Origin of the sequence: Helicobacter mehlei (genome assembly GCF_003660265.1) — a bacterium.
In the GTDB taxonomy this organism is placed as follows: domain Bacteria; phylum Campylobacterota; class Campylobacteria; order Campylobacterales; family Helicobacteraceae; genus Helicobacter; species Helicobacter mehlei.
Genome location: NZ_QXQP01000002.1, coordinates 1 through 55,433 on the forward strand (window position 1 = coordinate 1; position 55,433 = coordinate 55,433).

Below are 55,433 nucleotides of genomic sequence, written 5' to 3' on the forward strand. Positions count from 1 at the left end.
ATTCATGCCAACATAGTAGCACCTAGAAACTTAAAATCATATAAAAAATTTATAGAGAATTATAGGATATTATAGAATTTATCTTGCTGTTTCTAGCCCTTTGTTAAGCGCGCGGATATTCCCCGTGATTTTGTGGTAAAAGAGGTAATATAGGGGCATGACCACTACTAGCAAAAAGATTGCAATGATCAAGACATAGAGGTAAAATTTTTGACTCAAATCGTGTTTAATATGGATAAGTTTTCAATTTAAGTATTTTAAAAGTATATTATGTATATAATCTAAGAAACTTAATTTAAAGGGTGTGTCTTGCTTTTAAATGCTGTCATAGAAAAAGATGAGGACGGGTATTTTGCTTATGTGCCCTCTTTGCAGGGATGCGTATCACAGGGGGGAAGCTACGAAGAAGCTTTAAAGAACATCAAAGAAGCTATAGAGCTTTATTTGGAAACTTTAGAAGCGGATGAGCTAGCTTTTCTTTCTAAGAAAGATTCCGTTATAGCACCTATTGAAGTCGCTTTAAATGCCTGAACTTCCACGCCTCACAGCAAAAGAAGCAGAAAAGCTATTGCTGAAAAATGGATTTATTTTTTCTAGACAAAAAGGCAGCCATAGAATTTATATCAAAGGCCGGATTAGACAGGTTTTACCTTTTCATTCTGGTGAAATCTTGCATCCTAAAATCGTCAAAGAAATTATGGAAAACCTCCTTAAATGAAGTCTAGTGAAGTCTTAAAGATTTTAAAAATATCCCGTGTTACTCTTTGGAAGTATGTTAAAAGCGGGAAGATACGAGTCCAACAAGAGCCTAATGGTTATTACAAGTATAATGCTGAGGACGTTTATAAAATTGCTGGTATAGAGGACGGCAGGCTGAATGTGATTTATGCTAGAGTGAGCACTAAGAAGCAGAAACAGGACCTAAAGAATCAAATAGAAAACTGTATTTCTTTTCTAAATGCTAAAGGGATATCTGTAGATAATATCTATTCTGACATTAAAAGCGGAATGTCTTTAGACCGCAAGGGATTTATGGAGCTGCTTAATGCGGTGATGGACTTTAAAATCAAGGCTGTTTATGTCTCTTATAAAGACCGCTTAGCTAGATTGAGCTATGAATTGGTGGAAAAGCTATTTAGCGATTACGGGACTAAAATCATCATCATTAATCAGTGTGAATCTAGAAGTTTAGAACAAGAACTATTTGAGGACATCATGCAAACCATCCATTCTTTTTCTATGAAGATGTATTCTAAACGGAGGATTGCTAAGAAGCTTTTGATTGAAAGTAAGGCGAAACAAGAACTCATCAATGCGATTAAGGAGGATTGATGACTCTCACTGAACGCCACATCATCAAACCAGCACATCCGCTATTTAGGCGCATTAAAGACTTTTGCCATTTGTCTAAAAATCTTTACAACTATGCGAACTTTATCCTAAGAGAGCATTACTTTGCGGGCTTTAAATTGCCTACTGCTTACGAACTTATCAAGCGTTTTACTCAAGAAAATCAAAGAGACTATAGGGCTTTGCCCGCCCAAAGCGCCCAACAGGTGTTAATGCTGCTGTGCCAAAACTGGAAAAGCTACTTTCAAGCCATGAAAGCCTATAAGAAAAAGCCCTCTAGCTTTCTAGCCCGCCCTAAAATCCCTAAATTCAAGCCTAAAGGACAGGAGGGCGTGGCTGTAGGCGTATTCACAAACCAGCAAACCAGTTTTACTAAAGGCCGCATCACAAAAATTAAATTCCCCGAAAAGGCTAATCTCAAAAGGCTCATCACCAAGATAGACCCCCAAACTTCTAGGCTAAAGCAAGTGCGCTTAATCCCTAAAACCACTTGCTTTATCGTGGAAGTGATCCACGAGCACACCACACAAACGCCACAAGTGCAAGGCGATGGCATCATGGGTATTGACTTAGGCCTTAACAACTTCGTAACTGCCATAGATAATCAAGCAAAGCCCTTTATTATCAAAGGCGGAGGGGTTAAGGCGGTCAATCAATGGTTTAACAAACTTAAAGCCCATTATCAAGCCAAAGCCAAGACTTCCAATAACCGCTTTTGGACGAAACGCTTAGGCAAGTTAGCCCTATGGCGGGAGTGCAAATTAAACGACTTCATGCACAAGGCGAGCCATTATGTGGTGGCGCATTGTTTAAAAAATGGCATTGCCACGATTGTGGTTGGCAATAATGACGGGTGGAAGCAAAAGCTAGGGCTAGGCAAAAGGATAAATCAAAACTTCACGAGCGTCCCCCATGAGTTCTTTATTAACAAACTAGCCTACAAATGCGCTTTAGCGGGCATCACTCTACACACCACAGAGGAGAGCTACACGAGCAAATGCGACCACTTGGCAAACGAGCCCATGCAACACCACGATGACTATTTAGGCAAACGGGTGAAGCGGGGGCTGTTTAAATCCAGCACGGGCAAAGCCCTAAATGCGGACATTAACGGCGCAATCGGCATTTTAAGAAAAGTATTCCCTGACGCGGTGCAAACCCTAAGGGATAGCGGGGCAGTGTTGGTCCCTGTAAAAATTTCATTGGCGTTTTAACACGATGAGAAAATTTGCGAAAAATAACTTAAAATGCCTTGAATGAGGTTAAATGGTTTTTTGGACATGGATCGGGCAATGCATTAAAAACACATTGCCGGCCCGTTTGGGGGTGTGCCCTAGCTTGCAAAAAAATTCGATAATATCGGCCTTCTCTTTTAGTGCCGCTAAGCTCTCTGCCTTGATCATAGGGCCACCACCGCTAACTCTTCCATATAGCCCTCTTTGAGGGTGTAGGTGAGGTGGTAGGGTTCATCTTGCCCATTGTCGCTAATAGCCCCCCTAAAGCTCCTAAACAGCGCAAAAATGGCACTCGAATAGCCCAAGAAGTCATTTAAGGGGATGAGCAAATCCACTTTCACCCTGTTTTTCTTCTTGGGGGTTAGATAGCCAATTAAAGGCGTTTCCACCTCTTTGCCCACTGGGATAAAAAGGATTAGGTGGCGCAAGTTTTGCAAAGAGATTGCGCTAGAGGGGATCACTAGGGTGGTCTGCTTATTGATAAGGGCCAATTCGGTTCCCTTGTTTTCAAATTCGATAAAAATGTCCTCGCCCTCAAAGACAAGATTAAAAAAGCTAGCCCCCACGCCACTTGTGATATAATCGCGGGCTAGTTGTTGGCAAGTTTCTTTCTGACTCATTCTGGTTCCTCCTGTGTGTGTTCTTCTGTGTTGATCTCAAAGTTTAAAGCCCTCTCGCCTTTTTGCGGGTCTTTGGGGTCGATTTTGATCCACTCTTTGAGCATAAAAAGCGGGGTGTGGGCTCTAAAAATGGCCTGGTTTAATAGCCCCTCTTGCTTGTTCTTGTAAAACTCTATGCGGCGCATATAGGGCCTCTGCTTGGGGTTGTCCCACTGCTTATATTTGGACACGCCTATATGGATGGTTGCTGCGTGCGCGCCTAACTTGGTGTCAAAGGGGGTGGTTGGGTCGCTCTTAGAGGTTTGCACAATGAAGAGGATAACCACCCCTAGCTGGGCATTGATGATCTCAGCTAGTCTAAAAAACTTCTTGGTCTGCTCCTCTTCACTGCGCCTCCCGGCACTCACGCGGATCATCATCTGTGAGTCGATCAAAAACACCTTAGTCCCCTCTTTGGCCTCCTGCTTGATCTGCGCTACTAGCTCATCAATGGTTAGCCCGCTAAGGCCACCATCATCCATGCGGAAATTGACTGGATCAAAAATGGCCGATCCGATCTGTTCTTGCACGCGATTCATTGTGTCCACAAAGTTTTTCAAAGGGAATTCCAAAGAGTAATACAGCACGCGGTGCTCCATACTCAAATGCCTTAAAATCTGCACCCCTAGGGTGGTCTTGCCCGCCTCGCTATCCCCACTGATGAGGACTAAAGAGTTCTCGGTGATCCCCCCTTTTAAACTGCGGTCTAAAAAGTTAATGCCCGTGGGAAACTTCTTCAAAGGGGGCGACTTGGCAAACTCGGCGGCCCATTCGGCAAAACTGCGCGCGGGGCGGTGGCTCTCTAGGCGGACAAATTTTCCCAAGAAGTCCATATCAAAGATCACGCCACTAAGGTTGGCCTTGGCTAGCTCCTCTGTAAGCTTGCGCTGGGTTTTGAGTAAAAGGGCGGTGCGCAAGTCATCTTTTAGGTGCAAATAACTGGGCATTGCCTCAATGCGGGGGTCCTCGAAAAGCTCTTTGAAAGCCGTGCTGGTGCTAAATTCCTGCCCCAAGGTCTGGATGAGGGTCGCTAGGCTAATGGGCTTGTTCTTGTTTTTAAGCTCTAAAAGCGCGCTGAGCACCTGTTGGTGGGGGGGCTCGAAAGTTTCAAGGGGGATGCCCTCTAAAAACTCTTCTAGCCATTGCGGATAGGCTGTACACGATCGGACAATGGACTTTTCTAGAAGGTTGTGATCATAGCTCATTTGAGGCCTTTAAAGCCTTGTAGTGAGCATTGTTGCGCAAATAGGCTCGGATATAGAGGTTCTCGTTGGAATACGCTTCTAGGCCCCTTAAAACGCTTTCTAGCAAGAGGGCGTTTTGGCTGGTGTGATCCCTTCTTGCCCTGGCCTTTAAGCGGACGATGATGTGCGGTTTGAGCATGAACTTTTTGCGGACCTTTTTTGTTGTAGGCATTGCGCTTGCTTTTCTGCCAATCATGTTTTTCTCCCTGTAAGAAGTAGCGGATAGCGCATTCCACGATCACGCCACGGCTCTGACCCTCAAACTGGGCGATCGCATCTAAAATCTCCAAGAGTGGGGGCTCTAAAAAAAAGCTCCCCGTGTGTTCTTTGGGCCTTTTCACGCTAGTTTTCCTTTTCGCAAGACTTGTAGGCCTTGAGGGTGGCCCAAGCGATATTGCCAAGGCTTAGGCCCCTGTAGGTGTGGATGAGCTTGTCAAAGGTGCTCAGCGCGTCCCAAATGACGTCTTGAACGTTTTGCGCGTTCAAGCCTAGGCCCTTGTATTGCTCTAAAAGCCGATCCAAAAAGCCCTGCTGGGTGGCCTTGCTCTTGGGGGGAAAGACGTCATTAAAGCCCCTGCGCATAGAGGTTTCAATGCACGAACAGATGTCATGCCCTTCTTTTTTAAGCTCTAAAAGGCGGCGTTGTAAGGCGCGTTTTTGCTCGTAGCTAACCGGGTGGGCGTGGTTACGGTGGGCCACAAAACGCTCGTAGGCTTGTTGCTCTTCTGGGCTAAAGGGGGGCACTTGGGTTTTGGGCCGGGGGGCTTTGAAGATGGAAGAGACTTTGTTTTTGAAAGCCTCATAAAAGGCGCGTTTCTTCTGGGGCGCGTTCATGCCCTTTTGGTAGTCAAAGCCTTTCACGGCCTCACACACATGCATGCGCGCGTGCGCGCTTTTGGTTTCTTCATGTTTCTTGTGTACAGTTTCTTTTATTGTGTGTAATTTTTGCGTTAAGGTGGGCATCCCCTTAGAGACGGCATAGCGGGGGTCAAACCCCCCTGTGATAGGGGACTGCAACCTTATGTCTTTTTCTTGCTTAAGGTGGGGGCCCTCATCTGTGGGGGCCTCTTGGGGCATGCACAAAATCCACTGGCGTATCCCGGTGATACGCCCCCTAGCGGATCGTTTGTAGGTGATTTGCAAAACCCCGGCTTGGCGCAACTCGCGGATGTATTTATTCACCGTGTTAGGTGTGAGATTGAAGGCCTCACAAAGCTCTAGAGTGCTTAAAACCCAATTGGTGGGTAGGTGGTTGATGTACATCACGATGGCCAAGGCCTGCGGGCTTAAAGACAATTTAAAAATCCCATTGGGCACAACAGAGTAGTTGCTACCGGGGTTAAATTTGGTGATTAAGGGTTCAGAGTGCGTCATTGGTAAGCTCCTAGAGAGATGTTTTCAAGCGGGGCAAAAGAGGCCTGGGGGTTGGGGATGTAGGCTGCGTATGCGCTAAGGGTGATCTGGGCGTTGTTGTGCCCTAGGGTCGCGCTGGTATGCAATAAATTACCCCCGTAGCTAAGCATCATACTTGCAAAGGTGTGGCGGGTGCAATATAGACGGCGTTTGGTAATCCCGCATTGTTCTAAGAGGCGGTGCCATTGTTTGCGCAAGTTCAAACGCGCCCCGGGGGGTTGGGGAAAAGGGCGTCTTGAATGCCGTTTTGGGTGATGTAGGCTTTGAGGGCGTTTTGCAAAGAGGCGGGGATGCTGATGGTGCGGTTGGAGCTATCTGTCTTGGGGGTGAGTATTTCGCCATATTCGCTGATGGTGCGTTCAATGCGTATCGTGCCCCTTTCCAAGTCAATATCGCCACGCCTCAAGGCCAAGATTTCGCCCACCCGCGCGCCGGTTAAAAAGGCGATGGTCAAATAGATCCGCATAATCGTATCCCCCTTGCAAAGTTCTAGCACTTGGCTAACTTCTGTTGGGCTTAAGGGTTGCTTGCCCATCGGCTTTGGGGTTTGGATACGGCGCTTAAAAAAGGGGTTGGCCTGGATGTAGTCCATTGTCATTGAGAAGTCCAAAAAGTTTTTTAGACAAGAGATGAGGGATCGGGTGTGGGTGCGGGAAAACCCCCGCCCCGCTAGGGCGATATAGAAGTTCAACACGCTTTCCTTGTTGATGCTCTCAATGTAGGTGGGGTTGCCCAAAAGCTCTAAAACGCGCCTCATGTGGGCGCGCATAGTGCGCTGGGTGGTGGGTTTGAGGCTTAGGGTCATCTCTAAAAACTTATCCACCACGCTAGATACTTTGATGGGGGACATCAAGGTGCTAGTGCTGTGGGCGTTCTTGATCTGCTGGAATTTGGCGCGCCGCTCGCGCTCAATCTTGCCCCCATCCACCTGCCCGCCTAGCTTAACATACATCAGCGCGCGGTTATCGGGCGTGTCATCTACCCCTAGGCTTTTGCGGACCCGCTTGGTGCCCTCGTAGGTCTCAAGATATAGCTTGCCCTTTCGGTTGTAAAATCGCATAAACACTCCTTGTTTTGGTTTTCTTTAAGTTCTTATTTTCCCGTTCTTGACGCGCTTTTTGGCTTAAACTTTTTTGGACCCCCCCTTGGGGTTTTAGCTTTGAAAAGCCAAGTGGTTTTTTCAAGCCCCTAGGCTGTGCCACAAGTGAGACAAATTGGCACAAATTGGGCACAACAGCCTAAGGCTTGACAAGCCCCCAAAAAGCTAGCTAAGATACCCGCCCAATACCACCTTTTAAAAGGAGCACAAAGATGGCCGCCTTCAAGGTTTTTTTATGCGATTGTGACGGCACGCTAACCGATGGGGGGATGTATTATCTCCAAGATGGCACACAGCTTAAAAAGTTCAGCGTTGCCGATGGCATCGGCTTTGAGCTACTCAAAGCTAGGGGGATTAAGATAGGCATTTTAACCGGTGAGGTGACCCCAATTGTGGAACACCGCGCCAAGCGTTTGAAGATGGATTTTTTGCATCAAGGTTGCACCCCTGAGGGCAAATTAAAGGCCCTAAAAGACATCTGCGCTCAAGAGAAAATCACCCCTGCCCAAGTGGCCTATGTGGGTGATGACATAAACGATTTGCTCGTGCTCGAATGCGTGGGGTTCAAAGGTTGTGTAGCCAACGCCCACCCCCATTTAAAAGCTTTAAGCGGGATTGTGGTTTCAACTAAAAACGGCGGTGAGGGAGGCGTGCGCGCGCTCATTGATCTATGGTTGGATAATCCTAAAGTGCTTAAGAGTTAATTTTAAGCTAGCGTTTTGAGAGCTTGTTAAGGGCGCGCAAGGCCAAAACCCCGATCAAGCAAGCCCAAAAGCCCAAAAGATAGGGCAGGGGCATAAAAATTTTAAAATCCATCAGCACAAATAAGCAAACAAGCAAGAGCGCATAAGCCCCTAATTTGAGCCAGCTAATAGAAGTTTGCACCCCCAAAGCAAAATGGGCAAATTTAGAGAGTGTTTTGTCTGCTTGGGTGTTTTGCAACACGCCTTTAAGCTTTTGATAGCCCGCCAACAAGATCAAGAAAAAGCCCCAAAAGCTAGCCCCAAAGTTGAGCGCGCCCAGTGCTCCCCACTTGAGAGCCACAAGCCCCACCAACAAAACATGGTAGGCTAGTAACACCAAAACGCATTTTAAGCACATTAAGGTTTGTCTTTAAAAATGCGGTATTTAGGATCGTTAGCCAGCTCATCTAGGGATTTTTTAGTCTTTTTGTAGGCTTTATAGACATTTAAGATGGCCCCCCCAACCCCCCAAGCCACGCCCAGCCAAAAGAGCCAAGTTAGACCCGTCAGCTTCTTTAAACCATAGCCAATCCCAATGCCAATTAAGATCGCCACCACGATGGAAATCCCCAAACTCAAAGCATCCGCCCCCTCGATCACCTTTTTAAATTTGGGATCAGACTCCATGCCTTATCTCCTCAAAACTCTCACGCGCTTTTTGCAGACATTGATCCAAGATGTCTGGATCCATCGGCGTGCAGATAAAGCCACTCTCAAAGGCAGAGGGGGCTAAATACACGCCCTTTTGGAGCATTTTTTGGTGGAAAGCGGCGTAAAGTCCAGTATCGCTCTGTTTAGCTTGTTCAAAGTTTTGCACCTCTTGGGTGCTGAAGAAAAAGCCAAACATGCTCCCCCGCACGCAAGTTTGCACGCTAAAACCATGCGCCTCTCCGGCTTGTTCCAACCCGGCACAAAAGCGTTGGGCTAGGACTTGTAATCTATCATAAAGATTGGGATCGCGTTGGATTTTTTCTAATGCCACAATCCCAGCCGCCACAGCCACGGGGTTACCACTCAGCGTGCCCGCTTGATAGACTCCCCCTGCAGGGGCTAATAAATCCATGATCTCTGCCCTGCCCCCAAAGCAAGCTAAGGGTAGCCCTCCACCAATGACCTTGCCAAAGGTAACCAAATCGGGTACCAAATGGTGATAATGTTGCGAACCATTCGCTGCAACTCTAAACCCGCTCATCACCTCATCAAAGATCAACACGGCGTGGTGTTGTTGGCATAGTGTGTGCAGTTCTTGTAAAAATTCCAACTTAGCAGGCACTAAGCCCATATTACCCGCGATGGGCTCAATGATGACACAGCCGATATTGCCTTGTCTAAAGCAAGCCTTGACCGATTCAATATCATTATAACGCGCCACTAAAGTATGGTGGCTAAAATCTTGTGGGACACCCAAAGAGGAGGGCACGCCAAAAGTCGCACACCCACTCCCCGCCCCCACCAACAAGCTATCGCTATGCCCGTGGTAACAGCCCTCAAACTTTAAAATATCATCTTTACCACTGAAAGCCCGAGCTAAGCGGATCGCGCTCATGGTCGCCTCTGTCCCGCTACTCACCAAGCGCACCTTTTCTAAGCCCTCATAGCTCAAAACCAACTTTTTAGCTAAAGTGGTCTCTAACTCTGTGGGCGCGCCAAAACTAAAACCCCTTTGCAAGGTTTGAATCACCCGCTCCTCAATTTCTGCATCAGCATGCCCAAAGAGCAAGGGACCCCAGCTTTGCACAAAATCCACATAAACATTCCCATCCACATCGTGCAACAAACAGCCTTGCCCCTTGTAGATAAAGGGTGGTATGCCCCCCACGCTTTTAAAAGCGCGCACGGGGGAATTAACCCCCCCCGCAATGACCTGTTTGGCTTCGTTAAAATCATTGATGCTATGCAAGAGCGCATGCCCCAATTCTTTTTTAGCCATTGCTAGTCTTTAAGTCCAGCTTTAAAAGTGATTTGCACCTGAGACCAAGTTAATTTTTCATGTTGGGCACTGCAGGCGGTGGCAAGTTTATGGAAGGCATCTTTGAGTCCAAATTCCATGATATCTAGCACGCCCGTAGCGACCAATTCTTTATCTTTAATGGTGTAGCTCATGGGCACTTTCACGCTCTTACCATTCATGCGCACAGAAGCAAGTAAGGTCCCCTGATCTTCCCCAGCCACCACATTTCTAAAAGTCACTTTGAGACTCTGATCTTTGAATTGGTTAAAAAACGCTTCTTTAACATTTTTAGTTTTGAGCTCATCGTGCAGATTAACTTGGGCGACATTGATTGTAGCGGTGGCTTTATCCAGCATATGCGCCACGCTGGAAGTGTCTTTGTTAAAGCGGTAAAGCACATGGTCAAAAGTGCCTTCTACACCGACTTTTTTAGCCGTTTTAAAAGCGGTAAAAGACATGCTAACCTTCGTGGTATCTAAACTATTGGCTTGTAACAATGCAGATGCCAGTAACGCTGCTATCGTAAATTTTTTCATCCTATCTCCCTTGATTAATTTTTGGCTTGAAGCCTTAGGGGTCTTATTATAGCATAGCACAAAGGGCTCTCCATTTACCCTGAGTGCTTAAGTTCTATGCGGGTCTTGCTATGTTACCATGGTGAAAACAAAAGGGTCGCCACTCTGTGAAAATCCTACACTTAAACGCCACCCTCACTGGAGGAGCAGCTCGAGCTACCTTGCGTTTGCATAGTGCCCTCTTGCAAGAGCGAGTGGATAGTTTGGTCTATGTGCAAGACACACGGGGGGGCATGCTCCATGATCGCATTTTAAGCCCGCAAGGTCTTAGCAAAACTTGGGCGCGCTTACGCCCTTATTTGGACAAAGCCCCGATTTTGTTCTACCCCAAGCGCACAAGAGGCACATTTAATATTGGTTGGTTGCCCTTTAGCGGGGTGTTGCGCACCATTGAAAAGATCAGGCCCGACATTGTGCATCTGCATTGGATCGGGCGTGGGGTGATTCCCATCTACGATCTACCAAAAATCCCGGCACCTCTAGTGTGGAGTTTGCATGACATGTGGGCTTTTAGTGGCGGGGATCATTATTATGGTGATGAAAACGAACATGCCTATAGGCATTCCTGCATTTTAAATAGCCCCTTTGATTACGATCTGGCCACCCTTGGCTTTGGTATGAAAAAACGGGCGTATGCGCAAATCTCCCATTTATACGTGGTGGGGTTGAGCAACTGGATAAGTACGCGGGCTAGACAGAGTGTCTTGCTCCAAGACAAACACCATGTGGTCATCCCCAATCCGATCAATACCCACCACTACCGGCCCCTAGACAAACAAGTTTGCCAACAATTATTAGGCTTGGATACCTCCCACCAGCTAGTGGCTTTTGGGGCTATGGACACAAGTAATCCTATTAAGGGTGCGGATCTTTTGCTAGAAGCCCTACATCATCTTAAAGGACAACAAATCGAGCTGGTGATCTTTGGAGCAGACACGCCCAATAATATGCCCCACTTGCCCTTTAAGACACATTACCTAGGGAAGCTCACTGATAACGCTAGCCTTGTGGCGTTGTATAATGCGGTGGATGTAGTGGTCGTGCCTAGCCGTCAGGAGGCTTTAGGCTATGTTGCGATAGAAAGTCTAGCTTGTGGCACGCCGGTTGTGGCTTTTGGTGTAGGGGGGCTGTTGGATGTGATCAAGCATCGAGAAAACGGCTATCTAGCCCGCCCCTTTGATGTGCTGGATTTAAAGGCAGGGGTTGAATGGGTGTTAAATACCCCGGATTATCCTAAGCTCTGCACGCATGCACGCATGCACGCAGAGGCGCATTTTAGTCAAGAGGTGATTGCAAAAAAATACATTACGCTTTATGAGGGCATTTTACATGGATAACTCTCCAAGACTTTTTGAGCAGCCCCCCAAGCTAGAAGATTCTAAGCATTTTGAGCGACTCGCTATCTACCCTAGGGCAACTCTGCAAGGGGGCTTAAGGACTAAAGGGCTTTTCAAGCACAGCGTGCCTAATCAGCCCCTAGTGAGTGTGATCATGGCAACCCTGAATAGCCAACAATTCTTAGAGGCGACCTTGCAGAGCATTTTGGATCAAAGTTATGGCAATTTGGAATTATTAGTCATCGATGGGGGTTCCAATGATACCACTTTGCAGATTTTGCAAACTTATGCCAACAAAATCGATTATTTTATGAGTCTTAAAGATAATGGCATTGCGCAGGCTTTCAATCGGGGCGTGCGTCTGGCTTTTGGGGATTATATTAATTTTCAGGGCGATAGTGATGGGTTTGTTGCCCCCAATGCCTTGCAAGAAGTGATGGCAGGTGTGCAAGGAGAAATGCTCATTAGTGCGCGGGTGGCGCGCGTGGATGAACAAGGGGATGTGCTCTACACCTCTGATTATCTCAAAAATTTTGATAAAAACCTATTGCGTTTCAAAATGATCCATCACCAAGGACTTTTAACGCACCGGGATTACTTTGGTACCCATGGGCTCTTTGACGAAAATTTGATCTTTAGCATGGATTATGAGCATTTGTTGCGTTGTTTTCATAACTTCCCTTCTTTTTTGCCTAAAGAGCAAGTGTTAGCTAGGTGGCGCACCGGAGGACTAGGCACGCACAAAGAATGTGAGGTCTTTGAAGAATGGGCACAGATCAAGGCACGCCACCAAATCGCCCCGTCCCTAGTGTTAAAAATTATTGAGAAATGGATTTTAGCCAAGTTTTATATCAAAAAAGCCCTTTTATGGCTCAAGCATTAGATGATGCGATCCTTAGGGTTTAAAATGTACGCTTTGAGCACATTACCCTTTTTGCGGGCAATTTGCAAGAACGCCCTTTGTGGAAAAATAGCTACCAATTGGGGGCTCTGATCTGTGCTTTGATAGCTTAATATTTGCCCTCTTTGAGCGAGCCTTGGGGCTTGGTGGTGGAAGAGGCCTTAGCCGTGGGTTTGCCGGTATTTGTGAGCAGTGCTTGCGGGGCGCAGGTGCTGGTACAAGAGGGGGTTAATGGCTTTATCTTTGATCCAAAAGATGAGATGAGCTTAATAGGGCTTTTAGAAGGTCTGAGCCTTGCTGGTTACAAAACTCTCTTGGAGGGGGCTTTAGCTTGGAATTTAGAGGCTAAGGACAACAAGCAAGTACAAGCCTATGCCCCTAAGTAGTTTTAAAAATTGCCACAGAAACATGGCTATTTACAAGTGTGGTAGTGTTGCTAATTGTCTTGACTTGCTGGTTTTAAGTTATAATGCTAGGGATTTGCCCATTTTGGGATTTTGATTAATTTAAGGATGTCCATGCTTTTGCCTGTTTATTTTGTTTCGCTTAAAGATCACCCCCGGCGCGCACATTGCCAAAGTATCATCGATAACCCGCCCGCTCAAAAAGGCGATCTCAAACTGCAATTCCAAATTTTTGATGCCATCGATAAGCACAGCGATTATTTTAAAAGCGGATTGATTGAAAACTCCTATTCTCCTGAATGGCTCAAAGAAAGCGAATGGTCTAAAGGCATGCACGGGCGGGAGCTATTGCCCGAGGAGCTGGGTTGTTATGCTAGCCATTACATGCTGTGGCTCAAGTGCATTGAGCTTAACCGCCCCATCGTGATTTTGGAAGATGATGTGGTGCTCAAACCTAATTTTTATGAAAGTGTAGTGCATTGCGTGCAAAGCCCCTTTGATTTTGTGCGCTTGTTTGGTAGTTTTTGGAGGTTTAGGACCAATAAATCGGCCATTGCCCACATGGGTGGATCGCAAGTGTTGCCCACCGATCCCAAAGTTGAAGTGATTTTAAAAGAACATTTTTATCTATCATTCTTTGAAGTCCTCTCCACAGCTGCCTATTATCTGACTCCCAAGGCCGCAAAAGCCTTTGTGAGCGCGAGTTTGCACTTTAATGAGCCCGTAGATGTCTTTTTGGCTTTAGTGCATACTCATAAAATCCCTAATCTAACCTATATCCCCATTAGTGTAGAATTTGGTAAATACCACACTATCTCAACAATGGACGATCCAACTGATTTGCGGGGGAGTAGTTATAAACCCTCTGTGCGATTTTTCACCCGCTTTTTACCCTCTGTTTTCTTCACTGCCCGCCGTTACTATTATTACCGCCTGTTTCTCAAACGCTACGCTCATCTGCGCTAAGAGCCTCTAAAAATTGGGGGAGGATCTGATCGTAAGTGTGGTTTTGAATCGTGGCATGCAGAGTCTGGGCTATTTGGTGGTAATGTTGCGGGTCGCTAAGCAAAGAATCGATTTTGTGTGCCATTTCCTGGGGGGTTTGCACCACCAGATCGGCACAAAGTTGCTTGACCTGCCCAATATCCATGCACACAAAGGGCAAGCCATATTGCATGCTCTCCAAGATCACCAAGGGGTAGCACAGATGGGGGGCGGCGTGCAAAAACAAAGTAGCATGGGCAAAGAGGTCCAAGACTTGTGGGCGTTCTAAAAAATGCAAGAAAAACACGGACTTAAAGCCATGTTGATCATCGAGATCTTGCTTGCGGGCTTTGAGCATGCCCAAAGCCCGCCCGTCATTATAAGACCCGACAAACACCAAAGGGATTTGTGTTTGGCTTAAATAATAAGCTTGCAAAATTTGATCATGGTTGTTATGCAGGCTGTAATTAGAGACACTGATCAAATAGGGGGTTTGCATCAGGGTTTCTAAATCCCCGCTAGGTTCTGTGGGCACGATTAAGGGGAGTTGCAAATTCTTTGGGGGATAGGTCTGTAAAACCCCATGGGGTAAAATACCGATTTTGGAGCAAAGTGGGGCTAGAGTGCGGTAAGCGTGCGTGTCTTGGCTGAGGAAAAACACACAATCAAAGTCTTTAAGGTGCGCTTCAAGTGTGCGTTTGAGCCATCTAAAATAGTTCTTTTCTTTGCCCAAGCCGAGTAAGCAGATCTTGGCAATTTCTTTAAAACGGCGTTTCCATGAATAATCTTGCCAAATAGGTGGAGTATTTTCTAATCTTAATACTTTTTTAACTCTCAAGGTGGGCAACAAATCATAGAGCAGATCGCATGCCCAGTGCAGGGTGTGGGCATTGGCAATGCCTGAGCAAAACAAGAGATCGCAATCAAAATGGGCCACAAAATCCCGGTAAGCAGCAGTCTCGCCCTTAGTCAAGTAGCCACCTTCTGTATAAATCTGAAACCCAATCACAAACAGATTAGGGGCGATTTCTATGGCTTCTTTGGCGGTGTTTGCGCTGCTGATGCTGTGTTTTGTGCCCTCCCATTGGAGGGTTTGCAACCCCAAAGTGTCCAAATTGCTGGTGCAGACAAAAACGCTGTGTCCCGCCCTAGCAAGGGCTAGGCTCAAGTTGTAATCTGCCATCGCCCATCCTAGTTGCAAGGGATAATACTGGCTGGTGCAAAAGAGAACGCGCATAGGAATCCTGGATTCAAAAATTTAGGGGATTATAACACAAGGGCTTGCTAGACCTGTTAATATTAGCACTATTTTGGTTTTAATCTAAGTTTAGCTAGTATGCCGGTATGATCCATTCTAGATTGAGGATACCCAATGGTTGTTCTTTACAGCACCGAGCAATATTACCCTCTACAGGCGGGCAGGGCCACCGCCGATTATAATCTCACTTATGCCCTAGCGCAAGCCGGACATGTGGTCTATGTGATCACAAACAACACCTATGGTCCGCTCCAGCTCAAAAGGGAGGGGGGCATCTCGATTGTTTCTAGTGGCTCGATACGCAGAGAAGCCATTGAAATTGCGCCCCGTTTGTTTGTGATCGAGATGGACATTTATTACAAAGAGGGCTGGAAGGGTGAGGTGGCACTCTATCAGGACTTTGTGCATCACTTTGAGTGCGATCTATTCATCGCTTCTGGAATTTGGGCTTGGACAAGTGATCTGACCTTTGATTTGTTGCCTGTGTGCTCCGCTAAAAAGAAAATCTTGCGATCCCACGGGGAATATGCGCTCATATATGGTGGCCCCAAAGGCTTTGTGCAACATCTCAAACTTTGGGCTAAAAAAATTCTCTATAGTGCTGAACGCTATAGATTAAACGCCTATGTTCCCTTGTTACGCGCCAAACTCAAGCAATGTTTAAAAGATTATGATCGGGTCTTTTTCCTGCACAAGCGTAGCCATGGGTATGAGTATCTCAGACCTTATTGCCCCAACATTGATGTGTTGCCCAATGGGGTTTTTGAAAAAGATATTTGCCCGCCTAAAACCTTACCAAAAAGTTATTTGTGCCCACAACACAACACAACACAACACAACACAACACAACACAACACAACACACAACCTACTAGAGAATTGGGGCGATGGGCCTTATGTGTTGAATGTTTCAAGCTACTACAAGGAAAAGGGTCAAGATGCCGTGCTAGAGGCTTACTACCGCAGTGAAGCAGACATTCCTTTGGTTTTTGTGGGGTTTTTAAATGCCGGGGATACCCTCGATTCTCTCAAGACTCTAAAAACACAGCTAGATCACACATACGGCACTAGAGAAGTGCATTTTTTATACCAACTCCCACGCGAGCAAGTGTTGGAGATTTTTAAAAAAGCCACACTCTTTTTGCATGCTAGTCATGAAGAGGGCTTCCCGATGGTGATTTTGGAAAGCATGCAATTTGGCATCCCCTTTATTTGCACCGATGTGGGCAATGTCCGGGATTTATGTGCAGAATTAATTATCAATAGCCCTCTAGAAATGGCTACAAAAATCAATGCCTTACTGGGTAGTCCAGATTATTACAACCAAATGTCCCAAGAATTGCACTATACGATTAAAGAATACACTTACGAAAAGATTGTAGGTAAGGTGGAGTCTGTGATTCAAGACTAATGGAATCAAAGAGGTTATTACAAAATAGGGGCTTATGCTCATAAACACAACAAAAACCGTAGGTTATCTTAGGAGTTAAGCATAATCCAAAATCTCCCTCAAGTCTAGGGTTTGTGCCACCACGCTGGCAGCTTTCTTGGTGATCTCTTTGGCATTAAAGGCGATGCTCAAGTTAGCTAATTTAAACATACTGATGTCATTAGCCCCATCACCTATAGCCAAGGTGTGTTCAACCTGTAATAACTCTTGCAAACTGGCTAGCATTTCTGCTTTAGAGTCGGCGCGCATCATGGGGCCACTCACTGCACCGCTCAATACCCCCTCTTTGGTGTGTAGGGTGTTACTAAAGTGCCCATCTAGCCCTAACTTCTCTTTAAAAAACCCAGTCGCCCATGTAAAGCCCCCGCTCAAGGACACCACCTTATAGCCCCTTTGGTGCAAGCCCTGCACCACTTCGTACGCTCCTATATGTAGTGGTAAGCTTTGGCAAATTTCTTTAGCCTTGCCCACATCCATGCCCTTAAGCATAGCCACTCTTGTTAGTAAGCTCTCATAAAAATCTGCCTTGCCCTCCATCGCTCTAAGCGTGCAATTCTTTACATCTACACCCACCCCATAAGCTTGGGCTAAAACCTCCAAAGTCTCGGCATTAACCAAAGTCGAGTCAAAATCAAAGACCGCTAATTTCATGGGATTCCTTTTTATTGTTGTTGGGGTAGGCGTAGGGCAAAAGATAGCCCCAAAAGTTTAAAATCTAAGCCCACCGCCTCTAGGGCTAGGTGGGTTTGCCAAGTAGCCCACTCCCCTAAAAAGTCTGCTTTCTTAGCGTCCAAATATGCCCGCGCCTTGTGATCTTCTGTATAAAGTGGTTCGCCTACAATGGGGAACCCCAGTGTACTTAAATGCAAACGGATTTGGTGGGTGCGCCCGGTTAGGGGCGTGATTTTTAAGTGGGTTTGCTTGGTCTTTGGGTTATAGCTTAGCATTTCTACAGTGGTCGCGCTGGATTTCCCCCTTGAATCGATTGTAGAGCGCACGCCCAAATCCCCCCGTATGCTAGCTGGTTCTAAAATGGGCAAGATCACGCTAAAAGCCCCGCTAGCATACAAACGCAAATCCCCTTGCACGCTGGCAAAATAAGTCTTTTGGATACGCCGCAAGCTAAACAACTCCCTTAAGGCGTTTTCGTGTGTCTTGCTTTGACTCACTAGGACTAATCCGCTGGTTTCATAATCTAGGCGGTGGATCAAGCGCGCTTGGGAGTTGTAGGCATAAATGCTTTCATATAGACTATGGGCGTGGTAGTTTTTGGGGTGGCTATAGAGGTTTTTGGGCTTGTAGTAAAGAGCAAAAAAGGGGGTGGTGAAAATGGGAGTAATTTCGGGTTTTTGGGCGGGTTTAAAAAAGAGCAGGCGCACGGGCTGATCTAAAATTTGCGCCTTGTGGAGTTTTTGCCCTTGCAGGGTGCATAAACGCCCCCGATCGATATGGCTTTGGGCTTGCTTGGAGCTACAAGCTAAAATCTCAGCCACAAATTTAGCCGCCTTTGTGGGGACTTCGGGCGTGAAAACTTCCTCAATAAAGGGCATTACATGCAAGCTTGCACAAAGGCTTTAAACAAAGGATTGGGGGCGATTAGGCGGGAGGTGAATTCGGGGTGGTATTGCACACCCAAAAAGAAGGGGCGATTGCGCAGACTCAAAGCCTCTACAATGCTTTGTTGGTCGTGATCGATGCTTGTAGCCACCACTTCTAAGCCATGTTCTTGATAGGCTTGTAAATAATGAGGGTTGATGGCGTAGCGGTGGCGGTGGCGCTCTAAGATATTCTCAGCATTGTAGATTTGGACGATTTGGGAGTCTTTTTTAAGGGTGATGCTGTGCGTACCCAAGCGCATGCTAGAACCCTTATGCGTGGTGTTAGCTTGGCTGTGGAGTAAATCCACCACCTTATGAGGAGCATTTTTGTCAAACTCGCTAGAGTGTGCCCCACTCAAGCCCAGCACATGCCTAGCAAATTCCACGACCATGAGTTGTGCCCCCAAACACACCCCAAATAAGGGGACATGGTTTTCTCTAGCATAGGTTATTGCATTAATCATGCCCTCAATTCCACGATGCCCAAAGCCACCCGGGATCAAAATCCCTTGCAAGTCTTGCAAAGTATGGGCGATGCGTTGTTTTAATTGCATATCGCTTTCGCCCTCTTGGTTTTGCAAATCTTCGCTATTGATAAAGATCACCTCGACCTTCACTTTTAAGTGCGCTCCCACACAGACCATGCTTTCCAAATAGCTTTTGTACGACTCACCCAAATGGACATATTTCCCCACGAACCCAATTTTGAGCGCGCGTTCCGGATTTAAGATGTGATACACCAAGTCCTCCCATTGCTGGAGGGCATGTTGATCCAAAGAGGCTTTTAGGTTAAAATGCCTAAAAAGCGCGTCTAAAAGCCCCTCTTGCAAGTAATGCGTTGGGCAGGCATAGATGGTGGGCGCATCTTTGGCTTGGATGACATTTTCCACACACACATCGCAACTGCTGGCAATCTTGGTCTTGATCTCAGGGCTTAAATCTTGACTACAGCGCGCTAAAATGATATTGGCACTCACGCCCAAACGGCGTAATTCAATAATGGAGTGTTGGGTGGGTTTAGTCTTGAGTTCATGGCTGGTGGCAATGAGGGGCACTAAAGTTACATGGATATTGGCCACTTGTTTAGAACCTAGAGCATTTCTAAGTTCCCTAATGGCTTCTAAATAAACCATGCCCTCAATGTCACCTACCGTACCCCCCACTTCCACGATTAAAAAATCCTTGCCCTCCCCCAGTTTTAAAATGCGTTCCTTGATCTCTTCGACAATGTGGGGGATCACTTGGATTGTCTTGCCCAAGTATTTGCCCTCTCTCTCCTTTTCAATCACGCTCAAATAAATTTGCCCTGTGGTGAAGTTGTTTGCCTTAGAAAAGTCCTTGTTTAAAAAACGCTCGTAATGTCCGATGTCTAAATCAGTTTCGCTCCCATCAGCAGTTACAAAAACCTCGCCATGCTCAAAAGGACTCAGCGTGCCCGGATCTACATTGATGTAGGGGTCGATCTTTAAAATATCCACTTTAAAGGCACAGAGTTTTAATAAATACGCCAAACTACTAGAGGCTACTCCCTTGCCCAAAGAACTCAAAACCCCTCCCGTGATAAAAACAAATCTCGTTTTCATGCTTCCTTCTTCTAATATAAATTGACAACTAGGTAATTGTCCTTTTGATCGATCTTATACTGGTATTGCCCATCTAAAGTGATAATGAAGCGGTAGAAGTGGTCATGGGTGTTAATGGCGATGTTGCGGACATATTTATGCTTGATGGGCAATTCCTGCCTCAAATCCTTTACCTTGCGATCAATATCGATAACGAGCCGATAGGGGTTAATGAGCACAAAGGATCGCTGGATACTATCTGCCGTCCTCAAATAAAGTTTATTATCCCGAATCCAAAACTCATACCCTCCAATGTTATAGGTACTCTTCTCGGGTTGTAAAAGCGCGCCTTCTTGGGTGAGTTTGAGCGGGTAGTGCCAGTCGATGTGTTGGTTAATATCCACCTCTTGGGTGTGGGTTGTACCATCCAAATCTTGGTAGAAAATGGTGATTTTAGAGAGGACTCTAGCGGTGGTGGGCAAAGAAACCTTAATGGACTTAAAATAATCAAATACCTCATCTTTAGGGAATTTGGTATCGGCGCGTTGGGCTTTCTTTAAGGGTACAAAGGGATTATCTCTAGCCCCCAACACGCTCAAAACCAACAAGATACCCAGCCATTTGGACATATTCACTTCTTTGGTTCTAGTTCTTTGAGTTCAAAGAGTTGTTTTTGGAGTTTGGCATTTTCATATTGCAAGTTCTGCACGGCACTTTGCAACATCCCTTGTCTCTGTTCTAGCGCATTTAACACCTCAAAGGAGTTATTTCCAAAAAATAACCCACCTAGGTAAATGCCTAGCGCAACCAATGCACCAAAAAACAACAACACCCACCGGTATGAATAAATAGACTGCCACACCCACATCAATCAAAGACTTCGGGATGTCTATCCGTATTGAAGAATTTTTCCTTGATCTTGTTGGCGATCTCTAGAGCTAGATCGGGATCGTTTCTCAAGGTCAGCTTCGCCGCTTCTCTGCCCTGCCCTAGTTTCCTATCTAAGTAGCTAAACCATGCCCCGCTTTTTTCCACCATGTCTAACTTCACCCCATAGTCAATCAACTCGCCCTCATAGCTAATCCCCTCGCCATACATCACATCAAATTCGGCTTCTTTGAAAGGCGGAGCAACCTTGTTCTTCACCACTTTAACCTTAACCCGGTTGCCAATCGGGTGTTCGCTAGCCTTGAGCGTGGCGATGCGGCGGATGTCAAGACGCACGCTGGCATAAAATTTCAACGCATTGCCTCCAGTGGTGGTCTCTGGACTCCCATAGCCCATCGTGCCAATTTTCATGCGAATCTGGTTGATAAAAATTAAAATCGTGTTCATTTTGTGCAAAATACCCGTGATCTTACGCAAAGCTTGGCTCATCAAGCGGGCTTGCAAGCCCACATGCTGATCACCCATGTCCCCCTCAATCTCAGCCCGCGGGGTGAGGGCCGCCACTGAATCAACCACGATCACATCCACTGCCCCACTGCGTGCCAAAGCCTCTAGGATTTCCAAAGCTTCCTCGCCCATATCCGGTTGGGAGATGAGCAAGTTATCTGTATCTACCCCTAAGTTTTTAGCATATTTGACATCTAGGGCATGCTCGGCATCGATAAAAGCACAAGTACCCCCCAATTTTTGCGCTTCGGCAATCACATGCAAAGCTAAGGTGGTTTTCCCACTGGACTCGGGTCCATATATTTCCACGATACGCCCCTTAGGCACGCCCCCGATACCCAATGCCAAATCCAGCCCCAAAGAGCCCGTGGGCGTGGCTTCAATACGTTCCACTTCTTTGTCGCCCAAACGCATCAAAGCACCCTTGCCAAAAGTCTTATCAATCTGCTTGATCGCCAAATCCAACGCCTTTTGTCTTTGTTCATCCACGCCAAGTCCTTTTAGATCAAAAGCCACATTCTAACACCTTGCGCCTTAAACAAAGGTTTATCTTTTATGTGGCACAATTAGGGGCGATTTTTTGCTTTTTTAAGGGCTATGCATGGTGAAGTTTTTGGTATTTTTGGGTACGCTCTATTTGAGCGGGTGTCTGCAACCCATGGATGGCCCACAAGCCGAAAAAGTAGATAAACAAGTGCAATGCGGGTTTGGCTCGAGTGGATGTTAAGATAAAAGGATCAAATTGGCAGAGGTGATTGGTGTTAAAAAAGAGGGTGTTATCTATGATTTGCAGAGCGCACAGGATTTAGGCATTCAAGGCGATCCCATCACCTTTGGGGAGGAGCCCGAGGCTTTGGAGATTTTGAGGCACTCTTGCGCGCATTTACTAGCCCAAGCGATCAAGCAACTCTACCCCGATGCGCAATTTTTTGTCGGCCCCGTAGTCGATGAGGGGTTTTATTATGACTTTAAGACCCAAGCTAAAATCTCTGAGGAAGATTTAGCCGTGATTGAAGCCAAAATGAAAGAGATCGCCAAAAACAAACACGCCATCATCAAGAGCAATTTAACCCGCAAGCAAGCCCTAGAACGGTTTAAAGATGATACACTCAAACACGCCGTGATGTCCAAAATTGAGGGGGATTGTTTGAGCGTCTATGCACAAGGTGGATTTGAAGATCTCTGTAGAGGTCCCCACTTGCCCCACACGGGATTTTTAGAGCACTTCAAGCTGACCAAATTAGCCGGGGCGTATTTGGGCGGTGATGAAAAGGCGGAGATGTTGCAACGCATTTATGGGATCGCCTTTGCCAAAAAAGAGAGTTTGAAAGCCTATTTAACCCAGCTAGAGGAAGCCAAAAAAAGGGATCACCGCAAATTAGGGCAGGAGTTGGGACTATTTTGCTTTAATGAGGATTTGGGGGCGGGCTTGCCCATATGGCTACCCAATGGCATGCGTTTGCGCAACGCCTAGAGGATTTATTGAGCCAAGCCCTACTCAAATATGGCTATGAGCCTGTGCGGGGGCCCGAGATTTTGAAAAGCTCGCTTTGGCAGACCAGCGGACACTATGACAACTACAAAGAAAACATGTATTTTACGACCATCGATGAGATCGAATATGGGATCAAGCCTATGAATTGTGTTGGGCATATCAAGGTCTATCAACATGCCCTGCGTTCTTATCGGGATTTGCCCTTGCGTTTTTACGAATATGGCGTGGTGCATCGGCATGAAAAAAGCGGGGTTCTACATGGGCTTTTAAGGGTGCGTGAATTTACCCAAGATGATGCGCATATTTTTTGCCGTTTTGATCAGATCAGAGCGGAGGTGCAAGCCATTTTGGAATTCACTAAAAAAAGTGATGGGGGCTTTTGGGTTTGCCTATGAAATGGAGCTTTCTACTAAGCCAGAAAAGCACATTGGTAGCGCACAAGTGTGGGAGCAAGCCACAGATGCTCTAAGGCAAGCCTTAGAGAAGCAGGGGATTAACTTCAAGATCGATGCAGGCGGGGGGGCATTTTATGGCCCTAAGATCGACATTAAGATCACCGATGCGATCGGGCGTAAGTGGCAATGTGGGACCGTGCAGGTGGATATGAATTTGCCTGCGCGTTTTGCTCTGAGCTACACTAATGAGCAAAGCCTAGAGGAACAACCCGTGATGATCCACCGTGCGATCTTGGGCTCTTTTGAACGGTTCATCGCGATTTTGACCGAACATTATGGCGGGAATTTTCCCTTTTTTATTGCGCCCGTGCAAATTGCTTTAGTTCCCGTTTCACAAGACCAGCTAGAATACGCTTTAGCCCTCAAAGATCAGCTAGTGGATTTGGGGCTATTCGTGCAAGTGGTGCATAGAAATGAGACTTTAAGCAAGCGCATTCGGACTTTAGAAAAGCAGAAAGTGCCCTTAATTGGTGTCATTGGGGCTCAAGAAGTGCAGGATCGAAGCCTAGCAATTCGGGATCGGGCTTTAGGTAAACAATATTCGATGAAAATGGAGGCATTAATCAACATGGTAAAGGGTAAGATGCAAGAGGTTAGTTTTTGAGCAAAGAAGAAGTGTTGCTAAATGATGCGATTGATTTTAAGCAGGTGCGTTGTGTGGGCGATGGGGGGGAGCAGTTTGGAATCCTATCTTCTAAAGAGGCTTTAAGGATCGCGCATTCTAAGGGCTTGGATTTGGTTTTGATTGCAGCCAATGCCAAGCCCCCCGTGTGTAAGGTGATGGATTATGGCAAATATTGCTACCAAGCCGAAAAGAAGCTCAAGGAAGCCAAGAAAAAGCAAAAGCAGATTGAGATCAAGGAGATCAAACTCTCCACCCAGATCGCCCAAAATGACATCAACTACAAGATCAAGCATGCTCGGGAGTTCATTGAAGAGGGCAAGCATGTGAAGTTTAAGGTGGTGCTTAAAGGTAGAGAGAGTAACGACCCCAAGGCGGGCTTGAGCGTGCTTGAGCGGGTGAGAGACATGATGAGTGATATTGCCGATGCGCAAAAAGAGCCCAAGAGCGAGGGGCGTTTTGTGATGTGGCTTTTTGTGCCTCAAAAGAAATAAATTTATGAAAGGAGAGCAGATGCCTAAGATGAAGACCAATCGTGGGGCAGCCAAGCGTTTTAAGGTGAAAAAAAATCTCATCAAACGCGGGAGTGCTTTTAAAAGCCACATTTTGACCAAAAAAAGCCCCCAACGCAAGGCTAATCTCAACGCACCCCACTATGTGCATAGCACCAACATGCACGCTGTGGCAAGCATGTTGTGTCGCTAGCTTAAGTTTTCCCCCTCCAAGCGCAAGCTAAAAAGGGTTAAGATCAACACACCTCAAAAGGTAAAGGAAAAAAATGAGAGTCAAAACAGGCGTTGTGCGCCGCAGACGGCATAAAAAAGTTTTAAAGCAAGCCCGTGGATTTTACAGCGGGCGTAGGAAGCATTTTAGGAAGGCCAAAGAGCAATTAGAACGCAGTTTGTGTTATGCCTTTAGGGATCGCAAACAAAAGAAACGCACTTTTAGGAGTCTATGGATTGTGCGCATCAATGCGGCTTGCCACTTGCACAATACCAGCTATTCCAAGTTCATGCACGCTCTCAAAAGTGCCAATATTGAGTTAGATCGCAAGATTTTAGCCGACATGGCAATGAACAATCCGGGTGCTTTTGAAAAGCTGTTTAACCAAGTGCAGGCGCATCTGTAAGATAATGAGCAATAGCCATTTTGTGGCTATTGCTACAGAAATTTTTAAAATAATATTGTTTTTTTGGTTACCTCTATCTCTTTTGATTAATAAAAATTTTTAATTTTTTATGCTAGAATGAAAATCTCAAACTTCTAAATTTTTAGATTTTAAGAAACTTAGAGTTAAGGATAGCAATGAAAAAATATATGGTGGCGGGCGCAATTCCCCTAGTAGCGGTGTTGTTAGCAGCTGAAGAGGGTCCAGGGCAAAAGCCACAGATGGCTAAAGCGAGCACCCATAAAAAGGTGCGCGCCTCTCAGGGTAGGCATGGCGAAAGAAATGGGTTTTTTATGGGGGCAGATTACCAACTAGGCATGATGAGCTCCACCGAGCAGGCTTGTAGCATGGTTAAGAACCCCAACAGCTATCTTGGTGCTCCAGCACAGATTAGTAGTTGTGATGGCAGTCGCCAACAGGTTAATGTCGGCACAGTGGATAAACCGATTTGGAACACCGTGTGGGGCAATATGGGGAAAAAAAGCTACATGGGTTATCTGAATGGCAAGTCCTATGTAACCAATGGGTTTGGAGTCTTGATGGGCTACAAGCATTTCTTTAAGAAGTTGCCCGAGCTAGGCTTGCGCTATTATGGATTTTTTGATTATGCCGGCACAGGCTATCGGTATTTCAAGCAACTAGGTGGTCCATTGCACTACCAACAGACCAATATCTTTGCCTATGGTGTGGGGACGGACATTCTCTTTAACCCCAAGCCCTTTAACAAAGAAAACTTCCACTTTGGTTTCTTCTTGGGTGTGGCCATCGGGGGGACTTCCTTTGGGCCCACTAGCAAATTCTTTAATCAGCTTCTCCAAACATATGGAACCCACATGCGCCCCTCTAACTTCCAATTCTTTGTCAATGGTGGATTGCGCGTGGGGAGTAGGCACAACGGGTTTGAATTTGGGATCAAAATCCCCACCATTGGCACAAACTACTATTATTCCAACGGAGCAAAAGCGGCGATGAATACACCCTATTCCTTGACCTTGCACCGCAACTTTGTCTTCTACTGGCGCTATATGGTGAGCTTTTAAAGCTTAAAGCACCTATTAGCTCTGCTCTGCTATCATAGGGGGTGGAGAGCGAGCGTCACTGGTGTGGGCCTTGGGCTTCAAACCCAATGGGTGTTTAGGTGTTCTAAGCACCGCAAAGTTCGATTCTTTGGCTCTCTTGCCAAAAAAAGGTTTTTTTATGCAAGAGATTTTCTTATGTTCCATTTCCAATGTCAGCAGTGGGGATTGTAGCGAAGATTGCGCTTATTGCACGCAAAGTTCCCACCACCAAGGCCAAATCCGCCGTTACAAATACAAAAAAGAGGAAGATGTTCTACAAGAGGCTAAGGCTCTGCGCGCCCTAGGGGCTTTGGGCTTTTGCTTAGTAACCTCGGGTAGAGGGCTAGATTCCAAAAAATGCGACTACATCGCTAGGTTGGCGCGCACTATCAAGCAAGAGGTGCCCGATCTGCATTTGATCGCTTGTTGCGGGCGTGCCGATGTGGATTCTCTGCGTTTTTTAAAAGAAAATGGCATTGATAGCTACAACCACAATCTGGAGAGTTCCCAAAATTTCTTCCCCCATATCTGTAGCACCCACCCTTGGGAGGAGCGATTCAGCACTTGTGAAAACACCCTTAAGGCGGGCTTGAGTCTGTGTAGCGGGGGGATTTTTGGACTGGGCGAAAGTTTTGAGGATCGCATTGACTTATTGCGCACCTTGCAATCTTTAACCCCAGCCACCACGCCTATTAACTTTTTTATCCCAAACCCCTCCTTGCCTATTAAACAAAACGTGATGAGCGCACCAGAAGCCTTAGAATGCCTCGTTCTAGCCAAAGAGTTTTTACCCAAAACACGCCTCATGGTCGCTGGGGGGCGTGAAGTGGTCTTTGGGAGCGACCAACAGGGTATTTTTGATTGCGGGGTAGAGGCGATTGTGTTAGGTGATTATTTGACCACTAAGGGTGATGCGCCTAAAAAAGATTTGGAGAGGTTGCAAACTTACGGGCTAAAAATCGCGACTAGCTGTCATTGATCAAGGCATTTTTTAAACATCTGGCACAAAGTGTACTGGGTTTTTGTTATCTGTGTTCTTACTTTATAGATGATAAGGTCAAAAGGCAATTTGAAGCGATCGCCTCTATTTTTTACTATGCCTCTTCGCTGAGTTTCTACACGATCTTATCTTTTTCGCCCATTTTAATTTTTGTCGCCCTTTTTTTGATCACCCCCTTTGCCAAAAGTTTTGAGCTTGAAACCTTGCTCTTTCCCGATAGTCCCGATTTTATCCAAGCGAGTCGTTCCTTTTTGCACTCATTCATACAAAATAACCGCACTTTGGGTGTGGTGCAAATTGCCTCCATTGCGCTCGCCTTTTTCCTCTTTTGTGAGAATTACCGCGACATTGCCTCTAAAATTTTCCACGCCGAACCTAGAGATTATTTTTATTTTAGGGGTAAAAGGATTTTTGTGTTTTGGGGGTTTGGCACGGGCATTGTATTTTTAATTGTCCTGCCCTTAATCATTCTCTATGAAATCAAGGTCCAAGCCATCACCAATAACCCCGTGTTGCTCTCTTTTTTGCGTTGGGTGGGGACTTATGTTTTTTGTCTGTTCTCTTTTTTAATGCCCACTAACAAGGTTTTCAAACGGCTATTATACCCCTTATTGTGGAGCCTGATCACGAGCATTTGTTGGAATGTGATGAAATGGGGGTTTGTTTATTACATTCTTTATAACCACACTTATCGCGAACTCTATGGATCGGTGTCGATTCTATGGTTTTTGATGTCCTATATTTACGCCTCGTGGTTACTCTTGCTTTTGGGCATGCATGGCTGTGAGGTGTGTGATCAAAATAGCACTAAGAAACCTCTATTTTCTTAGATAAAGCGTCTAAAACGGCATTAATGAGTTTGGGAGCTTGTTCCTCCCCGTAATTTTTAGCCAGCTCAATGGCTTCGTTAATCACAATAGGGGATTTGGTGCTGGTGTGCAAAATCTCATAAGCCCCCAAGCGCAAGATCGCCCGTTCCATGCTCCCCATGCGTTTTAAATCCCAATCTTTGAGTAAGGGTCTCAAGGTGTTATCCAAGCTTTCTAGGCGTGTCAGCGTGCCTTCTAAGAGCTCGAGTGCAAAGCGTTGCTGGGCGTTCTTAATTTTCCTCTCTTCTAGTAAACTGGGAGCTAGATTCAAAATCGCCCCATTCCCGCTATCAAAGGCATAGAGCAAACCCACCACCGCCTCTCTAACTTGGCTTCTAGTTGCCATTAGATCAAGGTGTAGAGATTGAGCAGTTCAATCAGCGCATCCATCGCCTCAAAACCCTTATTGCCTGCCTTGCTCCCAGCGCGCTCGATGGCTTGTTCGATATTATCGGTGGTGAGCAATCCAAAGCTAACAGGGATTTTGTATTTGAGCGTGGCATTGGCAATCCCCTTTGTGGCTTCTGCGCTCACATAATCAAAATGGGGAGTCCCGCCCCGAATCAAGGCTCCTACTACACAGATACCATCGTATTTGGCACTAGCTAGCAAGCGATCCAACACAAAGGGCAATTCATAAGCCCCGGGGACTTTCACAATACTCAAATGATCCAAACAACCCCCGTGGCGCTCAAAACTATCCAGCGCGCCCTCAATGAGTCGATCGGTGATGATGTGGTTAAAACGCGCGGCTAAAATGGCAACTTTCTCGCTACCCTTTAAAAAAAGTTTACCTTCAATGCTGTGTGGCATGTTTATCCTTTTGGTGGTTTAAAGATTGGTTGCACTCTTGCAAAGCCAAGAGATCGCTAGCTAAGTCTAAGAGATGAGCGGTTAAAATCATATTGGGTCCATCGCTTAGGGCATTTTGTGGATCAATGTGGGTTTCCATAAAAAACCCATCCACACCCACCACTGCCCCAGCCTTAGCCAAGTAGGGCACAAAGGAGCTATCCCCTGCGCTCTTACCCCCCGCCCCCCCGGGCATTTGCACGCTATGCGTAACATCAAAGATCACAGGCGCAAAGGTGCGCATGATGACCATTGAGCGCATATCCACGACCAAATTTCCATATCCAAAACTTGCCCCCCTTTCGCATAAATAAATGCCATGCTCTAAACACGCCTCATAGGTGGGTGTTTCATGCTTGTTTTTTGCCCGTGTATTTAAAGCCTTAAGCGCGCTGTATTGCATGTCCTTAGGGTGCATAAACTGCCCCTTTTTGATGTTGATTATGCGTTTAGTCTGTGCAGCTGCTATAATCAAATCGGTCTGGCGGCACAAAAAGGCGGGTATTTGCAAAACATCGACCACTTCAGCCACAGGACCTGCCTGCACGCTCTCATGGATGTCGGTTAAGAGTTTGTAGCCAAATTTGTTTTTGATGTCCCCTAACATTTGCAAGCCCTTTTGTAGTCCCGGACCTCTGTAGCTCTCTAAACTGGTGCGGTTAGCCTTATCAAAGCTGGCTTTGAAATAAAAATCAAACTTGGGGTTGGAGGCTAGAGGTTTGAGTTCTTGGGCGATCTGCTCTAAAATCTCCCCACTCTCAATCACACACGGACCAGCAATCATCACACTATTAGGCAAGAATCATCCTTGTTTTGAAGTGTGCTATAATACCAGCTTGTCTGTATGGATTTGCTGAAAACGCCAAAGGAGAGTGCATGCAGCTATGTTTGGCTTTGGATTTGGAGAGTCAAGAGGCATGTTTGAATCTGTTAGAACAGCTTAAGGGGCTGGATCTGTGGATCAAATTAGGCCTGAGGGGGTTTATTAGAGAGGGACCTAGTTTTTTAGAACGCATTAAAAACATCGATTTGGGCTTTAAGCTCTTTTTGGACCTCAAATTACACGACATCTCTTACACCATGCAAGAGGCGGTGTTAGAGTGCGCTAAGCTGGGTGTAGATATGCTTACTGTGCATGCTAGTAGCGGTGGAGAAGCGTTAAAAGACGTGGCGCAAAGCTTAAGAAATTTTCAAGGTAAAAAACCCTTGTTGATGGGTGTAACCCTGCTAACAAGTCTAGATGAATCCCAAGCCCATGCAATCTACCATGCCCCCCTCTTGGATCAAACCCTCTATTTAGCCAAATTGTGTTTTGATTGCGGTTTAGATGGGGTGGTCTGCTCGGTGCTAGAGAGTCTAGCCATCAAGCAAGCCACCAGCACGCAGTTTTTGACGCTGACCCCGGGGATTCGCCCGCCCAATACACCTCTGGGCGATCAAAAACGCGTGGGCACGCTTGCAGATGCCAAAAAGGCACACGCTGATTTCATTGTCATGGGGCGCCCCATCTATGGCGCATCTAACCCCCTGGAGATCACCCGCCACATTTTGGAACAAATTTAATGCAGGTTTTACACACATACCAGGAACTCCAAGTTTTTAGAAAATCCCTAGACTCCGTGGGCTTTGTCCCCACGATGGGTGCGCTCCACCCCGGACATGCCAGTCTCATTACGCGTTCCAAACAAGAAAACCCCCAAACGATTGTCTCTATTTTTGTCAATCCCACCCAATTTGGTCCTAATGAGGATTTAAGTCGCTACCCTAGAGACTTAGAGGCAGATTTAAAGTTGTGCCAGAGTTTGGGGGTTGATGGGGTATTTGTGCCCACTGTGGCAGAGCTCTACCCTTTTGAGCATGCTATCACTTTAAACCCCGCCTCGGATTTATTGGGCCATGAAGCCGAACACAGACCCACGCATTTTAACGGAGTCTTGCAAGTGGTCTTAAAACTTTTTAACCTTGTGTGCCCCCAAAAAGCCTATTTTGGCAAAAAAGATGCCCAACAACTCTTGCATGTCCAACGCTTAGTAGCTGATTTCTTTTTAGAGATTGAGATTGTGCCCTGTGAGATTGTGCGTGATCACGATGGTTTGGCTTTAAGCTCACGCAATGTTTATTTGAGTGCTTCCCAAAGACAAGAAGCCCTAAAAATCCCCCAAGCCCTAGAGCGTATGCAGATAGCCTACCAACAAGGCATGCGTGATACGGCTAGTCTTATCCGAATTGGTCTAGACACCTTGCAAGGCTTGGAAGTGCATTATCTCAGCATTTGTAACCACAATTTAGAACCCCTAGCCCAAGTCAAATCCAACCAAACCCTCATTTTGTGCGCTGTGCAAGTGGGGCAGGTGCGCTTGTTAGATAATTTATGGGTGTGAGATGAAACAGGCAGATATAGACATTGTGGTGGAGGTGCTTAAAATCATTGGAGAACCCATTAATCCTAATCATATTTACGCTAAAGCACAAGAGTTGCACCAGCATGGCGAAATTAAACACATGTTTCAATGGGACGGTAAAACTCCTTGGGCAACTTGCAATAGTGCTATTGTTACCGCCCTCAAAAAAAACCCCGACAAACTCCCCTTTGTCAAAGTGCAAGCCAAGCCCGCTTTAATCGCCCTCAAAGGTCAAGATTTCCCTCCGCCTAAACCCACTTCTAAAGAACAACCTCCAAAAGATCTGATTTGTAAAGAACGGGATTTACACCCGCGCCTAAGCTACATCGCCTACCACCAATGGGGGCTTTACACCAAAACCATTTACCATGAGGAGAGCAAGAAAACTAAAAAAGGCATAGATAAGTGGATTTACCCGGACATGGTGGGGGTGTTTTTTGCCTATAAAGACTTTAAATCCCCCAATGTGCACAGTTTTATTAAAAAGTTTGATACTTTGCCCATTAAGTTGGTGAGTTTTGAGCTCAAAAAAGAGCTCACCCTGATTAATTGCAGAGAGGCGTATTTTCAGGCGATCAGCAATAGCTCATGGGCACATGAAGGCTATTTGGTGGCAGGCACGCTTGATAGAAATAACAAAGACTTAATGGAATTGCTCAAACAGCTTAATCAGAGTTTTGGGATCGGGGTGATTACCCTAGATATAAAATCCATTGGGCAAAGTGCGATTTTATTTAACTCCAAAGAGGAAGACAATTTAGATTATCAAACGCTGGCTAAATTAGCCCAGCGCAATGAAAATTTTGACAAATTCCTTAAAAGTGTGGCTGATTTTGAGATCGATAATCCCGAGCGTTATGAAAAGGAGTTTGATAGCATTCTTAAAGATTTGCCCTCTCTAAACTAGGGGTTAGACAAGTTGCTTTTTATCATCGTTTGACACCATGCGCATTGACATACGTATCGCCCAAGTCCTGATAGGCTAACACATAGCCAATCTTAGTCGCTTTTTCAAATGTTCAAGACCTCGGCTAATCTTTTTCAACCCCCTCGCCCACAACATACATATGCCCCACTTGGTAAAGCGCATGTGCATTGCCTAAATCTGCGCCCTTTTTGAAATATTCTAGGGCTTTTTTGTAGTCTTTGACAACCCCCTGACCCTTGTAATACATGTTGCCTAGATTCAAATAGGCTTCATCATTGCCCATGTCTGCGGCTTTTTGGTAGTATTCCAATGCCTTAAAATAGTCCTTGCCCACACCCAAACCATCGCGATACAAGTTGCCCAAGCCTAAGAAACCATAGGAAGTCCCCATGTCTGCGGCTTTTTGGTAGTATTCCAACGCTTTTTCGTAATCTTTTTTAACACCTTCCCCCTTTTCATACAGGTTTCCTAAACCGGCATAACCCTCAGCAACCCCTAAATCTGCGCCCTTTTGGAAATATTCTAGGGCTTTTTTATAATCTTTCTTGATTCCTTCCCCCTTCTCGTGCATAATTCCTAAACCTATATAACCCCTAGCATCTCCCAAATCTGTTGCTTTTTGGTAATATGTAGTCGCCTTTTTGTAATCTTTGGTAACACCATGCCCATTGGCATAGACAAGCCCCAAACTTGTATAGGCTTCAGCTACCCCTAAGTTAGCCGCTTTTTGGAAATATTCCAACGCCTTTTTGTAATCTTTTTCTACTCCATTACCCCGTGCATACATCCATCCCAGTGCACGATAAGCCATACCATTCCCTGCATTGGCGGCTTGTTGGAAGTATTCTTTAGCTTTTATATAATCTTTAATCGCCCCCTTGCCCTCGTAATACATATTCCCTAAACTCCAATAAGCCCGCGTATCCCCCAAGCTTGCGGCTATGATATAACATGTCCATGCCTTGGAGTAATCCCTAGAAACGCCTTGACCCTTGTAATACAATTGTCCCAAATAATAGCTAGCCTCCCCATCCCCCATATCTGTACCCTGTTGGTAATATTGGGCGGCTTTTTGATAATCTTGAGCTACGCCATGTCCCTCAGCATAGGCAAACCCTAATTTTGTATAGCCCTCAGCGATCCCCGCATTGGCGGCTTTTTGGTAGTATTTTAAAGCCTTGTTGTAATCCTTGCTCACGCTCGTCCCATTGTAATACATCGATCCTAAAATCAAATAAGCTTCAGAAACACCCATATTTGCAGCTTTTTGGTAGTATTTGAAGGCTTGATGCATATCTTGATGAGTCCCCTTAGCGCTTTCATACATCAGCCCTAAAGCAAGATACCCCATAGCCTCACCCGCATTAGCGGCTTTTTGAAAGGATTCAAATGCCTTGTTATAGTCCCCTTGCTTATAATAGGTCCGCCCCTGTTCAAGCAGATCTTGCGCACTCTGTGCCCCACACAGCCCTACAGACAGAACCAGCACCCCGATAAAGTTTAATAAACGAATCTTTGACAAACTAGCTCCTTTAAAAGGGATGTTTATTTAAAAGCTTGGGCTAGTAATTGCACCAGCTGGGCGGTGTTAGTGGTGGTGTGGGCGGAAATGGGCAGAATAAAGGCGGGTTTGGGGTCTAAACTCTTTTCAAAGGCGTTTAGAATGGTAGTAAGCTCTTCAGGGGGAAGCAGGTCTATTTTATTGATCGCCACCCCAAAGGCGCGCTGTTGCAGAATGGGCGAAAACGCGCCCAATTCGTGGCGTAATTGGCGGTATTGCTCTTTTAGGTCCAAGCCTACATCTAGCACAAAGAGCAAAAGGCGCGTGCGCTCAATGTGTTTTAAGAATGCCAGCCCTAAGCCCTTACCCTGGCTAGCCCCCTCAATCACCCCCGGGATGTCGGCGATCACAAATTCTTTAAAATCCCCCACAGAAACCACGCCCAAATTGGGCACTAAGGTCGTAAAGGCATAATTGGCGATCTTGGGGCGCGCGTTGGACACCACACTAATTAAGGTAGATTTGCCCACATTGGGAAAACCCACCAAGCCCACATCGGCAATGAGCTTTAGCTCCAAGCGCACGCATTTTTCTACCCCCTCTAGCCCCTTTTGGGCATAGGTGGGGCGTTGTTGCACCGCATTTTTAAAGCGCGCATTGCCCATCCCTCCCTTACCTCCCTCTAAAATTTTAATAGGCGCGCCACATACCACAAAATCCCCTAACAACTCTCCGCTTTGCTGATCATAAATCTGTGTCCCCGGGGGCACAATTAAAGTGATACTCTCCCCCTTTTTGCCACTGCACAGCTTAGGACCCCCGGGTGCGCCATTTTTGGCTTTGTAATGCTTTTTACCCCTAAAAGCCCCCAAAGTGTCTGTATTGCCACTCACCTGCACGAAGACATCGCCCCCATCGCCCCCATCGCCCCCATCCGGTCCGCCCTTGATCACAAATTTTTCGCGCCTAAAACTCACCGCCCCCGCTCCCCCCTTGCCTGAGGCGATGGTAATTTCTACACTATCCACAAACATGGGCTAAGAAAAGCGTCGCATGGATTTTTCTAAATGGGGTACAGCGTCTAAAAGCTTTTTGGTGTAGGGGTCTTTAGGGGCGCTCAGTACGCTATCCACATCCCCGCGCTCCACAATCTCGCCCTGATACATCACTAAAATACGATCGCTGATGTGCTCCACCACACCCAAATCATGGCTGATAAAAATATAAGTCAAGCCCATTTCTTGCTGCAAGTCCAAGAGCAAGTTAAGCACTTGGGCTTGAATGGAGACATCTAAAGCCGAAACGGGTTCATCACAGATCACCACCTTAGGGCGAATAATGAGCGCGCGCGCGATGCCGATGCGCTGGCGTTGCCCTCCAGAGAATTGGTGGGGGTAGCGGCTGATCCACTCTGATTTTAACCCCACAAAATCCATCATCTCTAAGACTTTTTTCCGGCGTTCTTGTCTGGAAAGATTGCTATTGAGCAAGAGAGGTTCAGCAATAATATCCCCCACCTGCCATCTAGGATTGAGGCTAGAATAGGGGTCTTGAAAAATCATTTGTACATGTTTGCGGTATTCCTGCCAATCGGCTTTGCTAAACTGGGCTAGGCTTTTTTCATTGAATAAAATCTCCCCTCCGCTGGGACTCTCAATCCCCATTAATAATTTGGCGGTGGTGCTCTTTCCACACCCGCTCTCCCCCACCACGCTTAAAATCTCCCCGGGGTGCACCTTGAAGGTGATATTTTTCACCGCGTGGATGAGTTTGGGAGGTTTGAAAAGCCCTTGAGAAATGCGATAGGTCTTGTGTAGATCATTGACTCTTAAAATCATCGAATCTCCCTAGGAAACTCTAAATAGTTGACATTCTCATCCACGGTTTGAAGGCGTTTTTTGCGGTGTTGCTTGCCCGGTTTGGGAATGGCGTTTAAGAGGGCTTGGGTGTAGGGGTGGCGCGGGTTGTTGAAAAGCTCTTTAGCACTAGCCTTCTCCACCACATGCCCCTTATACATCACCACCACCGCATCGGCTAATTGCGCCACCACGCCCAAATCATGCGTGATGAATAAAATAGAAGTCCCCTTGCTGGCTTGCAATTCTTGCATGAGCTCTAAAATTTGGGCTTGAATAGTCACATCTAAGGCGGTGGTGGGCTCATCGGCGATCAAGAGCTCTGGGGCACACACCATGGCCATGGCAATCATCACCCTTTGGCGTTGCCCCCCACTCAATTTAAAAGGGTAATCGTGGTAACGCTCTTTGGCATGGGGGATGCCCACGCGTTCTAATTCAGCTAGGGCGCGCTCAAAGCGTTCTTTACGGCTCAAATGGGGGTGGTGGATTTTGAGCGCTTCGCTGATTTGAAACCCAACGGTGTAAGAGGGGTTTAAGCTGGTCATGGGTTCTTGAAAAATCATGCTAATTTTCTTGCCCCGAATGTCTTTTTGCATTTGCTTTTGGTTTAAGCTTAATAAATCCCGTCCGCCAAACTCAATGCTCCCCCCCACAATTTTGCCCGGCTTTTCTATCAAGCCCAAAATAGAAAGCGAGGTGATGCTTTTCCCGCTCCCACTCTCCCCCACAATGCACAGAGTTTGGGATTTAGCCACTTCAAAACTCACGCCATCCACCGCCTTATTCACCCCCCTATCGGTGAAAAAATGGGTTCTAAGGTCTTTGACTTTTAATAAGGGCAACATGGTAACCTCCTCAAGCCGATCGCTTGGGATCGAGCGCGTCCATGATCCCATCGCCCAGCAAGTTAAAGCCCATCACGGTTAAAAAAATCATCGACCCGGGAGGCACAATCATCCATGGATCGCTCCTCAGATATTGCATCGCATCCATGAGCATTGCGCCCCATTCGGGCGTGGGGGGTTGTGCGCCCAGCCCCAAAAAGCTTAAACCGGCTGCCTCTAGCACGGCAGAGGCAAAGCCCATAGTGGCTTGCACGATAATGGGCACAGCGCAATTAGGGAAGATGACTTTAAACATCAAGCGCAAATGTCCCGAGCCATTGACTTTAGAGGCGGTAACATATTCTTTTTCTTTTTCAGCCAAGACAGAGGCGCGCACGATGCGGGCAAACCCGGGGATACCCACAATACCGATGGCCAACATCGCATTTAAAAGCGAGGGACCCAAGATCGCCACCACGATAATGATTAACAAAATTGAGGGCAAAGAGAGCATTAAGTCCATCAAGCGCATGATTACCATGTCGGTTTTACGCCCAAAATAGCCCGCCATCAAGCCCAACAACACCCCAAAGAACACCGCAATCCCCACAGACACAAGCCCGATCGTTAGGGAAATACGCGCCCCATAGAGCAAGCGTGTTAAGACATCACGCCCCAAATCATCTGTGCCCAGTACATGCTTAGAACTGCCCCCCTGTGCCCAAATGGGTAAAACCCGCACTTCTTGAGTATTTTGGGCGTAAGGGTCGTGGTGGCTAATTACGGGGGCTAGCAGGGCACATAGAATCAAAAAAAACACGATCCACGCCCCCACAAGTGCGGCCTTATTTTTCCTAAATTGCAGCCAAAAATCTTTAAATCTCTCCATTAGGACAGCCTTATGCGGGGGTTGATAAAGGCATATAAAATATCCACCAACAAATTTGCCCCGATAAAAATCACTGCCACAATCAAGCTCGCCGATTGGATAATGGGAAAATCTCTTTGATTAAGCGCATTCACCATCCACTTACCCACCCCCGGCCATGCAAAGGTGGTTTCAGTGAGGATACTCCCCCCTAGCAAGCCTGCAAGCATCAAGCCTATAATGGTGGTAACTGGGATTAAGGCATTGCGCAAAGTATGCACACCCACCACCCTTAGAGGCGAGCACCCCTTAGCCTTGGCGGTGCGGATATAATCTTCTTTGGAGACCTCCAGCATGCTAGCCCGTGTCATGCGCGCGATGATGGCAGTAGGAATCGTGGCTAAGGTGATGCTGGGCAAGATCAAATGCTTGATCGTATCTAGGAAAGCCCTGTAATCGTGGGCTAGTAAGCTATCGATGAGATAAAACCCCGTGGGTCCATCTAAATAAAATTCATCGCTCAAACGCCCATAAACAGGCAACCAATCTAGCTGGATACTAAAAATAGAGATGAGCATCAAGCCCAGCCAAAAGACCGGCATGGACACCCCGGCCAAAGCCACCCCCATACTCATATAGTCAAAGAAACTATAACGCTTGATTGCGGCGATCATACCCGCACCCAAACCCAAAACAAGGGCAATGACAAGCGCGCTTAAAGAGAGCTCAATGGTAGCCGGAAAGCGTTGCAAAAATTCCTCTAGCACTGGCTCACGCGAAACTAAGGAAGTCCCAAAATCTCCATGCAAGACATGGCTGATATACAAAAAGTATTGCTCTAACAAAGGCTTGTTCAAACCCATTTGCTCGCGCAAGGCTTCTACAGATTCTTTGCTCGCGTGTTCGCCTAAAATCACTAAAGCCGGATCACCCGGGGCCAAATGCACCATCGCAAAGACAATGATGCTCACCCCAAATAAAGTCGGAATCGCCCACAAAATCCGCTTGAGGATAAAACCTAGCAAGCCCCTCCCCTATTTGTCAAAATAAACATTGACAAAGCGGTTCAATTGCACGCCCGTAGCCTTGTATCCCTTGACGCTAGCCAAATGGGGCACAATCACATAAGGATAGGCCAAAAGTACACAGGGCACATCTTTGTAGAATATCTCTTGAGCCTTATGGTAAAGCTTAGCGCGTTCTTTTTCATTGGTAACGCGCTTGGCTTTGGTTACCAGATCCGAGTAGGCATCACTTTTATAAAAGGAACTGTTGCGACTAGGGATTTCTGAGGCGGCATGTTTGCTCCACAAGATATCTAAGAAGTTATCTGGATCGCCCGTGTCTGCCTGCCAACCACTAAAGGCAATAGTATGCTCGCCTGAGGCAGTCTTCTTAATGTAAGTGCCCCATTCAAAAAATTCGATCTTGACCTTGATCCCAATTTTGGCTAACTGAGCTTGGATAAACTCCGCTCCCTTTTTGTTGTAACGAGAAGAGCTAAATAGCGTGGTTTCAAACCCATTGAGATAGCCTGCCTGCTTTAATAGAGCCCTAGCTTTAGCGGGGTCATAAGGGTAGGGTTTGATGTTTTTGTTATAACCCCACATATCAGGAGGGAGGGGATTGATTGCGCGGCTTGCATAGCCTTCATAGACAATCTTGACATATTCATCTACATTAATGCCATAGTTGAGTGCCAAGCGCACGAGACGGTTATTAAAGGGTTTTTTTTGGTTGTTCAAACTAAGCCATGTTACAAAAAGCCCCGGGACTTTTTCCACCACAATGTTATGGGATTTCTCCAATGCCTGGACCTCATTGGGATTAGGTGCATGCACAATATGCACCTCGCCCTTTTGCAAAGCCAAAGTTCTTGAAGAAGGATTGGGAATCACTTTTAAGACCACTTGATCCAAGTGTGCTTTAGTTCCCCAGTACTCTTGGTTTTTAACCAGCACGATTCGCTCATCTTTAAGCCATAGGGCAAGTTTAAAGGGTCCTGTGCCGATGGGCTTTTTAGAGAGTTGATCTTGACGGCCACTCTTAGCGAGCTCTTGAGCGTAATCTTGACTTAAAATACTCAAAAAATCCATCCCTAAGTCCGCTAAAAAGGGGGCTTCAGGGTGTTTTAAAGTGAATTTAACGGTGTATTTGTCCGGGGCTTCAATGTCCTTAATGATGTTAGACATCGCCATGCTTTCCCAGTAACCATAGCTTCTGGCTTCTTTGTAGTAGGGCTTTTCATTTCTCATTTGGCGTTTAAAAGAGAAAAGCACATCTTTAGATGTGAGTTCAATCTTTTTCTTCCAATACTTTGTGGTGTGGAAATAAACCCCTTGGCGCAAATGGAAAGTATAAACAAGACCGTCTTTAGAGATTTCCCAGCTACTTGCCAGTGCAGGCTCAATCTCGGTGCTCCCATACTTGAATTGCACCAAAGTTTCATAGATATTGGAAGTGGCTGCGTAACTCTCCCCATCGGTTACCAAGGCCGGATCCATGCTCGAGCCATCTGCCCCCCGCGCATAAACTAAAGTGCCCCCCTCTTTAGCACCAAGTACGCTACCGACGACAAGCCAGAAACCCAAAAACCACGCTAAAAATTTACCCATCGGTCATCCCTGCTTTGTTTTAATCACGGCACAACCCAGCAGAGAACCTACCAAGGGTTGCCCTATTGGCACTCACTCATGGTTGTAGCGCGACTACGGATACCCTTTTGCGGTGCTTATCTTTATAGCTAAAATGCACCACGCCATCAATCAAGGCAAAAAGGGTGTGATCTTTTCCCATACCCACATTCTTGCCTGGATGCACCTGTGTCCCTCTTTGGCGCACGATAATATTGCCCGCACGCACAAACTCTGAGCCAAACTTCTTAACCCCTAAACGCCTTCCTGCCGAATCGCGGTTATTCTGGGTGCTCCCCTGACCTTTCTTGTGTGCCATTATAAATCCTTTATGCTACGATGTTTGTAATCTTAACGCGGGTAAAGTCGCGCCTAAAGCCTCTTTTAGTTTTGCTATCTTTGCGGCGGCGTTTTTTAAAGATAATCACCTTCTTACCCCGCCCCTCATTGATCACCTCAGCTTCTACCTTAGCCCCGCTCACTAGAGGTGTGCCATAAACAACACCTCCCCCTTGAGAGATAGCCAAAACTTCCTCTAACTCCACGCGTGCTTTGGGCTCTAGGCTCATTTTATCCAATAACACCACATCGCCCACTTGCACCCTATACTGCTTGCCCCCATTTTTAAACACTGCATACACCATATGCCTAAATCCTAGTCAAAAATTTCCGCTCATTCTAACACAATTAACTTAAAAATTTGCCTTAGTATCATGGTATAAATCTTGCTTGTTGTTGGCATTAATGGCTAAAGGAAGAGCATGCGTATCAGCGATGGAGGTAAATACAACCAAATCCATTATTACCAAAATGCCTTGCAAAACAAACTCAACACGGCTAACAATAAAATAGCCTCTGGCTTAAAAATCCAATATGGCTACCAAGATAGCAATATTGACAATCAAAACCTCAAATACGGCTTTGAGGAAAATACGCTGGATCAAGGCTTAGATGTCGCCCAAAGTGCCCACACAGCCACCCTCAACACCGACAAGGCTTTAGGCGAACTCTCCAGCACGATGGAGCAATTCAAAACCAAATTAATCCAAGCGGCTAGCGATGTGCATTCCACAACCTCTCGCCAAGCCATCGCCCTAGATTTAGCCCACCTCAAAGATCACATGATCAATATCGCCAATACTTCCATTGGGGGCGAATATCTCTTTGGGGGGAGCAAGGTCGATCGCCCGCCCTTTGATCGTGTAGGTAACTACTATGGCAATAATGAAGACCTCAATGCTCTAGTGGGATCTAATAATCTCGTGCCCTACAATGTGACCGGGCATAATTTATTTTTAGGCAAGGACTTAGACAAACAAAAGAGTATCACCACCAATATTAAAATGTTGAATCAAAGTAAGTTGCACCCCGATGTGATGGACGCACTCAACAACACCGCCAACCCTCAAGAAGTGTTCATCACCCCCGAGGACACCTTGCGTGATTTGATTGGAGATGATGATAACAACCCCCAAAACGATGCCAAAGAATATTTTTACTTGCAGGGTATCCGCCCCGATGGGAGTGCTTTTAAGGCAAAGTTTGCGTTGGATAAGGCTTATAGCAAATTAGAGAGCGCGACTAAAGTTAGCGATCTCTTACGCCAAATTGGTCGGGAGTATGGCAACACCTCCACCAATAAGGTCGTGGATGTAACTTTGAATGCGTGGGGAGAGATTGAGATTAGAGACTTGAGCGCGGGGAATGCGGTGTTGGATTTCCATATGATCTCTAGCGATAAAGATATGGATAATTTAGATGCCTTGCGTTCTAGCAACGCACGGGTTACCACTTATGTAAAAAGCCCCTTTTTGACCGCCCGTAGCCTCTCACAGGTGCAGGGGGTTAATAATCTCTATGATAAGCGGGTGCTAGATGTGCCCAGCGCATTTATTGCCCAAGATAACACCCCCGCCACTAGGAATACCAAACTCAGCGCGATCTTGGGCGAGGGGGCAACGTATTTACAAATTGAGGGCACAGCCCCCAATAATTCTAATGGGAGTATCAACAATGCCCCCATACCCCCCTTCCATTTAGATGCCAAAAACGCCACCATGCAGGATTTGATGGATGCAATCAAAGCACATTTTGGGGGGAATTTAGATGTGGAGCTTTCCAGCGATGGGCATTTGCGCCTAATCGATCGCAATGTCAAAAACAAAGACCATGATAGTCCCAATCCGCCCTTTGATGGCCCGCATGGTTTGAGTTTGACTCTAAAGACTTTGGATAGCAAGGGAGCAGAGATTCAGGCTCTGCCCACCGATTATGCCAGCGAATACCAAAAAACCTATTTTGCCAATCACGGATCGTTGTTGGTGGGCAATGTTTCTCAGGTCGTGCCTAAAAGCATGGACTATGCCAGCGGGGCAACTACTCTAGCTGCGGTGATGGGGGCTAACATTGGCGAGCAAACCTACGTTTTAAAGCTCAAAGATCATAATGGCGTGCCCCTAGAGGCTAAGTTACACTTGAGCAATAAGGGCGCATTTTTGCAGTTGCCCAATAAAGAGGGGGGTATGCCCTATGAAATCCCCCTTTATAACCGCAACCAAGAGACCCCCACGCTCACTAAGCCCAATGATTTTACCTACCGCCAGCTCATGGATGCGATCAGCATTGCAATGAATTACAGCAACCAAGATAAAAAGGAATATGCCCAAGCCCAAACAGGCGTGCCCTCCAAAGAGAGTCAAGCAGCGTTTCTCTCCATTCTCAAACAATCTAATGATCGCGTGAGCGTGTCTTTAAATGAAAACGGGCAAATAGCGATCCAAGACAACACCCGTTCTAATACACTCATGCAATTCATGCTCTATGATGAAAAGGCGAATGATTTTTCTGAGCCCAGTCTCAAAAGAGATGTGCCCAGTTTGCGCCTCAATGCCAATAATGCACTGACCATCGACCAGCCCCACATTAATTTTTTCAAGCAATTAGACGGGGTGATCGAATCGGTGCAAAAGGGAATCTACCGCCCCGATGCTCTGCCGGGAGCTTATAGCCCAGAGTTGCGTAATTTGGGGATACAAAATAACATCGCCCTTGTGGATCACTTGAGCGATCATGTAGAAAAGGTGATTGCGGCCAATGGGGCACATAGCCGTAGCTTTGCCAATATCATGCGCCGTAATGAAGTGCTCAAATCCCAAGTGCAAGCCATCCGTGGGGACACCACAGGCACAGATGTGGCCGAAACTTACAACAAGTTCGCCCAATTGCGCAACAATTACGATGCGGCCTTAGCCTCTTCGAGCAAGATCAACCAAATGAGTCTCACACATTATCTCTAAGTGGGCTATTTGATAACCCCTCCCTTAAAGAGATAGTGCCAGCTTAAACCATTGGCGGTATTGTCTCTCTCTAAAAGTTGCTTGGCCAGTTTGAGGTCTTGAGAATTGGTTTTATGCTGGATTAATTGCCCCTTTTGGACATAAAAAAGTTTGTTGGGCTCATCTTTCCCGTATAAAAAATCAATCCCCTCTTGCCCCTTAGCTGCTATGACCTCAAAACCCAAAGCCGGATCGTCCAGACAAGTATTGGAGGTATTGGCATTGCTAAACAAAGGCTTACCAAAACTCGCATAGGTGTAGCCTTTAGGAGCGATTAGCTCCATAATCGTGGGTGCGATGTCAATGTGTGCGCCCATGCAACGGATTTGTTGGGGCTTTAAGGAGGGGGCATAGAGAATGAGGGGTACGCTCTTTTTCCAATAGAGATTATTTTTGGCGTATTCAAAACTGCGATCAAAGTGATCGCCTGTGATGATAAACAGCGAGTTGGGGAATTTGGCACTGGCTTTTTTGATGAAATCCACCAAAACTTTGTCATACCAATACACATGCCCTAAGAAGTTGGCATTAGGCAGGTCTTGGCTTTTAGGGGTGGCTTTTACAAAGGCTTGGATGGATTCTAAGGGTACACCAAAGGCTTTGAGATTAACATTGCGGGTTGTGTGGTTGCTTAAAGTCATCACCATGCTAAAGGTGGGTTGGTCAGTCGGGGTTTTTTCTAGGATGTAATCAAATAAGATATTGTCATGCACGCCCCATTCGCTCTCTAGAGGTTGGGGGTAGATTTTAGAGTTGCTGGCCAACTTGTGTTTAGCAAAGCGGAGCAGATAGGTATTGAAAATGAGATCATCAAAGCCCTGTAGTTTGGTGAAACTATCTAAGCGATTCCAAATCCCGCTCCCCCCATAGTAAAAAACATTGTGGAAACCCAGTCCCTTCATTTGGTTGCCAATGGCGGTGGGTAGGCTAGGGATTTTCACACCCATATTCACAAAATTAGTGTCATTAATCCCCATTAAACCCGTGATCTGCACATCTAAACTTTTGACCGTGCGTTTGGCATTTTCTAGGAATAAGGGGAAGATAAAGCCATGCTGGTGATCATCTAAGCTTTTAAGCGCGCTGACCAAGCCAATCGAGTCAAATTTGGGGTCAAAATGCCAGCTTGAAAGCGACTCAGAGACAATGTAAAAAACATGGGTGATGCTGGGTTTTAAAGGATTAGTGCTTTGGTGTTCTAAGAGTTTGCCTAGATCAAGGGGAGGGGGCGTATCACTAGGGAGATTAAAATACTCTTGGGTGGCTTGTAAAAGGGGTTTGGAGCTAAAACTAGCAAAGGTGATCTTTTGGCTCTTAGTGTGGTTTTTAAAGACCAAGTAGAGATTGCGGAATGCCCCGGGGGTGATTTGGCGCAAAAAGACATTTTCAGCTGGCTGGATTGCTGAGTCTAAAGAAATGGCGGTCAATCCAAAGCGCGCATTAATGGAGATGAGCATGAAGAATGCCAAACAAGCACCCGTTAGCCCTAAAATGACCTTGAGCGAAAAATCTTTAAAGACCTCATAGAAGATTTGGGCTATCTTAGCTACTCTAAGATACACCCAAAAGCTTAGTAAGCTCAAAACCAGCCAAATTAAAGTTTTAGTGCCAATAAAATACTCGCCTCTAAGCGCCATGCTCAAAAGCGTTTTGGGGCTTTCATCAAAGACTTCAAGCAAATTGGCATCAAAGACACCGCCATAAATGCTATAAAAAGTCATGTTGGCAATTTGCAAAAATACGCATAGAGCAATTACTAATAACGCATAGGTGTTGCAAACCTTGCGCTGGGCTTTGGTTTTGATCAGCAAAAGAGCCAAGAGCAAAAAAACAAGCCCAAAAATGGCCACCATGCGGTTATCATAGCGGATACCATTGCCCAAAGTCTGCCAAATTTGAGAAGATAGAGAGCTTAGAGCATGCCCATGCAGGGCAAGGGCATCTTTATAAATACCCATGTAGCCCAAAAAACCCAAGCGCAAGCAGATAAAAAAGGCGGTAAGAAAGAGGCTAAAAAAAAGTGTAGTGAGGAGCAGATGGAAAAACCTCTGCCCCAAAGACACCCTAGAAGGGAAGACTAAGGGCATGATGGCTACTGGGTGCTAATATTTCTTCTGTGCCTTCAAGTCCGCCACATCTTTAGCATAAGATTTGATCCGATCTTGGGTGAGCTTGGTATCCATTTTGGCCATCACATCTTTAAAAATTTGGTTCAACGCCTTTTTTACCGCATCATTAGAGTCGTCCTTGCCTTTGTATAACGAACTCAAAAGTCCGCCGGTATGTTCAGAACGGCTGGAGCGGATAAAGGGTTCTTTAATGTAAAGCTCGCTCAGATCCACCATGAACGAATCGATCGCCTCACCACTGGTGGGCTCGACAAACACCACTTTAATATACCCCATGGACAAAAGCGTGCCTTTGGTAACATCCATGCCCGTAGAGAAAATGAGTCCGGGGCTGGATTTCTTTTGTTCTGTCGTCTTGGGATCGGGTCTTAAAACCACCTCACCATTCGTTTCCAGCACCAAGTAACTATCTTTCTTTTGGGCAAAAGAGAGGTCATTTTTATCACTCACATCTGAGATGACCACTTTGTAGCCTTGATTTTCTAGCAAAGATTGGACCTTGAGAGTCAGCTCATCTCTAAACTTGTTGGAATACTCCTTAGCAATGTTGTCGCTGTATTGCAATGCAGGTTTGAGCAAAATAATGGTTTGGTTGGTTTTAGGGGCCGCCATCACACCTGTTTTATAGGCTAAATTCAAGGGGACATTGTTAGTAACAGTGATACTAGGACCGCAACCCACCAAAAAAACCCCCGCCACAACACCTAAAAGCCACGATTTCTTCTGCATAAAATTCTCCTTAAATTGTGAATTAATTCAGATACATGGGATTTTAAGAGCGTTGGTAAGTACCGCTCTTGCCACCCTCTTTATATTCTAGTTGGATAGTCCCAATTACCATGCTTTTATCTAAAGATTTAACCATGTCATAGATGGTTAAAAGACCCACGCTCACACCCGTGAGTGCCTCCATCTCCACGCCTGTTTGCCCATGGTGTTTCACGCGCACCTGCACCATAAAAGCACATTCTTGGGGCTGTTCTAAAATCTCTACAGCGATATTAGAAAGGTTGAGAGGGTGGCACATGGGGATGAGTGCGCTAGTTTGTTTAGCCCCCATGATTGCCGCAATCACGGCAGTTTGAATCACCGGACCTTTTTTAACTTGGTGATCTATAATCGCCTTGTAAGCCTGTACTCCCATGCTAATCTTGCCACTAGCAAGGGCGATTCTCATGGTGTCGGGCTTGTGGCTCACATCGACCATATTGGGGTTATTATGGGTGTCTAGGTGGCTAAGGGTCATGTCACCTCTTGGGGCGGAACACTTGGATATGCTCCGTGTTGCCCTCAATATAACGCCCTCCAATTAAATCAATGCAATAAGGAATAGCCGGAAAAACCGCCTCTAAACATTCCCGAATGCTCTTAGGCTTGCCGGGCAAATTGACAATGAGACTTGAGCCTCTAATGCCCGCGCTCTGACGCGAGAGAATCGCCGTGGGGACATACTTTAAGCTCGTGGCACGCATCAGCTCCCCAAAGCCGGGCAACATTTTAGAACACACCGCCTTAGTTGCCTCGGGAGTAACATCTCTAGGTGCCGGGCCCGTGCCCCCTGTGGTCACAATGAGATCACAACCACACACATCACTAAGCTCGATCAAGGTCTCTTGAATCAAATCCTGCTCATCGGCGATTAGGCGGTATTCAAAAACCAGGGGATTGATAATATATTCGCTTAAAACCTCTTTAATCGCCCCCCCACTCACATCCTCATAGACCCCACTGCTCGCCCGATCGCTACTGACCACAATCCCAACTTTAATGCTCTCCACCAACCCCCCTTAAGCCAACAACCCACTACCCCTCAGCGGGTGGCTTCTCTCTTTGGCATAGACACGCTGGTTATCCAATAGATCGTATTTCCAAATCGGCGCGCTGTGCTTGAAGTCCTCAATAAAATCCACATACAAGGCTAGGGCGGCTTTGCGGTGTTCTGAGATCAGGCCCACCATGTAAGAAGTTTGCAAAACCGGCACATCGCCCCTTGAATGTGCCATTTTTAAGAGGACACCCTGCAAGTGTGCGCGTTTTTGCCACACATCAAACCACGCTTGCAACAAAGGTCCATGCACATCAAAACTCAACCCTTGAAAATTTAGGCTTTGGGGGCGCACCACCCCGCTAAACACACACAAAGCCCCCGCTCCTTCCAATCTGCACTCCTGTTCCCAGCGCATATAGAGAGTCGGCGCATCCAAAGCACCCTCAAAAATCTCAAGCATTCAACCTCCGCACACGGGGGGCAACACCATCACCCTATCCCCATCTCTAAGCGGTGTGCGCAAATCTTCTACTAAAACATCATTCACGCTAATCGCACTCATAGCCAGCCACGGGCGCACATTCTCTTTTTCTTGCAAAATGGCTCTAAGCCCGTGCAAATCGCAAATATCCAATTGCATACTCTCTTCTCTGATTGGGCCTAAGAACTCCACGCAAACCATCAACTCTCCTTAAAAATTCGCCTTAGGATAGCAAAATTTTCTGTGTTTTTGGCTAATAGTGCTCTAGAATTTTTTGCGTTGCACATCTTTTAAAATCTCTTCGGATATGCGGTTAATGTCTTGAGAGGCCAATAGGGAATCGCGTGCAATGGCGATATTGCTCTTTGTGTCTTTTTTAAATTCCTCTAAAGATTGGTTGATAAATTCCACCTCTTGGGCTTGATTTTGGATACTCGCCGAAGTGTCTGAAATGCTTTGCACCAAGACATTGATATTGCTCTCTATCTCGCTCAAAGATTTTTGCGTGCATTCGGCTAATTTTCTGACCTCATCAGCCACCACCGCAAACCCGCGCCCATGCTCGCCCGCCCGTGCCGCTTCAATCGCAGCGTTTAAAGCCAGCAAATTAGTTTGATCGGCAATGTTGCGGATGATCTCCACGATGCTTTTAATGTCTTGGCCTTGTTGGATCACATCTTGGGTTTTTTGTGCCACTTCTGTAATACCATTGGTAATTCCAGCAATGCTCATAATGGTTTTATCCAAGCTATTATTTTGATTGGTCGCAATTTCATTAAGGCGATCCACACAACCATTTAAGATCATCACCTTTCCATCTAGCTCTTTGGCAAAGCCAGCTGAAGTGCCTAGCATGCGTCTTGTCTCATGCACAAGACCATCTACAACCTTTTCAATATGTCCGCTCGCTCCGGGGATGCCATGTCTGAAGTCGTATTGGCTATAACGCTCAAAAGCATCATTGATCGTTTTCATGTGCATACCAATATTTTTTTGCATGTAGAGAATAATATTATTCAGGTTTTTCTTCAACTCAATTAAAGAGGGGTTGTTAGGCTCTGCATCCACCGTTTGGCTAAAATCCCCTTCCTCCACCTTAGAGGCAACTTGGATACTATTCTCTACAGATTGTTTGTCTTGCAAGATGGTTTTTTGGATTTGTTGGATATTTTGGTTGATATCGGCTTGCATTTTGCCCAAATCGTCCTTGCTCTTGGCCGGGATGAGTTTGATGTGATCGGCTGAAATTTCGTGACGCAAGATCTTAAAGAAGTTGTCTAAATTTTGGGATACCGCCATAATGCGCTTGCTCATCAAAACATAGAGTAACCAGTAGATCACACCGATCACAACGAACAAGCCGATCACGCCCGTAATGCAGATCGTGAGCTTGATGGAGTCAATGTCCCTAAAAACACGCTTTTCACTCCTCACGCCCACGACGGCCCAATGCAAAGGATTGTCATCGACTTTTTCCAGCACCTTGAAAGGATAAATCGCGCCATAGGAGAATTCGTGATTGACGGTTGAATAGATGCGCAAAACTTGTTTTTGCCCGCTTTGGATGAGGGGCAAGCCTTGTTGGGCAAAAGGTTTATTGACCCCCTCCCAAGAACGCCCACGTAATTCATGGTGGTTGCCACCCACGACTAATAAAGTCCCATCTTGGGCGATCAGATTAAAGGATGTATCCCCAACTCCATAAGATTTAAGCACAGAATCGAAGAGATCGATGTTGATAAAAAGGATAATCGCACCCCTAAAAGCCCCTTGATGATCCCTTAAAGAATAAGCCACATCAATCCCATAAATGACTTGCCCATCATGCATGGTGCGCAAATAGGGCTTACCCACAACAAGTTTAGAGGTATTTTTACTGGCAATATATAAGGGATTGTGGTAGAGATCGGGCGTAGCTAAGGTGTTAATTTTACCCGAATTGCTCTTATCGATGCCAAAACTAATAGTGTTGATCGATTCTCCCTCTATAGCGATGGATAGGGCATAGACAGCCTGCGTATAGCGCAGATATTCGCTCAGAAAGTACTTTTCAAAGGCGAGATCAGCTTGGGTGTTGTTTTTTAATAGAACGGCTTTGATAATATGCAGGCGCACCAAAGCCCGCTCAATGCTAGCCTGCACACCCCAGCTAGCATTACGCACTTGGGCTTGTAAGCGATTGAGGGCTTCTGCCTCCAAAATGCGCTCAGCTTTAGAAGAAACAATATAACTCATCACCACCACTAAGAGCACCAGCACCGATCCGATCGCCAATGCCATTTTTGTTCTCAAACTCATATCTTTAAACATTTTTAACTCGTATTTTGGATTTCCTCCTCCTTCCCCCCCCCCCCCCCCATTCGCCAAACAGATCAAAGCAAATGCCCCATTTTGTTTTTTTTAGTTTCCAAGTATTCTTTGTTGTGGCAGTTGCTTTCAACAATAATGCTACTGCGCTCCACCTCCACATAAGCCCCAATGGCGGCGATTTTTTGGGGGTTATTGGTCAAAAGTTGGATTTTAGCAATCCCGTAATGCTTCAAAATATCCCCCACAATGGCATAATCGCGCTCATCGTCTTTAAACCCGATCGCCCGGTTAGCCTCAATCGTGTCATAGCCTTGATCTTGCAAAGCATAGGCGTTGATCTTGTTAAACAGCCCAATGCCCCGCCCCTCTTGGCGCAAATAAATCAACATGCCCCCCTGCTCGTGCGCACCAATTTGACGCATGGCCATCTCCAATTCACCCCCACAATCGCATTTTTGAGAGCCAAAGACATCTCCTGTTAAACACTCTGAATGCACTCTAACAAGGGGCACTTCTAAGAGTTCTTGAGTGAAAACGACCAAATGATCCACTGGCAAGCCCCCTTCCTTATGCTCTTGGAAGGATTGAATCCAAAACACCCCAAACTTTGTGGGGAGTTTGGCGCGGTTTGAAATTCTAACCCGACTATCCATATCAAGCCCTTTACTTCGTAAAATGGGGCACTATCCTAGCATTTAAAGCCCACATTATGGTAAATATTTCTTAGCTTTTTTTTAAGCTATTCTTATTTTCTATGCCCAACATTTTGGTTACGCCCAGATTTTGGAGCACAAAACCAATAAAATCCATGCAAAAAAGTGCGGTGTGCCCTAAAAGCCTAAAGCCCAGTAACTTTTTTTGGTGTCTTTGGATGTGCTGGGTGGCGTGGTAGAAAAACTCACCCACCAAAGGACCCATAGTCGGCGTGCAGATCAAATCTTGCCAGCTAGGGATTTCTACAAAGGCTTCTAACCCGTATTCCCAAAAAAAGGTTGAAACCAAGAAAGTGAAGAGCACCCCCGCACTCCAGCGATAGCCCGCCACCCTAGATTGCATGTAGTAAATCGCACCAAAATACGGGTGCAAGACCCAATTAAAAATAAATAGATCGTCATCAAATTGCGGACCCAAGCAGACATTGTGAAACCAGCTCCCCAGCCCGAATTTTTCTTTGCTCCAATGGGTAACACTCTCAGGCATCAAATACAGCCCTACAATGCCCAAAATAAAGCAAATACCCAACAGACCCACACTCGCGCCCAAGTATTTAGACCGGCTATCTGGCACATAGTGTGTGTTAAGAATGTAAGAATCCAAACTTTTCAAAGCACCTTGAGAGTTTTTCTTGGCAAGCAGATAGCGTAACAAAATATCAATGGCAACCCGCAGGGATAAAAGCAATAAACATAACCAGCCCTTTATTTTGGAATCGCCGTAATGATAGCTAAAATTTTAAATAAAATGGCAGAATTGTTTGATACGATCCACTTACAGAATAGATCGATTTGGAGAAAGGCAAGAATGAAACGAACTTGGAGTCATTTGGTTTGGGCGTTGGTTGCCATTGTAGGTGCGGTGTGTTTGGGTGTACTGGCTTTACACAAAGGCGAGAGTATCAACACGCTTTGGCTGGTATGTGCAGCCATTTGCATTTACTCTTTGGGTTATCGCTTTTATAGCCATTTTATCGCTTATCGAGTGCTCTGCCTCAACGATGGACGTGCCACACCGGCCTGTGTGCGCAATGATGGGCGTGATTTTGTCCCCACCCACAAGGCAATCACTTTTGGTCATCACTTTGCCGCTATTGCTGGGGCAGGTCCGCTAGTAGGTCCGATTCTGGCAACCCAAATGGGTTATTTGCCCTCCGTGCTGTGGATTTTAATTGGGAGTGTTTTAGGGGGCTGTGTGCATGATTTTGTGGTGCTCTTTTGTTCCATGCGGCGGGGTGGGAAGTCTTTGGGTGAAATGGTGAAAGATGAAATGGGTCCTGTGGTGGGTTGGTTTGCACTCTTGGGGATACTAGGGATCATGATCATCATCATTGCCATTTTGGCTATGGTGGTGGTCAAGGCTCTAGCGCATTCGCCATGGGGACTCTTTACGATCGCTATGACCATCCCCATCGCGATTGTGATGGGGCTTTACATGCGCTTTTTCCGCATCCGTGTTTTAGAGAGTTCGCTGTTGGGTTTTGTGCTCCTGATGTTGGCAATTTATTATGGCAAGGTGGTGGCCAATGATCCCATCCTTGCCTCTTATTTTACTTTGAGCGAGGGTACGCTAGCTTGGCTGGTTATCGCCTATGGTTTTATTGCCGCCATCTTGCCCGTGTGGTTTTTATTGGCTCCTAGAGATTACTTGAGCACCTTTTTAAAAATTGGGGTGATTTTGATCTTGGCAGGGGCAATTATCATTGTCGCTCCGCCCTTGCAAATCCCCAAGATCACCCACTTTATTGATGGGAGCGGTCCGGTTTTTGCCGGCGCGCTCTTCCCCTTTTTGTTCATCACCATTGCCTGCGGAACCATTAGTGGATTCCATGCTTTGATCGCCTCGGGCACTACGCCTAAAATGATCGCTAAAGAAAGCCATGCGCGCTTGGTGGGCTATGGCTCCATGCTGATGGAATCCATTGTGGCGATCATGGCATTGCTCATGGCTGCCATTTTACACCCCGGACTTTACTTTGCAATCAACGCCCCAGCTAGTACCATTGGAAGCGACATCACAGAGGCGGCTAAGGTGATTAGTTCATGGGGTTTTTCCATTAGCCCCCAAGAGATCGAACAGATCACCAAAAACATTGGCGAACACAGCATTTTAAGCCGCACGGGGGGTGCACCCACTTTTGCTATTGGGCTGAGTATGGTTGTCTATCAGCTTTTAGGCGATCCTAGTGTGATGGCATTTTGGTATCACTTTGCGATCCTTTTTGAAGCCCTTTTTATCCTCACAGCTGTGGATGCGGGCACTAGAACTGCGCGCTTTATGATCCAAGATATTTTAGGGCATCTTTATAAGCCCTTAGGCAATACAGAGTCCTATGGGGCGGGTATCTTTGCGACTTTGGTTTGCGTGGGGTTGTGGGGATATTTTCTCTACCAAGGCACTATCGATCCTAAAGGTGGGATTTACACCCTTTGGCCCCTATTTGGTGTGAGTAACCAAATGCTAGCAGGCATGGCACTCTTGCTGGCCACGACCATTTTATTTAAAATGCAACGCTTCAAATACGCATTAGTAACGGCGATTCCAGCTAGCTTAATTTTGGGGATCACCTTTTATAGCGGGACTTTAAAGGTTTTGCCTAAAGGCTCTGATAGCGTGTTAAACCATGTTTCCCATGTCGCCACCGCCCAAATTCTAAGAGAAAAACTCGCCACCACCACCGATCCTAAGCAAATCAGCCAACTCAAACAGGCGATCACCAACCACACCATCGATGCAATTTTGTGTGTATTTTTCATGCTGGTTGCCTTTTTGGTTTTGATAGCTAGTGTGCGGATTTGCTACCGGGCTTATAAGGGTCAAATCAGTCCGCCACTGGCAGAAACTCCCTTTGTAGCTGTGTCTTAATTTTAGACATGCTAGAATCAAAATAAAAAAGGTGTAAAAGTGGAACTGCATAATAGCGATGCCGATGTGCAAAAATTCTTGGATTTTTGCAAAGAAAAAGAAGTAGAATTTGTGGATTTTAGATTCACTGATGTGAAGGGCACATGGAATCACATGGGCTATTCATTTTCCAGCGTGGATAAGGATTTGTTACAACAAGGCATCCCCTTTGATGCGAGTTGCTTTAAGGCATGGCAGAGTATTGACAAGTCAGACATGATCTTGCAACCCGATTTGATTCGCTATTTCATCGACCCCTTTAGTGCAGATATTACCGCTGTGGTGTTTTGCGATGTGTGGGACATTTACAAGGAACAAGAATATGAAAAATGCCCTAGGGTGATTGCCAAGCGCGCTTTAAAGCACTTACGCGAACTGGGGATCGGGGATATTGCCTATTTTGGGGCAGAAAATGAATTTTTTATCTTTGATTCGATCAAAATGAAGGGCGATGTGAATTGCCAATATTACGAGATTGATAGCGAAGAGGGGGAATGGAATCGAGCGCGTAGTTTTGAGGGGGGGGTGAATTTTGGACACCGCACGGGGCGTAAGGGCGGGTATTTGCCCACACCCCCCACAGATACCATGATGGATTTGCGTGCTGAAATTGTCAAGGTGCTCAACCAAGTGGGGCTAGAAACCTATGTCGTCCATCACGAGCTAGCCCAAGCGCAAGGGGAGATTGGTGTGCGCTTTGGGGATTTGGTCGAGGCAGCGGATAATATCCAAAAGCTTAAATATGTGGTGAAAATGGTCGCGCATCTCAATGGCAAGAGCGCAACTTTCATGCCCAAACCCTTATATGGAGATAATGGGAGTGGCATGCACACCCATGTGAGCATTTGGCAAAAAGGAGAAAACCTCTTTTGCGGGGATGTCTATAAAAATCTTAGCCAAATGGCTTTGCACTTTTTAGGCGGGGTATTAGAACATGCTAGGAGTTTGGCGGCCTTTACCAATGCCTCTAGCAACTCTTATAAACGCTTGATCCCCGGGTATGAAGCCCCCTCAATTTTGACCTACTCAGCCCAAAATCGTAGCGCGAGCGTGCGCATTCCTTACGGGGTGAGTGGGAAGGCGACCCGTTTTGAATTGCGCTTCCCGGATAATTCCTCTAACCCCTACTTGGCTTTTGCAGCGATTTTGATGGCTGGCTTGGATGGGATTCACAAAAAGAGCGATCCGGGTGCACCGATGGATATTAACCTTTTCACCCTAACCCTAGATGAAATCCGCGATCGGGGGATCAGACAACTCCCCCACACGCTACGCAGTGCTTTAGAGGAGATGCTCGCCCACAAGGATTACTTGAAAAAGGGCGAGGTTTTTACCGAAGAGTTTCTCCAAGCTTACCAAAGTTTCAAATTCAAATCTGAAGTCTTCCCTTGGGAGAGCAAGCCCCATCCCTTTGAGTTTGAAACCACCTATTCGTGCTGATGAGAAGAAGGCGGGGCAGTTCTTTTAGGGACAGCCACAATAAACTCAAATTGCTCATGCGCCTCATTCGGATCGCCACCCGTTTATTCAAAAAATAAAAAGGATCGTGCATGCCTTATCCCCTCCTAGCTTTTGTACTTGCTCTTGTATTCTATGGGTGCAAGCATGCCCCAGCTCCTAGCAGTGAAGTTACTTTTTCTTACTACGAAGAGAGCGAAAAACAACAACCCAAAAACCATCTCTTGATCTTATTAGCCCCTATGGAGATTAGCTTTAGCTCTAATGTGCCTGAGAGCATGCAAAAAGAGTTCAAGACCTCTATGCTGGATCAAATCCAGAGTATTTTAGAAAAACGCGGATTTTCCGTAGAATTGGTGGATTCCAAACCCACGCCCAAGCAAGCTAATGAAGGCTATGTGGTTGTACGCATCACCGGTGCCATTGATGTTTTAGAGGAACTAGACATGAGTATTTTCAAGAAAAAAGATAGTGGCATTAGCAAGCGTAACAAAAACTTATCCATGGGCTTTTTGGAGCTCAGACTCTTAGAACCCAAGAGTCAAAAGGTGCTCCAAATGAGCGCGCTAGAGTTGCCCGGCTATCAGATCAAAACCGATGTTACCATCCAACAACAACGCACCACTGGCGGGGGGTTTATGCC

At 46.2% G+C, this 55,433-nt stretch carries 63 protein-coding genes, 1 tRNA gene and 1 pseudogene (1 of these 65 running past the window's edge); 26 read left to right on the forward strand and 39 right to left on the reverse strand.

Annotation, left to right across the window (positions count from 1 at the left end; genetic code table 11):
* Positions 1–309: 309 nt before the first annotated feature.
* Genes EAO36_RS00730 through EAO36_RS00745 form a run of 4 tightly spaced genes read left to right on the forward strand, consistent with a single transcriptional unit; the run spans position 310 to position 2,564 of the window.
* Positions 310–531 (forward strand): type II toxin-antitoxin system HicB family antitoxin, encoded by a 222-nt coding sequence (locus EAO36_RS00730; RefSeq protein ID WP_120955567.1) that lies wholly within the window; start codon positions 310–312, stop codon positions 529–531.
* Positions 524–718, forward strand: a complete 195-nt coding sequence (locus tag EAO36_RS00735; RefSeq protein WP_120955568.1) for a type II toxin-antitoxin system HicA family toxin — start codon at positions 524–526, stop codon at positions 716–718. The genes EAO36_RS00730 and EAO36_RS00735 overlap by 8 nt, the downstream gene beginning before the upstream one ends.
* Positions 715–1,332 carry an IS607 family transposase gene (locus tag EAO36_RS00740; protein ID WP_120955569.1) on the forward strand — a complete coding sequence of 206 codons (618 nt, stop codon included), beginning with the start codon at positions 715–717 and terminating at the stop codon, positions 1,330–1,332. The genes EAO36_RS00735 and EAO36_RS00740 overlap by 4 nt, the downstream gene beginning before the upstream one ends.
* Positions 1,332–2,564, forward strand: a complete 1,233-nt coding sequence (locus EAO36_RS00745) for an RNA-guided endonuclease InsQ/TnpB family protein (protein WP_120955570.1) — start codon at positions 1,332–1,334, stop codon at positions 2,562–2,564. Before EAO36_RS00740 ends, EAO36_RS00745 begins: the two co-directional genes overlap by 1 nt.
* Before the next feature lie 48 nt (positions 2,565–2,612).
* Here EAO36_RS00745 and EAO36_RS08420 read toward each other — a convergent pair whose 3' ends face one another.
* Genes EAO36_RS08420 through EAO36_RS00775 form a run of 7 tightly spaced genes read right to left on the reverse strand, consistent with a single transcriptional unit; the run spans position 2,613 to position 6,961 of the window.
* On the reverse strand, positions 2,613–2,753 hold the full coding sequence (locus tag EAO36_RS08420; RefSeq protein WP_162983237.1) for a hypothetical protein: 141 nt from the start codon (positions 2,751–2,753) through the stop codon (positions 2,613–2,615).
* Positions 2,750–3,205: a hypothetical protein gene (locus tag EAO36_RS00750; protein ID WP_235852173.1), complete on the reverse strand. Its 456-nt coding sequence runs from the start codon at positions 3,203–3,205 to the stop codon at positions 2,750–2,752. The genes EAO36_RS08420 and EAO36_RS00750 overlap by 4 nt, the downstream gene beginning before the upstream one ends.
* Complete coding sequence (locus EAO36_RS00755) at positions 3,202–4,449, reverse strand: RAD55 family ATPase (RefSeq protein WP_120947508.1); 1,248 nt, start codon at positions 4,447–4,449, stop codon at positions 3,202–3,204. Before EAO36_RS00755 ends, EAO36_RS00750 begins: the two co-directional genes overlap by 4 nt.
* Entirely contained in the window at positions 4,446–4,829 is a 384-nt protein-coding gene (locus tag EAO36_RS00760) for a ribbon-helix-helix domain-containing protein (protein WP_162983037.1), read from the reverse strand. The genes EAO36_RS00755 and EAO36_RS00760 overlap by 4 nt, the downstream gene beginning before the upstream one ends.
* A 1-nt stretch (position 4,830) precedes the next feature.
* Positions 4,831–5,862, reverse strand: a complete 1,032-nt coding sequence (locus EAO36_RS00765; protein WP_120947506.1) for a winged helix-turn-helix transcriptional regulator — start codon at positions 5,860–5,862, stop codon at positions 4,831–4,833.
* A complete protein-coding gene (locus tag EAO36_RS00770; RefSeq protein WP_162983238.1) occupies positions 5,859–6,098 on the reverse strand; it encodes a site-specific integrase in 240 nt (79 codons plus the stop codon). Before EAO36_RS00770 ends, EAO36_RS00765 begins: the two co-directional genes overlap by 4 nt.
* A gap of 2 nt (positions 6,099–6,100) precedes the next feature.
* Positions 6,101–6,961: a tyrosine-type recombinase/integrase gene (locus EAO36_RS00775; RefSeq protein ID WP_120955572.1), complete on the reverse strand. Its 861-nt coding sequence runs from the start codon at positions 6,959–6,961 to the stop codon at positions 6,101–6,103.
* A 251-nt stretch (positions 6,962–7,212) separates the two neighbouring features.
* Here EAO36_RS00775 and EAO36_RS00785 point away from each other — a divergent pair, with 251 nt between their 5' ends.
* A complete protein-coding gene (locus EAO36_RS00785; RefSeq protein WP_120955574.1) occupies positions 7,213–7,704 on the forward strand; it encodes a KdsC family phosphatase in 492 nt (163 codons plus the stop codon).
* Positions 7,705–7,711: 7 nt separating this feature from the next.
* On the opposite strand, the gene EAO36_RS00790 is transcribed toward EAO36_RS00785, so the two are convergent.
* Genes EAO36_RS00790 through EAO36_RS00805 form a run of 4 tightly spaced genes read right to left on the reverse strand, consistent with a single transcriptional unit; the run spans position 7,712 to position 10,230 of the window.
* Positions 7,712–8,080: a hypothetical protein gene (locus EAO36_RS00790; RefSeq protein WP_235852172.1), complete on the reverse strand. Its 369-nt coding sequence runs from the start codon at positions 8,078–8,080 to the stop codon at positions 7,712–7,714.
* Positions 8,081–8,100: 20 nt separating this feature from the next.
* Positions 8,101–8,370 carry an AtpZ/AtpI family protein gene (locus EAO36_RS00795; RefSeq protein WP_120947502.1) on the reverse strand — a complete coding sequence of 90 codons (270 nt, stop codon included), beginning with the start codon at positions 8,368–8,370 and terminating at the stop codon, positions 8,101–8,103.
* Entirely contained in the window at positions 8,360–9,673 is a 1,314-nt protein-coding gene (gene hemL / locus EAO36_RS00800; protein ID WP_162983239.1) for a glutamate-1-semialdehyde 2,1-aminomutase, read from the reverse strand. Before hemL ends, EAO36_RS00795 begins: the two co-directional genes overlap by 11 nt.
* 2 nt (positions 9,674–9,675) lie before the next feature.
* Complete coding sequence (locus EAO36_RS00805) at positions 9,676–10,230, reverse strand: YceI family protein (protein ID WP_120947501.1); 555 nt, start codon at positions 10,228–10,230, stop codon at positions 9,676–9,678.
* Between the two features lie 146 nt (positions 10,231–10,376).
* On the opposite strand from EAO36_RS00805, the gene EAO36_RS00810 reads away from it, so the two are divergent.
* From EAO36_RS00810 to EAO36_RS00825, 4 genes are all read left to right on the forward strand, one after another.
* Entirely contained in the window at positions 10,377–11,606 is a 1,230-nt protein-coding gene (locus EAO36_RS00810; RefSeq protein ID WP_120955575.1) for a glycosyltransferase, read from the forward strand.
* A complete protein-coding gene (locus EAO36_RS00815; RefSeq protein WP_120955576.1) occupies positions 11,599–12,489 on the forward strand; it encodes a glycosyltransferase family 2 protein in 891 nt (296 codons plus the stop codon). The genes EAO36_RS00810 and EAO36_RS00815 overlap by 8 nt, the downstream gene beginning before the upstream one ends.
* Before the next feature lie 134 nt (positions 12,490–12,623).
* The gene (locus EAO36_RS00820) at positions 12,624–12,893 is read left to right on the forward strand and encodes a glycosyltransferase (RefSeq protein ID WP_235852332.1); all 270 of its coding nucleotides are present in this window, start codon (positions 12,624–12,626) and stop codon (positions 12,891–12,893) included.
* 132 nt (positions 12,894–13,025) lie between these two features.
* Positions 13,026–13,877 (forward strand): glycosyltransferase family 25 protein, encoded by an 852-nt coding sequence (locus tag EAO36_RS00825; protein WP_120955577.1) that lies wholly within the window; start codon positions 13,026–13,028, stop codon positions 13,875–13,877.
* On the opposite strand, the gene EAO36_RS00830 is transcribed toward EAO36_RS00825, so the two are convergent.
* The gene (locus EAO36_RS00830; protein WP_120955578.1) at positions 13,852–15,132 is read right to left on the reverse strand and encodes a glycosyltransferase family 4 protein; all 1,281 of its coding nucleotides are present in this window, start codon (positions 15,130–15,132) and stop codon (positions 13,852–13,854) included. The two genes, EAO36_RS00825 and EAO36_RS00830, sit on opposite strands and share 26 nt — an antisense overlap.
* A 135-nt stretch (positions 15,133–15,267) precedes the next feature.
* Here EAO36_RS00830 and EAO36_RS08560 point away from each other — a divergent pair, with 135 nt between their 5' ends.
* Positions 15,268–16,563: a glycosyltransferase family 4 protein gene (locus EAO36_RS08560; RefSeq protein WP_205586151.1), complete on the forward strand. Its 1,296-nt coding sequence runs from the start codon at positions 15,268–15,270 to the stop codon at positions 16,561–16,563.
* Positions 16,564–16,638: 75 nt separating this feature from the next.
* On the opposite strand, the gene serB is transcribed toward EAO36_RS08560, so the two are convergent.
* The 6 genes from serB to recA are packed head-to-tail and all read right to left on the reverse strand — an operon-like array spanning position 16,639 to position 21,646.
* Positions 16,639–17,253 (reverse strand): phosphoserine phosphatase SerB, encoded by a 615-nt coding sequence (gene serB / locus EAO36_RS00840; protein WP_120947496.1) that lies wholly within the window; start codon positions 17,251–17,253, stop codon positions 16,639–16,641.
* A gap of 11 nt (positions 17,254–17,264) precedes the next feature.
* Positions 17,265–18,152, reverse strand: a complete 888-nt coding sequence (locus EAO36_RS00845; RefSeq protein WP_120955579.1) for a pseudouridine synthase family protein — start codon at positions 18,150–18,152, stop codon at positions 17,265–17,267.
* Positions 18,152–19,783 carry a CTP synthase gene (locus EAO36_RS00850; RefSeq protein WP_120947494.1) on the reverse strand — a complete coding sequence of 544 codons (1,632 nt, stop codon included), beginning with the start codon at positions 19,781–19,783 and terminating at the stop codon, positions 18,152–18,154. The genes EAO36_RS00845 and EAO36_RS00850 overlap by 1 nt, the downstream gene beginning before the upstream one ends.
* Before the next feature lie 11 nt (positions 19,784–19,794).
* Positions 19,795–20,391, reverse strand: a complete 597-nt coding sequence (locus EAO36_RS00855) for an AMIN domain-containing protein (RefSeq protein WP_120955580.1) — start codon at positions 20,389–20,391, stop codon at positions 19,795–19,797.
* Between the two features lie 2 nt (positions 20,392–20,393).
* The gene (locus EAO36_RS00860; RefSeq protein ID WP_235852169.1) at positions 20,394–20,594 is read right to left on the reverse strand and encodes a hypothetical protein; all 201 of its coding nucleotides are present in this window, start codon (positions 20,592–20,594) and stop codon (positions 20,394–20,396) included.
* A 35-nt stretch (positions 20,595–20,629) separates the two neighbouring features.
* A complete protein-coding gene (gene recA, locus EAO36_RS00865) occupies positions 20,630–21,646 on the reverse strand; it encodes a recombinase RecA (RefSeq protein WP_120955605.1) in 1,017 nt (338 codons plus the stop codon).
* Positions 21,647–21,758: 112 nt separating this feature from the next.
* Between recA and EAO36_RS08885 the strand changes: the two genes are divergently transcribed.
* The 9 genes and pseudogenes from EAO36_RS08885 (at position 21,759) to EAO36_RS00900 (ending at position 27,785) form a co-directional block, all read left to right on the forward strand.
* Entirely contained in the window at positions 21,759–21,884 is a 126-nt protein-coding gene (locus EAO36_RS08885) for a hypothetical protein (RefSeq protein ID WP_268877229.1), read from the forward strand.
* A 15-nt stretch (positions 21,885–21,899) separates the two neighbouring features.
* Positions 21,900–23,711 (forward strand): annotated as a pseudogene (thrS, locus tag EAO36_RS00870) (threonine--tRNA ligase).
* Positions 23,708–24,223: a translation initiation factor IF-3 gene (infC, locus tag EAO36_RS00875; protein WP_120955581.1), complete on the forward strand. Its 516-nt coding sequence runs from the start codon at positions 23,708–23,710 to the stop codon at positions 24,221–24,223. Before thrS ends, infC begins: the two are co-directional and overlap by 4 nt.
* 19 nt (positions 24,224–24,242) lie before the next feature.
* Entirely contained in the window at positions 24,243–24,434 is a 192-nt protein-coding gene (rpmI, locus tag EAO36_RS00880; RefSeq protein ID WP_013890184.1) for a 50S ribosomal protein L35, read from the forward strand.
* 73 nt (positions 24,435–24,507) lie between these two features.
* On the forward strand, positions 24,508–24,858 hold the full coding sequence (gene rplT, locus EAO36_RS00885) for a 50S ribosomal protein L20 (protein WP_120947490.1): 351 nt from the start codon (positions 24,508–24,510) through the stop codon (positions 24,856–24,858).
* Between the two features lie 176 nt (positions 24,859–25,034).
* Positions 25,035–25,937: an outer membrane protein gene (locus tag EAO36_RS00890; RefSeq protein WP_120947489.1), complete on the forward strand. Its 903-nt coding sequence runs from the start codon at positions 25,035–25,037 to the stop codon at positions 25,935–25,937.
* A gap of 44 nt (positions 25,938–25,981) precedes the next feature.
* Positions 25,982–26,079 (forward strand) — tRNA-Sec (locus EAO36_RS08425).
* A complete protein-coding gene (locus EAO36_RS00895; protein ID WP_268877228.1) occupies positions 26,074–26,934 on the forward strand; it encodes a biotin synthase in 861 nt (286 codons plus the stop codon). Before EAO36_RS08425 ends, EAO36_RS00895 begins: the two co-directional genes overlap by 6 nt.
* On the forward strand, positions 26,934–27,785 hold the full coding sequence (locus EAO36_RS00900; protein ID WP_407925316.1) for a YihY family inner membrane protein: 852 nt from the start codon (positions 26,934–26,936) through the stop codon (positions 27,783–27,785). Before EAO36_RS00895 ends, EAO36_RS00900 begins: the two co-directional genes overlap by 1 nt.
* On the opposite strand, the gene nusB is transcribed toward EAO36_RS00900, so the two are convergent.
* The 3 genes from nusB to kdsA are packed head-to-tail and all read right to left on the reverse strand — an operon-like array spanning position 27,763 to position 29,460.
* A complete protein-coding gene (gene nusB / locus EAO36_RS00905; protein WP_120947488.1) occupies positions 27,763–28,170 on the reverse strand; it encodes a transcription antitermination factor NusB in 408 nt (135 codons plus the stop codon). The two genes, EAO36_RS00900 and nusB, sit on opposite strands and share 23 nt — an antisense overlap.
* A complete protein-coding gene (ribH, locus tag EAO36_RS00910; RefSeq protein ID WP_104740603.1) occupies positions 28,170–28,637 on the reverse strand; it encodes a 6,7-dimethyl-8-ribityllumazine synthase in 468 nt (155 codons plus the stop codon). Before ribH ends, nusB begins: the two co-directional genes overlap by 1 nt.
* Entirely contained in the window at positions 28,621–29,460 is an 840-nt protein-coding gene (gene kdsA, locus EAO36_RS00915) for a 3-deoxy-8-phosphooctulonate synthase (RefSeq protein WP_205586153.1), read from the reverse strand. The genes ribH and kdsA overlap by 17 nt, the downstream gene beginning before the upstream one ends.
* A gap of 92 nt (positions 29,461–29,552) precedes the next feature.
* On the opposite strand from kdsA, the gene pyrF reads away from it, so the two are divergent.
* From pyrF to EAO36_RS00930, 3 genes are read left to right on the forward strand one after another with little or no spacing between them, the layout of a single operon-like run.
* Positions 29,553–30,239 carry an orotidine-5'-phosphate decarboxylase gene (gene pyrF / locus EAO36_RS00920; protein ID WP_120955583.1) on the forward strand — a complete coding sequence of 229 codons (687 nt, stop codon included), beginning with the start codon at positions 29,553–29,555 and terminating at the stop codon, positions 30,237–30,239.
* Entirely contained in the window at positions 30,239–31,057 is an 819-nt protein-coding gene (gene panC / locus EAO36_RS00925; protein ID WP_120947485.1) for a pantoate--beta-alanine ligase, read from the forward strand. The genes pyrF and panC overlap by 1 nt, the downstream gene beginning before the upstream one ends.
* 1 nt (position 31,058) lies before the next feature.
* Entirely contained in the window at positions 31,059–31,985 is a 927-nt protein-coding gene (locus EAO36_RS00930; protein WP_120947484.1) for a hypothetical protein, read from the forward strand.
* Between the two features lie 124 nt (positions 31,986–32,109).
* Here the strand turns inward: EAO36_RS00930 and EAO36_RS00935 are convergent, their stop codons facing one another.
* The 9 genes from EAO36_RS00935 to rplU form a co-directional block, all read right to left on the reverse strand.
* Positions 32,110–33,528: an SEL1-like repeat protein gene (locus EAO36_RS00935; RefSeq protein WP_120947483.1), complete on the reverse strand. Its 1,419-nt coding sequence runs from the start codon at positions 33,526–33,528 to the stop codon at positions 32,110–32,112.
* Positions 33,529–33,551: 23 nt separating this feature from the next.
* Positions 33,552–34,541 carry a GTPase ObgE gene (gene obgE / locus EAO36_RS00940; RefSeq protein ID WP_120947482.1) on the reverse strand — a complete coding sequence of 330 codons (990 nt, stop codon included), beginning with the start codon at positions 34,539–34,541 and terminating at the stop codon, positions 33,552–33,554.
* A 3-nt stretch (positions 34,542–34,544) separates the two neighbouring features.
* Complete coding sequence (locus tag EAO36_RS00945) at positions 34,545–35,345, reverse strand: ABC transporter ATP-binding protein (RefSeq protein ID WP_120955584.1); 801 nt, start codon at positions 35,343–35,345, stop codon at positions 34,545–34,547.
* Positions 35,342–36,211 (reverse strand): ABC transporter ATP-binding protein, encoded by an 870-nt coding sequence (locus tag EAO36_RS00950; protein WP_120955585.1) that lies wholly within the window; start codon positions 36,209–36,211, stop codon positions 35,342–35,344. Before EAO36_RS00950 ends, EAO36_RS00945 begins: the two co-directional genes overlap by 4 nt.
* Positions 36,212–36,221: 10 nt before the next feature.
* On the reverse strand, positions 36,222–37,079 hold the full coding sequence (locus EAO36_RS00955) for an ABC transporter permease (RefSeq protein ID WP_120947479.1): 858 nt from the start codon (positions 37,077–37,079) through the stop codon (positions 36,222–36,224).
* Positions 37,079–38,083 carry an ABC transporter permease gene (locus EAO36_RS00960; RefSeq protein WP_120947478.1) on the reverse strand — a complete coding sequence of 335 codons (1,005 nt, stop codon included), beginning with the start codon at positions 38,081–38,083 and terminating at the stop codon, positions 37,079–37,081. Before EAO36_RS00960 ends, EAO36_RS00955 begins: the two co-directional genes overlap by 1 nt.
* Before the next feature lie 9 nt (positions 38,084–38,092).
* Positions 38,093–39,673 (reverse strand): ABC transporter substrate-binding protein, encoded by a 1,581-nt coding sequence (locus EAO36_RS00965; protein ID WP_328588030.1) that lies wholly within the window; start codon positions 39,671–39,673, stop codon positions 38,093–38,095.
* A gap of 76 nt (positions 39,674–39,749) precedes the next feature.
* Positions 39,750–40,010 carry a 50S ribosomal protein L27 gene (gene rpmA / locus EAO36_RS00970; RefSeq protein ID WP_120947477.1) on the reverse strand — a complete coding sequence of 87 codons (261 nt, stop codon included), beginning with the start codon at positions 40,008–40,010 and terminating at the stop codon, positions 39,750–39,752.
* Between the two features lie 10 nt (positions 40,011–40,020).
* Positions 40,021–40,335, reverse strand: a complete 315-nt coding sequence (gene rplU / locus EAO36_RS00975; RefSeq protein WP_120947476.1) for a 50S ribosomal protein L21 — start codon at positions 40,333–40,335, stop codon at positions 40,021–40,023.
* A gap of 117 nt (positions 40,336–40,452) precedes the next feature.
* On the opposite strand from rplU, the gene flgL reads away from it, so the two are divergent.
* Positions 40,453–42,987: a flagellar hook-associated protein FlgL gene (flgL, locus tag EAO36_RS00980; protein WP_120947475.1), complete on the forward strand. Its 2,535-nt coding sequence runs from the start codon at positions 40,453–40,455 to the stop codon at positions 42,985–42,987.
* Between the two features lie 5 nt (positions 42,988–42,992).
* Here the strand turns inward: flgL and EAO36_RS00985 are convergent, their stop codons facing one another.
* The 9 genes from EAO36_RS00985 to EAO36_RS01025 form a co-directional block, all read right to left on the reverse strand.
* Entirely contained in the window at positions 42,993–45,113 is a 2,121-nt protein-coding gene (locus tag EAO36_RS00985) for an LTA synthase family protein (RefSeq protein ID WP_120947474.1), read from the reverse strand.
* A gap of 15 nt (positions 45,114–45,128) precedes the next feature.
* The gene (locus EAO36_RS00990) at positions 45,129–45,884 is read right to left on the reverse strand and encodes an HpaA family protein (RefSeq protein ID WP_120955586.1); all 756 of its coding nucleotides are present in this window, start codon (positions 45,882–45,884) and stop codon (positions 45,129–45,131) included.
* 43 nt (positions 45,885–45,927) lie between these two features.
* Positions 45,928–46,401: a cyclic pyranopterin monophosphate synthase MoaC gene (gene moaC, locus EAO36_RS00995; RefSeq protein ID WP_120947473.1), complete on the reverse strand. Its 474-nt coding sequence runs from the start codon at positions 46,399–46,401 to the stop codon at positions 45,928–45,930.
* A 1-nt stretch (position 46,402) separates the two neighbouring features.
* Positions 46,403–46,933 carry a molybdopterin adenylyltransferase gene (mog, locus tag EAO36_RS01000; protein ID WP_120955587.1) on the reverse strand — a complete coding sequence of 177 codons (531 nt, stop codon included), beginning with the start codon at positions 46,931–46,933 and terminating at the stop codon, positions 46,403–46,405.
* Positions 46,934–46,942: 9 nt separating this feature from the next.
* Positions 46,943–47,383: a molybdenum cofactor biosynthesis protein MoaE gene (locus EAO36_RS01005; protein ID WP_120947471.1), complete on the reverse strand. Its 441-nt coding sequence runs from the start codon at positions 47,381–47,383 to the stop codon at positions 46,943–46,945.
* Entirely contained in the window at positions 47,384–47,605 is a 222-nt protein-coding gene (locus EAO36_RS01010) for a MoaD/ThiS family protein (RefSeq protein WP_120947470.1), read from the reverse strand.
* Between the two features lie 63 nt (positions 47,606–47,668).
* On the reverse strand, positions 47,669–49,714 hold the full coding sequence (locus EAO36_RS01015) for a methyl-accepting chemotaxis protein (RefSeq protein ID WP_120955606.1): 2,046 nt from the start codon (positions 49,712–49,714) through the stop codon (positions 47,669–47,671).
* 62 nt (positions 49,715–49,776) lie between these two features.
* Positions 49,777–50,367 carry a GTP cyclohydrolase II gene (gene ribA, locus EAO36_RS01020; protein ID WP_120955588.1) on the reverse strand — a complete coding sequence of 197 codons (591 nt, stop codon included), beginning with the start codon at positions 50,365–50,367 and terminating at the stop codon, positions 49,777–49,779.
* A 70-nt stretch (positions 50,368–50,437) separates the two neighbouring features.
* On the reverse strand, positions 50,438–51,031 hold the full coding sequence (locus EAO36_RS01025; protein ID WP_120955607.1) for a DUF3943 domain-containing protein: 594 nt from the start codon (positions 51,029–51,031) through the stop codon (positions 50,438–50,440).
* Between the two features lie 204 nt (positions 51,032–51,235).
* On the opposite strand from EAO36_RS01025, the gene EAO36_RS01030 reads away from it, so the two are divergent.
* The 3 genes from EAO36_RS01030 to EAO36_RS01040 all read left to right on the forward strand — a co-directional run.
* Positions 51,236–53,293: a carbon starvation CstA family protein gene (locus EAO36_RS01030; protein WP_162983035.1), complete on the forward strand. Its 2,058-nt coding sequence runs from the start codon at positions 51,236–51,238 to the stop codon at positions 53,291–53,293.
* A gap of 39 nt (positions 53,294–53,332) precedes the next feature.
* Positions 53,333–54,772, forward strand: a complete 1,440-nt coding sequence (gene glnA / locus EAO36_RS01035) for a type I glutamate--ammonia ligase (protein WP_120947466.1) — start codon at positions 53,333–53,335, stop codon at positions 54,770–54,772.
* Positions 54,773–54,882: 110 nt separating this feature from the next.
* Positions 54,883–55,433, forward strand: partial view of an HpaA family protein gene (locus EAO36_RS01040; RefSeq protein WP_120947465.1) — the 5' portion only. 166 nt of this gene lie beyond the right edge of the window; 551 of the gene's 717 nt are visible here — the first part of the coding sequence; its start codon is at positions 54,883–54,885; its stop codon lies off the right edge, out of view.

Excerpts from the sequence above, each read along its gene's own strand:
- EAO36_RS00930 (WP_120947484.1), top strand. The coding sequence starts at position 31,059 with ATGAAACAGGCAGATATAGACATTGTGGTGGAGGTGCTTAAAATCATT.
- EAO36_RS00805 (WP_120947501.1), bottom strand. The coding sequence starts at position 10,230 with ATGAAAAAATTTACGATAGCAGCGTTACTGGCATCTGCATTGTTACAA.
- nusB (WP_120947488.1), bottom strand. The coding sequence starts at position 28,170 with ATGGCAACTAGAAGCCAAGTTAGAGAGGCGGTGGTGGGTTTGCTCTAT.
- EAO36_RS08560 (WP_205586151.1), top strand. The coding sequence starts at position 15,268 with ATGGTTGTTCTTTACAGCACCGAGCAATATTACCCTCTACAGGCGGGC.
- EAO36_RS00765 (WP_120947506.1), bottom strand. The coding sequence starts at position 5,862 with ATGACGCACTCTGAACCCTTAATCACCAAATTTAACCCCGGTAGCAAC.
- EAO36_RS01010 (WP_120947470.1), bottom strand. The coding sequence starts at position 47,605 with ATGGTTTGCGTGGAGTTCTTAGGCCCAATCAGAGAAGAGAGTATGCAA.
- EAO36_RS00945 (WP_120955584.1), bottom strand. The coding sequence starts at position 35,345 with ATGATTTTAAGAGTCAATGATCTACACAAGACCTATCGCATTTCTCAA.
- rpmI (WP_013890184.1), top strand. The coding sequence starts at position 24,243 with ATGCCTAAGATGAAGACCAATCGTGGGGCAGCCAAGCGTTTTAAGGTG.
- panC (WP_120947485.1), top strand. The coding sequence starts at position 30,239 with ATGCAGGTTTTACACACATACCAGGAACTCCAAGTTTTTAGAAAATCC.
- EAO36_RS00745 (WP_120955570.1), top strand. The coding sequence starts at position 1,332 with ATGACTCTCACTGAACGCCACATCATCAAACCAGCACATCCGCTATTT.
- EAO36_RS00825 (WP_120955577.1), top strand. The coding sequence starts at position 13,026 with ATGCTTTTGCCTGTTTATTTTGTTTCGCTTAAAGATCACCCCCGGCGC.
- EAO36_RS00845 (WP_120955579.1), bottom strand. The coding sequence starts at position 18,152 with ATGCCCTTTATTGAGGAAGTTTTCACGCCCGAAGTCCCCACAAAGGCG.
- EAO36_RS01005 (WP_120947471.1), bottom strand. The coding sequence starts at position 47,383 with ATGCTTGAGATTTTTGAGGGTGCTTTGGATGCGCCGACTCTCTATATG.
- EAO36_RS00750 (WP_235852173.1), bottom strand. The coding sequence starts at position 3,205 with ATGAGTCAGAAAGAAACTTGCCAACAACTAGCCCGCGATTATATCACA.
- flgL (WP_120947475.1), top strand. The coding sequence starts at position 40,453 with ATGCGTATCAGCGATGGAGGTAAATACAACCAAATCCATTATTACCAA.
- pyrF (WP_120955583.1), top strand. The coding sequence starts at position 29,553 with ATGCAGCTATGTTTGGCTTTGGATTTGGAGAGTCAAGAGGCATGTTTG.
- EAO36_RS00755 (WP_120947508.1), bottom strand. The coding sequence starts at position 4,449 with ATGAGCTATGATCACAACCTTCTAGAAAAGTCCATTGTCCGATCGTGT.
- ribA (WP_120955588.1), bottom strand. The coding sequence starts at position 50,367 with ATGGATAGTCGGGTTAGAATTTCAAACCGCGCCAAACTCCCCACAAAG.
- EAO36_RS00955 (WP_120947479.1), bottom strand. The coding sequence starts at position 37,079 with ATGGAGAGATTTAAAGATTTTTGGCTGCAATTTAGGAAAAATAAGGCC.
- EAO36_RS00795 (WP_120947502.1), bottom strand. The coding sequence starts at position 8,370 with ATGGAGTCTGATCCCAAATTTAAAAAGGTGATCGAGGGGGCGGATGCT.
- EAO36_RS00855 (WP_120955580.1), bottom strand. The coding sequence starts at position 20,391 with ATGTCCAAATGGCTGGGTATCTTGTTGGTTTTGAGCGTGTTGGGGGCT.
- EAO36_RS00785 (WP_120955574.1), top strand. The coding sequence starts at position 7,213 with ATGGCCGCCTTCAAGGTTTTTTTATGCGATTGTGACGGCACGCTAACC.
- moaC (WP_120947473.1), bottom strand. The coding sequence starts at position 46,401 with ATGACCCTTAGCCACCTAGACACCCATAATAACCCCAATATGGTCGAT.
- ribH (WP_104740603.1), bottom strand. The coding sequence starts at position 28,637 with ATGCCACACAGCATTGAAGGTAAACTTTTTTTAAAGGGTAGCGAGAAA.
- EAO36_RS00815 (WP_120955576.1), top strand. The coding sequence starts at position 11,599 with ATGGATAACTCTCCAAGACTTTTTGAGCAGCCCCCCAAGCTAGAAGAT.
- EAO36_RS08420 (WP_162983237.1), bottom strand. The coding sequence starts at position 2,753 with ATGATCAAGGCAGAGAGCTTAGCGGCACTAAAAGAGAAGGCCGATATT.
- hemL (WP_162983239.1), bottom strand. The coding sequence starts at position 9,673 with ATGGCTAAAAAAGAATTGGGGCATGCGCTCTTGCATAGCATCAATGAT.
- EAO36_RS01030 (WP_162983035.1), top strand. The coding sequence starts at position 51,236 with ATGAAACGAACTTGGAGTCATTTGGTTTGGGCGTTGGTTGCCATTGTA.
- rpmA (WP_120947477.1), bottom strand. The coding sequence starts at position 40,010 with ATGGCACACAAGAAAGGTCAGGGGAGCACCCAGAATAACCGCGATTCG.
- EAO36_RS00950 (WP_120955585.1), bottom strand. The coding sequence starts at position 36,211 with ATGTTGCCCTTATTAAAAGTCAAAGACCTTAGAACCCATTTTTTCACC.
- EAO36_RS00990 (WP_120955586.1), bottom strand. The coding sequence starts at position 45,884 with ATGCAGAAGAAATCGTGGCTTTTAGGTGTTGTGGCGGGGGTTTTTTTG.
- EAO36_RS00740 (WP_120955569.1), top strand. The coding sequence starts at position 715 with ATGAAGTCTAGTGAAGTCTTAAAGATTTTAAAAATATCCCGTGTTACT.
- EAO36_RS00775 (WP_120955572.1), bottom strand. The coding sequence starts at position 6,961 with ATGCGATTTTACAACCGAAAGGGCAAGCTATATCTTGAGACCTACGAG.
- rplU (WP_120947476.1), bottom strand. The coding sequence starts at position 40,335 with ATGGTGTATGCAGTGTTTAAAAATGGGGGCAAGCAGTATAGGGTGCAA.
- EAO36_RS00890 (WP_120947489.1), top strand. The coding sequence starts at position 25,035 with ATGAAAAAATATATGGTGGCGGGCGCAATTCCCCTAGTAGCGGTGTTG.
- EAO36_RS00830 (WP_120955578.1), bottom strand. The coding sequence starts at position 15,132 with ATGCGCGTTCTCTTTTGCACCAGCCAGTATTATCCCTTGCAACTAGGA.
- EAO36_RS00985 (WP_120947474.1), bottom strand. The coding sequence starts at position 45,113 with ATGCCCTTAGTCTTCCCTTCTAGGGTGTCTTTGGGGCAGAGGTTTTTC.
- EAO36_RS08885 (WP_268877229.1), top strand. The coding sequence starts at position 21,759 with ATGGTGAAGTTTTTGGTATTTTTGGGTACGCTCTATTTGAGCGGGTGT.
- EAO36_RS00850 (WP_120947494.1), bottom strand. The coding sequence starts at position 19,783 with ATGAAAACGAGATTTGTTTTTATCACGGGAGGGGTTTTGAGTTCTTTG.
- EAO36_RS00965 (WP_328588030.1), bottom strand. The coding sequence starts at position 39,673 with ATGGGTAAATTTTTAGCGTGGTTTTTGGGTTTCTGGCTTGTCGTCGGT.
- kdsA (WP_205586153.1), bottom strand. The coding sequence starts at position 29,460 with ATGATTGCTGGTCCGTGTGTGATTGAGAGTGGGGAGATTTTAGAGCAG.
- EAO36_RS01015 (WP_120955606.1), bottom strand. The coding sequence starts at position 49,714 with ATGTTTAAAGATATGAGTTTGAGAACAAAAATGGCATTGGCGATCGGA.
- serB (WP_120947496.1), bottom strand. The coding sequence starts at position 17,253 with ATGAAATTAGCGGTCTTTGATTTTGACTCGACTTTGGTTAATGCCGAG.
- obgE (WP_120947482.1), bottom strand. The coding sequence starts at position 34,541 with ATGTTTGTGGATAGTGTAGAAATTACCATCGCCTCAGGCAAGGGGGGA.
- rplT (WP_120947490.1), top strand. The coding sequence starts at position 24,508 with ATGAGAGTCAAAACAGGCGTTGTGCGCCGCAGACGGCATAAAAAAGTT.
- EAO36_RS00735 (WP_120955568.1), top strand. The coding sequence starts at position 524 with ATGCCTGAACTTCCACGCCTCACAGCAAAAGAAGCAGAAAAGCTATTG.